The 57,671-nt window shown below is 41.9% G+C and carries 30 protein-coding genes and 2 tRNA genes (1 of these 32 running past the window's edge); 10 read left to right on the top strand and 22 right to left on the bottom strand.

The genetic code is table 11. The annotated features are described in order from the left end of the window. Nucleotides 1-3,093, bottom strand: the 5' portion of a protein-coding gene (locus tag B5F18_RS08565; RefSeq protein ID WP_087157262.1) for a beta-N-acetylglucosaminidase domain-containing protein. Its footprint begins 774 nt before the window's first position; only the first 3,093 of its 3,867 coding nucleotides appear in the window; it begins with the start codon at nucleotides 3,091-3,093; the stop codon falls past the left edge of the window. 182 nt (nucleotides 3,094-3,275) lie between these two features. On the opposite strand from B5F18_RS08565, the gene B5F18_RS08560 reads away from it, so the two are divergent. Beyond that, the gene (locus tag B5F18_RS08560; RefSeq protein WP_087157261.1) at nucleotides 3,276-3,557 is read left to right on the top strand and encodes a hypothetical protein; all 282 of its coding nucleotides are present in this window, start codon (nucleotides 3,276-3,278) and stop codon (nucleotides 3,555-3,557) included. After that, on the top strand, nucleotides 3,554-4,156 hold the full coding sequence (locus tag B5F18_RS08555) for a lysine exporter LysO family protein (protein WP_442911371.1): 603 nt from the start codon (nucleotides 3,554-3,556) through the stop codon (nucleotides 4,154-4,156). Before B5F18_RS08560 ends, B5F18_RS08555 begins: the two co-directional genes overlap by 4 nt. Before the next feature lie 102 nt (nucleotides 4,157-4,258). On the opposite strand, the gene B5F18_RS12510 is transcribed toward B5F18_RS08555, so the two are convergent. From B5F18_RS12510 to crcB, 6 genes are all read right to left on the bottom strand, one after another. Then, nucleotides 4,259-4,402, bottom strand: coding sequence for a hypothetical protein (locus tag B5F18_RS12510; protein WP_162607571.1), 144 nt, complete (start codon nucleotides 4,400-4,402; stop codon nucleotides 4,259-4,261). A gap of 32 nt (nucleotides 4,403-4,434) precedes the next feature. Continuing rightward, a complete protein-coding gene (locus B5F18_RS08550) occupies nucleotides 4,435-8,976 on the bottom strand; it encodes a discoidin domain-containing protein (RefSeq protein WP_087157259.1) in 4,542 nt (1,513 codons plus the stop codon). A gap of 225 nt (nucleotides 8,977-9,201) precedes the next feature. Beyond that, nucleotides 9,202-14,406, bottom strand: a complete 5,205-nt coding sequence (locus B5F18_RS08545) for a glycosyl hydrolase family 95 catalytic domain-containing protein (RefSeq protein ID WP_087157258.1) — start codon at nucleotides 14,404-14,406, stop codon at nucleotides 9,202-9,204. Nucleotides 14,407-14,709: 303 nt separating this feature from the next. After that, nucleotides 14,710-18,513: a LamG-like jellyroll fold domain-containing protein gene (locus B5F18_RS08540; protein WP_087157257.1), complete on the bottom strand. Its 3,804-nt coding sequence runs from the start codon at nucleotides 18,511-18,513 to the stop codon at nucleotides 14,710-14,712. Between the two features lie 102 nt (nucleotides 18,514-18,615). Next, nucleotides 18,616-24,861: a beta-N-acetylglucosaminidase domain-containing protein gene (locus B5F18_RS08535; protein ID WP_162607570.1), complete on the bottom strand. Its 6,246-nt coding sequence runs from the start codon at nucleotides 24,859-24,861 to the stop codon at nucleotides 18,616-18,618. A 312-nt stretch (nucleotides 24,862-25,173) separates the two neighbouring features. Further along, nucleotides 25,174-25,542, bottom strand: a complete 369-nt coding sequence (crcB, locus tag B5F18_RS08530) for a fluoride efflux transporter CrcB (protein WP_087157255.1) — start codon at nucleotides 25,540-25,542, stop codon at nucleotides 25,174-25,176. A 156-nt stretch (nucleotides 25,543-25,698) separates the two neighbouring features. On the opposite strand from crcB, the gene B5F18_RS08525 reads away from it, so the two are divergent. Continuing rightward, nucleotides 25,699-27,618: an ElyC/SanA/YdcF family protein gene (locus B5F18_RS08525; RefSeq protein ID WP_087157254.1), complete on the top strand. Its 1,920-nt coding sequence runs from the start codon at nucleotides 25,699-25,701 to the stop codon at nucleotides 27,616-27,618. Between the two features lie 149 nt (nucleotides 27,619-27,767). On the opposite strand, the gene B5F18_RS08520 is transcribed toward B5F18_RS08525, so the two are convergent. Together B5F18_RS08520 and B5F18_RS08515 are read right to left on the bottom strand one after the other, a co-directional pair. Further along, nucleotides 27,768-28,304: a flavin reductase family protein gene (locus tag B5F18_RS08520; protein WP_087157253.1), complete on the bottom strand. Its 537-nt coding sequence runs from the start codon at nucleotides 28,302-28,304 to the stop codon at nucleotides 27,768-27,770. Nucleotides 28,305-28,321: 17 nt separating this feature from the next. Then, the gene (locus tag B5F18_RS08515; RefSeq protein WP_087157252.1) at nucleotides 28,322-29,401 is read right to left on the bottom strand and encodes an NAD/NADP octopine/nopaline dehydrogenase family protein; all 1,080 of its coding nucleotides are present in this window, start codon (nucleotides 29,399-29,401) and stop codon (nucleotides 28,322-28,324) included. A gap of 195 nt (nucleotides 29,402-29,596) precedes the next feature. Here B5F18_RS08515 and B5F18_RS08510 point away from each other — a divergent pair, with 195 nt between their 5' ends. Continuing rightward, nucleotides 29,597-30,544 carry a LysR family transcriptional regulator gene (locus B5F18_RS08510; RefSeq protein ID WP_162607569.1) on the top strand — a complete coding sequence of 316 codons (948 nt, stop codon included), beginning with the start codon at nucleotides 29,597-29,599 and terminating at the stop codon, nucleotides 30,542-30,544. A gap of 37 nt (nucleotides 30,545-30,581) precedes the next feature. Here B5F18_RS08510 and B5F18_RS08505 read toward each other — a convergent pair whose 3' ends face one another. Further along, nucleotides 30,582-31,292 carry a dihydrofolate reductase family protein gene (locus B5F18_RS08505; protein ID WP_087157250.1) on the bottom strand — a complete coding sequence of 237 codons (711 nt, stop codon included), beginning with the start codon at nucleotides 31,290-31,292 and terminating at the stop codon, nucleotides 30,582-30,584. Between the two features lie 212 nt (nucleotides 31,293-31,504). Here B5F18_RS08505 and B5F18_RS08500 point away from each other — a divergent pair, with 212 nt between their 5' ends. From B5F18_RS08500 to B5F18_RS08490, 3 genes are all read left to right on the top strand, one after another. Continuing rightward, a complete protein-coding gene (locus B5F18_RS08500) occupies nucleotides 31,505-31,888 on the top strand; it encodes a VOC family protein (RefSeq protein WP_087157249.1) in 384 nt (127 codons plus the stop codon). Nucleotides 31,889-32,001: 113 nt separating this feature from the next. Next, entirely contained in the window at nucleotides 32,002-32,409 is a 408-nt protein-coding gene (locus B5F18_RS08495) for a hypothetical protein (protein WP_087157248.1), read from the top strand. 6 nt (nucleotides 32,410-32,415) lie between these two features. Beyond that, nucleotides 32,416-32,622, top strand: a complete 207-nt coding sequence (locus B5F18_RS08490; RefSeq protein WP_087157247.1) for a helix-turn-helix transcriptional regulator — start codon at nucleotides 32,416-32,418, stop codon at nucleotides 32,620-32,622. A gap of 106 nt (nucleotides 32,623-32,728) precedes the next feature. Here B5F18_RS08490 and B5F18_RS08485 read toward each other — a convergent pair whose 3' ends face one another. Continuing rightward, the gene (locus B5F18_RS08485; protein ID WP_087157246.1) at nucleotides 32,729-35,629 is read right to left on the bottom strand and encodes a tetratricopeptide repeat protein; all 2,901 of its coding nucleotides are present in this window, start codon (nucleotides 35,627-35,629) and stop codon (nucleotides 32,729-32,731) included. A gap of 173 nt (nucleotides 35,630-35,802) precedes the next feature. Here B5F18_RS08485 and B5F18_RS08480 point away from each other — a divergent pair, with 173 nt between their 5' ends. After that, complete coding sequence (locus B5F18_RS08480; RefSeq protein ID WP_087157245.1) at nucleotides 35,803-37,218, top strand: hypothetical protein; 1,416 nt, start codon at nucleotides 35,803-35,805, stop codon at nucleotides 37,216-37,218. A 112-nt stretch (nucleotides 37,219-37,330) separates the two neighbouring features. Here B5F18_RS08480 and B5F18_RS08475 read toward each other — a convergent pair whose 3' ends face one another. Together B5F18_RS08475 and B5F18_RS08470 are read right to left on the bottom strand one after the other, a co-directional pair. Beyond that, the gene (locus B5F18_RS08475; RefSeq protein WP_087157244.1) at nucleotides 37,331-42,208 is read right to left on the bottom strand and encodes a family 20 glycosylhydrolase; all 4,878 of its coding nucleotides are present in this window, start codon (nucleotides 42,206-42,208) and stop codon (nucleotides 37,331-37,333) included. 809 nt (nucleotides 42,209-43,017) lie between these two features. Beyond that, nucleotides 43,018-43,293 (bottom strand): hypothetical protein, encoded by a 276-nt coding sequence (locus tag B5F18_RS08470; protein WP_087157243.1) that lies wholly within the window; start codon nucleotides 43,291-43,293, stop codon nucleotides 43,018-43,020. A 102-nt stretch (nucleotides 43,294-43,395) separates the two neighbouring features. Here B5F18_RS08470 and B5F18_RS12995 point away from each other — a divergent pair, with 102 nt between their 5' ends. Next, nucleotides 43,396-43,614, top strand: a complete 219-nt coding sequence (locus B5F18_RS12995; RefSeq protein ID WP_087157242.1) for a helix-turn-helix domain-containing protein — start codon at nucleotides 43,396-43,398, stop codon at nucleotides 43,612-43,614. 244 nt (nucleotides 43,615-43,858) lie between these two features. Here the strand turns inward: B5F18_RS12995 and B5F18_RS08460 are convergent. The 7 genes from B5F18_RS08460 to B5F18_RS08430 all read right to left on the bottom strand — a co-directional run bounded on the left by B5F18_RS08460 (nucleotide 43,859) and on the right by B5F18_RS08430 (nucleotide 47,784). Next, nucleotides 43,859-43,932, bottom strand: a tRNA-Pro gene (locus tag B5F18_RS08460). Between the two features lie 12 nt (nucleotides 43,933-43,944). Next, a tRNA-Gln gene (locus B5F18_RS08455) sits at nucleotides 43,945-44,015 on the bottom strand. Between the two features lie 162 nt (nucleotides 44,016-44,177). Beyond that, nucleotides 44,178-45,029: a diaminopimelate epimerase gene (gene dapF / locus B5F18_RS08450; RefSeq protein WP_087157241.1), complete on the bottom strand. Its 852-nt coding sequence runs from the start codon at nucleotides 45,027-45,029 to the stop codon at nucleotides 44,178-44,180. A gap of 32 nt (nucleotides 45,030-45,061) precedes the next feature. Continuing rightward, nucleotides 45,062-45,499 (bottom strand): GNAT family N-acetyltransferase, encoded by a 438-nt coding sequence (locus tag B5F18_RS08445; RefSeq protein ID WP_087157240.1) that lies wholly within the window; start codon nucleotides 45,497-45,499, stop codon nucleotides 45,062-45,064. A 41-nt stretch (nucleotides 45,500-45,540) separates the two neighbouring features. Then, nucleotides 45,541-46,299, bottom strand: a complete 759-nt coding sequence (locus B5F18_RS08440; protein WP_087157239.1) for a polysaccharide deacetylase family protein — start codon at nucleotides 46,297-46,299, stop codon at nucleotides 45,541-45,543. 65 nt (nucleotides 46,300-46,364) lie between these two features. Further along, entirely contained in the window at nucleotides 46,365-46,709 is a 345-nt protein-coding gene (locus B5F18_RS08435) for a phenylpyruvate tautomerase MIF-related protein (RefSeq protein ID WP_087157238.1), read from the bottom strand. A 58-nt stretch (nucleotides 46,710-46,767) separates the two neighbouring features. After that, nucleotides 46,768-47,784 carry a YeiH family protein gene (locus B5F18_RS08430; protein WP_087157237.1) on the bottom strand — a complete coding sequence of 339 codons (1,017 nt, stop codon included), beginning with the start codon at nucleotides 47,782-47,784 and terminating at the stop codon, nucleotides 46,768-46,770. Between the two features lie 157 nt (nucleotides 47,785-47,941). Between B5F18_RS08430 and B5F18_RS08425 the strand changes: the two genes are divergently transcribed. Then, nucleotides 47,942-48,832, top strand: coding sequence for a LysR family transcriptional regulator (locus B5F18_RS08425; protein ID WP_087157236.1), 891 nt, complete (start codon nucleotides 47,942-47,944; stop codon nucleotides 48,830-48,832). Nucleotides 48,833-48,903: 71 nt separating this feature from the next. On the opposite strand, the gene B5F18_RS08420 is transcribed toward B5F18_RS08425, so the two are convergent. Both B5F18_RS08420 and B5F18_RS08415 read right to left on the bottom strand, forming a co-directional pair. Continuing rightward, nucleotides 48,904-54,270, bottom strand: coding sequence for a LamG-like jellyroll fold domain-containing protein (locus tag B5F18_RS08420; protein WP_087157235.1), 5,367 nt, complete (start codon nucleotides 54,268-54,270; stop codon nucleotides 48,904-48,906). A gap of 45 nt (nucleotides 54,271-54,315) precedes the next feature. Then, on the bottom strand, nucleotides 54,316-57,558 hold the full coding sequence (locus tag B5F18_RS08415; RefSeq protein WP_087157234.1) for a LamG-like jellyroll fold domain-containing protein: 3,243 nt from the start codon (nucleotides 57,556-57,558) through the stop codon (nucleotides 54,316-54,318). Nucleotides 57,559-57,671 lie beyond the last annotated feature (113 nt).

The raw sequence follows: 57,671 nt of genomic DNA, 5'->3' as shown, positions 1-57,671 counted from the left end.
CGCTGTAGCTGCAAGTCCAAGTGTATATTCTAACACATCTGTAGAAAGTTTACTTTCTGAAATCGGTTCAAAGGCTGCGCTCAGCACAACATCTTCACCTGGCATAAGGAAAGAAGTTCCCTCTATCTGTGTACCATTGTATGTCAAAGATCCTGGTTTCAGCTGGTAGTTCTCATCCGGCAAAACCTGGATATTGACTTTTGCGCCCTCTTCAAAATGAGCTGCGTCCACAGCGAGCGTTCCATTTTTGATATTGGAATCTATCGTCAGAGAATGGGTACGCTCTACAGTTGCTTTGTCCACACCAAATACACGCAGTTCAAAAATACGTGTTGACGGATACGGTGCTCCTGGCTGAATGGCATTTGCCACATAAAAACGGAAATATCTTCCTTCGATCGCAGGATCGAAATCTGTTCTCACATCATTTTCTGTGTTATTCGTATATTCTGAAACAGTTTCCCAGTTGTCATTGTTTCCAAGATAAGAGACATCCGCTAACTGCTCTTGCGTTGGATTTTCATCTTTCAGTACCTGCAAAGAGAATGCTGAAGGTGTGTAAAGCTCATGCTCAATTCCACCGCCTACCATCTGCCATTCACTGATGGTTTTCACTGCACCAAGGTCAAATGCAAGCCACTGATTTCTGTACAGGCTTCCTCCTGTACACCATTTTGTGGAATCATTGTCGTCAAAGGCATATTCCGGTCCCTCTCCTTGTGCCGGTGATCCGGTTGCGTGAAGGATGGTTGCCTGTGGTCCTAAGTTGACCGGAATGGTCGGGTCCGTATAAATTTTATCAATAACTGTAACCTTGACTGTCACTGATTTTTCTTTGTCATATACAGATGTTGCTGTCACATTCAACTCTCGTGCTGTTTCATCTGTGTCTACAGTCAGAACTCCGTTTTTGTTGATGGATGTCCCTTCTGCCTCGGCACCTTCTACAGACCAGAGTACTTCATTTACATTCTCTCTGTCTGCATCCACAGCTGCCAAAAACTGCTGCGTCGTTCCTTGACGTACTTCCACATTTTCATTTGGTGTGATGTTCACCTGTTCAATTGCAACACCGCTTGTGTCTGCGTCTTCCACTGCAAAGTCATCCAGCACTTCTCTTGCTGTTGCCATAAACGGCTCAAGTCCGCGCTCTGACGGGCAGGCTTCCACAACGCTGCTGTAGATATCTTCTCCTGCTCCTTCCAAAGAGATGATCTGGTAACGTTCATTCTTTGGAGTATCCAGTCTCTCGATTGCCTCCTGAGCAATGTAATAACCATGAACCTGATCCACCGGATCATCGCTGGATACTGTTGCCATAGCTCCTCCAATCAGCGCTGCCATGTCATACAGCTTGTTGAAAGATGTCTGTGCTTCCTCAACGATCAGCTGATCCGCCACACGTTCACTTTGTGCCAATGTTTCTACCTTTTTGATAGCATCCATGATCGTATACATTTTATCGCGGATAGCTGCCGCAGATGCTTTATTTCCGCTCTGATATCCGTCAAGAACATTTTTTACATCAGCCGGAACAAAGGTCTGATTGAGATTTCCGTATGCTTCTCTTAACGCTGCCGCCATATCCGCATCGTCAGGCATCATAGCTCTAAAACTGTCTTCCCAGTTTGCCATCGCGTCAAAAGCTTTCGGATTCCATGTATAGTCTGCAAGTCCAAAGAATGCGACTTTGGACGCCTCCGCATAGTTCATTGGGTTTGAGAGAACACCTTCCAGATTAGTCGGATTGGAATCCTGTCCGTAATAATGATTGATCGGGTTTGTATAGAAAACAGCATCGCTGGCATCGTTTACCGGATAGTTCCACCACATGACAGGTGTACGTCCGAGCCAGTTTTTAAATGTTGTCGCTGAACTGTTGCTGATGTTGGAAAATACTGCGTTTCCTGTGAAACAGAATTCCACATCTTCATGGACTGCCTTAAATTTTGGCAGACAGCTGGCTCCATAACTTGATCCGGTCGTGTACCATGCCGGAGTGAAAAATAATCCTTTTACTTGATCTTCCGGACTTTGGCCTTCTCCATTGTATTTCTCATACAAACGGTTCTGGATCTCGTTTAACATGTATACCTGCATGTCCGCTGTCTGTGCTGCCACTGATTCTGAAATATCGTCCACAAAAATACCAAACTGACGAACACCAAGATCATACATATGACTGAATTTGTCCATCAAACGCACAAGTCCTTCTTCGATCGTCTCCTCATTCGTGAAATCGATTGGCTTTTGCATTGCAGGGTGTGCCACCCAGACAAAGCTTACTTTGCTTGCAGCCGCTGCTTCTGCGTACTGTCTCATCTCGTCTTTGGTGCGCACTCCGTTTTTGGAATCCTCTTCGGAGACTTCATCCGGATACTCCTCGTCCCATTTTCCAAGATGATACGGGTCAGATTTTGGTCCGTACAAAAACATGTTCATTTTGTAGCGTTTTGCGAATTCCATCCAGTCCAGCGTGCCCTCCACGCTCCACGGATAGCCATAATATCCCTCTACTGCTCCACGGTATTTCTGGAATGCGTAATCCTCAAATGTAGACACCTTCAAAGTGCCGCTCTCACTTTGTGCGAACATCTGCTCCAGCGTAGCAAGCGCATAGAACGCAGCGTCCGTATCCTTTCCAAGGATTACAATATCTCCGTCCTCAAAAACTTTGAGCACGTGCATGTCGTATTTATTCTCCCCTTCTGCAAATACGTCTTTTGGCACATTCTCATGGGTGTCTGCACTCTCGCCTGAACCGTTGATCCCCACATACAGGTTCGTGCTGTCCGCTTTTTCGCTGTCACTGTAGGATACCTGATATCCTGCTTCTTCCAACACCTCATTGATACGGTTTTCCGTTATCTTGTCGATTCCGCTCTCTTTGATGACATTGATCTCTTCGCTCAATGTGATCTGTGTATTTTCATCTGTTACCTTTTGCGGAGTCGGATAAATTTTATAATTTGCCGTCTCCGAAACTTTTCCTTCTGTCTCTTTTGCCGCAGCACTTCCGGATGGAAGTATCATGCCTGTAAGCATACAAAATACTGTCAGAAGACAGAAGATTTTCCTTGACATCTTCCTCATAACTTACCTCCTTTGGGCTTGAAATCATTGTTGCCATATTCTTTCTGTCCCCCTATGTGCATCATTATACCATCCGAACGCTTACTTTCACAACAAATAGGTGTATTTTCCTTGTCAATTCTGATATATCCATGCTATCCTAGACAAGGATTTTACAAAAGTACAAAGGAATGAGTATTACTATGGACATTTTATTGATCATGTGTGCCGGAGGACTTATCGGCAACCGGATTTTTCCGGCAAAATACAAAAAATTCAATGAATATGCTCAGGTCATCTGTACCTGCCTTCTTATTTTTTCCATGGGTGTCATGCTTGGGCGCAGAGAAAACTTTATCAAAGAGCTGACATCACTGGGATTGCAGTCTTTTATCCTGTGCTTTATCCCTTCTTTCTTTTCCATGATCCTTGTGTTTATCCTCAGCAGAAAATTCATGGAGAAAAAAGATAAGGAGGTGTGCTGATGGTTTTGCTTGCAATCGCCTCCCTCTTCCTAGGAGTTTTGTACGGACTTTCGGGAACGGATCTTGGTCTTATCACCATCCTTGTCTCACACACTGACTTCATTCTCTACATTTTGATGTTTCTTGTGGGAATCAGTGTTGGGATGCACCGCGGGATCATTGATAAGATTAAAGAATACCACATAAAAATATTTATTATTCCTGTCGGGATCATTGTCGGCTCCATCGCCGGAGGGCTTGTCTGTGCAGCGTTTCTCCCTCTCTCTTTGGGAGAATCCACGGCCATTGCAAGCGGACTTGGATGGTACAGCCTTGCCGGGGTATCGATCACCAATCTTTACGGAGCTGCGATCGGCAGTACTGCCTTTCTCAGCAATCTGATGAGGGAGATTTTTTCTTTCTTTTCGATCCCCTGGATTTCAAAGCATTTAAACTACTACAGCTGCATTGCTCCCGCCGCCGCAACAAGTGAAGACACTACGCTGCCCATGCTGATCAAATATACTAACCCGGAAACCGTGGTGCTGGCTGTTTTCAACGGAGCTTTCCTGTCCGCCCTTGTGCCATTTTTGATCTCGTTTTGTTACCACATATTTTAAGGATATGAGGTAATTATTCATTAAAATCATAAAAACCGCAGCTATTTTTCACATAAGTGAACTTAATAGCCGCGGTTTTTCTTTACCGACATCTTAACTTTTTTAGTTTCGCAGTTTCATTGCCCGTTCCAGGTCTTTCGCATCTACGTATAGAAAATATTGTACACTTCGTTCTCCCATCATGCCATACGTTCCCGGACTTGATGTAAATAACTGTGTCAGGAATGAAACAATCCCCAAAATCATATCGCACTGTTCCTGAGGTCAACTTATCACTTTTACTGTTTTGTCTCAAGAAACGCTCGGATTTTCTTTCTTCCGGCCAGCAATACAACTGCCGCTGCCATTGCTGCTGCCATTACTGCCGGATTTGCTGCATCTCCTGTCTTCGCGGATTTTGCTGCATTGTTTGCATTTGCTTTTGCTGATGCCGCAGCTGTTCCTGCCCCATTCGCCTGTTTGCCTGCTGCCTCTTTTACAATATTGTTCTTTTCCGCTTTTGCTCCTTCAGATACTGGTACCAGTTTTGCAACTGCACCTTTTAAGTTTTCTTCTGCTGCTGTCACAGCCTTCTGGTCTGCATTTTCATCAGCAAACACTTCCCTAGCCCCCGCAAGGGCTGTTCTCATCACTTCAAAACTTTCTGCCTCGTATACATCTTTGGAAAGTGCAGATGCCTCATTGATCAAGGTTTCTAACGCGCTCTTATCTGGTTTCACCCTTAAGTTTGCCATTGCCTCGAGAAGACCTCTCCATGCCTGGTTCACTTCATCCTGCATAGCATTTCCATCTTCCAGGGTTTCTCTTGCTGCTGCAAGTGCATCTGTAAATGCCTGTTTTCCATCATCCAGATAGGAATCCAGTCTTCCTTCGATATCTGCTGCCAGAGCAACGACTTTTTCAAGGTCTGTCTTGTCTCCCTGTTTGAAGGACAGATACTGCACTGCCTTGATCAGGTTCTGCCAGCATGTGTCCACATCGCTCTGGGTGATTCCACTCACTCCTGCCTCTACGTCTGCGAGCATTCTCCTTGCGTCAGCCAAAGCGTTCTCAAAAGCTGTTTTCACGGAATCAATGACTCCCGTTGTATCTGCCTTTTCTGCAAGGCTGATCGCATATTTCAGAACTTCTGTAGATAATTCTACTGGTTCTTCTGGCTGCTCTTCCACTGCATAGACATTGACTTCCGCCATGGCCGCCGGAACATATGTCCCCTGTCCTTCCAGGCAGTCCAGTTTCAGATAACGAGCCTGAATATTTCCAAGCTGCACGGTGTTGGACTGGTTCTGCAGATTCCAGGTTCCGTTTTCTACAAGCATCGTATACTCTTCCCCATCCACGCTGTAGGATAAGTTGTATTTCGTCACCTGTCCATGCGGAGTATTTAAGTTTCTCTGAAGGAATTCTGCACGATCCAGTGTGTAGACTTTTCCAAGATCGATCAAAAGCCAGTGTGGTCCAGGATGCTTGCCGTCTGGGTTTTTGTCACTCCACTGTGTACACCAGAATGTATCCGGATTTCCATCCAGCACATTTGTCACAAATCCATGTCCTGTTCCAGCCTCATCGATCGTCTCCTCACTGGATGCTGTTGCTGTCATCTGATCCTGTGGAATCTGATAGGTTTTTGGAGGTGTGTTCACTGTCACCTCTGCCGCTGCTGCCTCACCGTCAACACCGGCGCCATTTGTAGCCACGATTTCATAACTGTATGTTTTTCCCTCTTCCACATTTGTATCTGTATATTCCAAGCCATCTGTGATATCGAGAAATTGTCCGTCCCGGAAAATGGAATAACTTTGGATACCGGACTCTTCGTCAATTGCTGCATCCCATTTCAGGTCAACTGCCGGAGTTTCCCCTTCCCACCGAATGGAGGTTGTCACATTTGCCGGTGCATTCGGTCCTGTTGTATCCGGCGTGCTTCGGAACACATTGATCTCTGCCAGGGATGCAAAATCATTGTGGCTTTCATCAATGTAGATTTTCAGGTAACGTGCAGTCACAGGCTCAAAATCAACTGTCTTCAGTCCAACACCTGATGAGAGTTCTTTTTGTTCAAATACAGGTGTGAAATCTCCATCTTCTGTTCCTGTGTTGCTGTACAAAAGAGTAAATTTCCGGATCAGCCCATTTGGCAGATCTCCGCTGCCCTGTCTTGGGAGCATGGTCAGTTTGTTGACCTCATAGGATTTTCCAAGATCAAGAATGAACCAGTGCGGTGGCTGTGCGTTTCCGCTGCTCCATGCGCTGTGCCAGAATGTACTGTCATCTCCATCCAGAATTGCGGAAATATAACCGCTCTTTGGTCCTTCTCCTCCAGTTTCTTCGCTTGAGAATTTCGGACTGGAAATATTGTTTTGCGGAATCTTATATGGATTTCCCTGACCGGATGCTTTCACCGGATCGCTCCACTGGCTGTATCCGCCTTCATTTTTTGCACGGACTGTCACTTTGTACAGTGCGCCCTCCGGCAGCCCTGTCTTTACAAACGGACTTGTCACATTGCTGATGAGCTCATCGCCGATTTTTAAGTCGTATGTTTTTGCACCGTCCACATTGTCCCAGGAAAATTCAATCTTGGTATCTCCGATGCCTTTTGCCTGAAGATTTGCAGGTACTTCCGGTTTCACCGGCTCTTCACCGTTTCCTGCCATAAACCAGTTCATTCTGGCAGACTGTGCCTCTCCTCTGTAAACAAGGCAAAGTTTCTGCACTCCTTTTGGAGAATTCTCAATCGGAACGATCACATTGGTAAATGTCTCTTTGTCTCCTGTATTTGGAATGTCCACAGTTGTCAAAATTTCTCCGTTTTCGTCGTTTAAACGAACTTCGATCTGACATGCGTCTGCCACTGCAGATACCCTGAAATTCATCCAGTCAGCTCCATCTTCAAAATCCACGCGGTTGTATGTCACCCAGTCGCCGTCTCTTAAGTTGTCCAGAGCCAGGTCATAAGCTCCGCCTGATTTTGACAGGTTGTCTGTGTACGCATAATCTGCTGTCCATGTTGTCAGCGGATTGTAATCTCTTGTCGGTTCTCCGCGGGAAATGTCATAACTTTGAAGATCATATCTCTCAGCCTCGATCTTTTCATTCAGTGCATTATAGTTTCCATGATCATCCGGCATGTCCATATGGAAGTAATCAAGATCTACATAACCGCCAAGCTCTTTTGTTGCAAAGTTAAATGCGCCAAATCCCATTCCCACATAGTTTCCATAGTGCATCTCATAGCGTCCGCCAAGTCTTGTGAAGTTCTCCCCATCCAGACTGTAGGAGAACTCTGTTCTGTATTCAAATCTTGGCGTAGATGCCTTAAACCAGATTTCTGTTGTATCAGAAGGAATCTTGGCAGAAATTTGTTCTGTACCATTGTCATTGATCAGAACTCTCTTGTTCTCTCCATCTTTTGTAACTCCGATGTAATTGTAATTTCTCTGGATCACAGAAAGTCCTGCCACATCACCGTCCTGCATGCCGGAAATGTCCACCTTGATCGTTGCAGCGCTTTCCGGTCCCACAACTCTTTGGCGCAATGTATTCTGCGCTGTTGTAAGACTGTCTGTCACAGTTGCTGTGTGCAGTCTCATATATCCTGGTCTCTCTGTAAGACTCCATTTTTCCGGATCAGAGACATGGTTCCACTGCCAGTGATTTCCAAGCGTGGTACTGTCAAATTCATCGGAATCCGCTGGTTTTGCAGGAGTAGTCTTGGCTCCTGTATTTGGTTTTTCCATTGTGACTGCGGCCTGGTCCCCATTTTTACCCTGGACTCCAAGCATTGGCCACTTCAGACCATTTTCATCCTCTTCCCAGTAAACAGGCTGTAATGTCGGTACACGGCCCAGTTTTCCGCGATCCTGGAAAATCACGGACCACCACTGCGAAGTGCCGTCCTCCTGCGGTACATCCACAATTCCTCCCTGATGGATACCATTATCCCCAAAGTTCATGTAGCTTCGCATGATATCCTTTACTTCATACGGTCCATTCAGCAGATCTTTTGTCTGGATCGCAATAGATTTTTTCGTGGATGTTCCATTCCAGGTCGGGGTGCTGATAATATAGTATGTATCCCCAAACTTGTAGGCATGGGATCCCTCATTGTATCCGCCGTCTGTATAATCATACAGCGGTATATTTCTCTCTTCCTCATCCATTGCAAGTTCCCCTGTTTCCTCATCTACTACATTGAGTCTGGACGCATAGAGGCTGCCCTGCCCATGAATAACCCAGATATCTCCATTTTCCTCACCAGTCACCGGGTCTTTGTCAAAGAGCAGGCCAGGATCATACAGGCCTTTGATCGCGCCCTGCGGATTGTCCAGCCGATATGCCTTCCACGGTCCGGATGCCTGATCTGCTACACAAAGGATCGCGTACTCTGTATCCACACCGTCCTGCATATTGACGAGGAGATAAAATTTCTGAAGTTTTTCGCTGTAGCGAAGACTTGTGGCCCATGGTCCCATGTCATAGACAGACCTTCCGTTTTTCAATGTCAGACCATCGTCATTGTTCGCCAGTCTCAGCGCATCCTCTTCTGACAATGCGTAACTTTCGTATTTCCAGTTTACCAGGTCTTTGGAACTCATGACCGGGCATGCCGGAAATAAATGCATGCTTGTGGAAGACATATAATACGTGTCCCCAACCCGGATAATGTCATTGTCCGGATAATCTCCCCACATGACAGGATTGGTAAATGTCCCGTCACCATTGTCCGCCACCCAGGCTTTTGCAGGCATTGCAGGTATAACTAATATAATTGCCAGCAATAATGCGGCCCAGGTTTTCATTCGTTTTCTCATTTTCATTTTCTCTTTCCCTCCTTGAAAATTTTAGTAACCGAATTTTATTATATACCTTTTCCAAATTCCAGACTACTCAGTCCAATAATATTCCGACTATAAAATGGATATTTTTTCATATTTTTTACTGCTTTTACACAAAATAATACTTCTCTTTTAAAAAAATGGAGCGAGGGCACCGCTCCGCCATCTGATTTGATGATTTTGCGACACCCTGCTTATCCTGGTTCACTATTTTCTCTTTTTACTCATTTTTACTGCCGTACCCAATCCTACTGCTGCCATTGCCATCAATGCGATATACAATGTCATATCCATTGGATCGCCTGTTTTGGCAGATTTAACTGTTTCCTTATTCTCAGAAACATTTGCTGTGCTTGTTGTTTTAACAACTGCATCTGTCTCTGTTTTCTGTCCCTCTTCTTTTGCAACCAGTCCTTCCATTGCAGCTGCCAAAGATTCCGCTGCACTGTTTACGCTTTCTTCGTCCGCCTGCTCATCTGCATACACAGCGGATGCTTCTGCCATTGCTGTGCAAAGAACCTGATAGCTTTCTTCTGTGTACATTCCTGCATCTTTTGCATTCGCTTCTTTCAAAAGATTGTCAAGCACTGTTTTATCCGGTTTTAATCGAAGCTCACTCATAGCTTTTAAGAGTGCTTTCCATGCAGTATCCACTTCGTCCTGCATTGCATCACCGTCACCCACTATGGTTTCTGCATCTGTCAGGGCCTTTGTAAACGTTTCTTGTCCTATTTCCAGATATTTGTCAAGATCAATCTCTTTTGCCATATCGATCACTTTTTGAAGTTCTGCTTTATTTCCCTGTATAAAACTGAAGTATTGAACAACCTCCAAAAGATTCCAGGTTGTTTCATCAATCTGCTTCTGCGTAATGAAAATGCCGCCGTTCTCCACATCTTTCAGGATCTGTTCTGCTGCTGCAAGACGTTCTTGATACATTTCAACTACAGAATCGATCACACCTTCTGTGTCCAGATCTTTTACAATGCTTACAAGGTAGGCAAGTACGTCTGTGCGAAGTCCATCTTTTTTAAGTGCAACATTCAAATTATCAAGTGCATCATCAATTTCCTTTTGAACTGCTCTCGGATCATTCACAACTTCCAGAGCCTCTTTACGTGCATTCTGATAGGTTTCCCAGCCATTGTTGATACCAACAAAGTCTTTTTCTGTCAAATGAGCCGTCTCTTTCAATCTTTGAATTAATGCTTCCTTATCCATCAATGGCATGGAGTCACTGCTTGCATAAATTTCCAGTTCCCAAATAGTAGGATCCGCTTTCTCATTATCTGTCACCTGAACCCGAACATTTGTAGCTGTAACCGGGGCAAATTCTACTGTTATACAACGCTTGCCATCCCCTTCTCCATTATCCGGGGTATCTTTTGCGGCAATTGTCTCCCAGCTGCCATCCTTTTGAATTTGAACTTCGATTTTGTCAATGCGTCCATTTGCTCCCCATCCACGATCCAGATACTCATACAGCTCAACTCGTTCAATTTTCTGTTCATTTTCTAATTCAAAATCAAACTGTATATCATTTGTTTTCTGTCCGCCATTTGCAACCGCCATACGGGTATCCAGATTTCCATCATTGATATTCGTAAGTTTCATAGTATCATTATTATAAATATCCGCACCTGTCATTTTAACAGGTCTGTTAAGGGCTACGTTCTGCGATTTCGTTTCCCGGTCCGTAGCAATAGAAATCATACACTCTCCACTGACATCAGAGCCATCTTTCGCTGTTGCAGTAACCTTAACATTTTGCAGCGCAAGTTTATCCGTTGCAGTAAGCACACCATTCTCATCAATAGTTACGCACTCCGTTGCTCCGCCGTTCTCATCTGTTACTTTCCATGTTACCGCTTTATTATCTGCATCTTCCGGAAGTACGTCCGCGGTCAGCGCAATTGACTGCCCTGCTTTTTCTAATAAAGTAATACCGCTCTCTGACTCAACTTTAATTTCTTCAACACTCTTTCTTGCAGGGATATTTTCAAATACATATTCTCCGCCTTTTACAGTGTCTATTTTCACAGTATCTACATCGATTACAGTAAATGTACCTCCGCTAAGAGTTGCTTTTGATATATTAGGATAACGGACAATACATTCTCCTCCATTCGTAGAACGAACAACAAATTTTTCAAGATGACTGTCGTGCCATACAGCATCTGTCTTATAATTACCACGTGCAACAAGGCCTGTGTACGAACCATCTGCCCATGCTTTTGGAAGTGCCGGGAGTGGTTCAATAAAGCCCTGATGGCTTTGGAGGAGCATCTCTGCTACACCAGCTGTATATCCCATATTTGCTTCAACCTGGAAAATATCTCCCCAGCTTGGATGAACATAAACATCAAGCAAATTATCCCCTAAACCTTCTGTTAACAGAAGATTCATATGATGCAAAGCTTTTTCTCCATCTCCTACACGGGCAAAAATATTTCCCTTCTGAGCCATACTCCAGCCTACTGCACTGCTTCCATCATCTCTGAGCTCTAATGCACGTACAGCTGCATCATAATATTCCGAAAACTCGCCGCCTTCCTTAGTGATCAAATTTCCAGGATGCAATCCAAGAAGATGAGACAAATGCCGGTGAAGTTTCTCTGTTCCTGGCATACTGCTGTACCCTGTCTCTTCACGCCATTCTTTCAATTGACCGTCCGTGCCGATCCAAAATGGTTTCATACGGGACAGCGCTCCCTGTATCTGTGTTTGCAGACCTTCATCAACACCAAGTATTTTTGCCGCCTTGGCTGTATTTTGCATTTCCATATATGCAAGAGACATATCGTAAGTTGTGCCAACACCAACCGGCCCATGCTCAGAAGAACCGCCCGGAGCAGTTACAAGTTCACCGGTTCCTTCTACACCCTCTGTACGTGTACGAGGATCCTCCACCATGTAACCCAGCCAAAATTCGGCTCCTTCCTTTAAGATTGGATATATTTTCTCCAGCACTTCCGGATCTCCTGTAAATTCATAATAATCCCATAAATTCTGACAAGTCCACGCACCGCTTCCAGGTGTAAATCCCCATGAGAAAGCACTTCCAGGTGCAGTCTTACCAAACGGGTTCGCCTCCGTATTCACAACCCAGCCATCCTCAACTCCAAAATGTTCACGAGCAGTTACATTTCCAGGATTACGTAAGGAATCCATATAATTGACCAATGGCATCGCTGTCTCACTCATATCTGTGACAAATGCAGGCCAATAATTCATCTGAAGATTTACATTAAAATGATAGTCTGAATTCCAGCCTGGGCTGTTAGAATCATTCCAGATCCCCTGCAGATTAGCAGGAAGAGAATCTCTGGAAGATGACAGCAGCAGGTAACGTCCCATCTGAAACAGTACTGTCTCTGCATAATTACTGCGCTCTTTTTTATATTCATCTAAAAGATCATCTGTTGTCATTGCCGCCTTCTCTTCATCACCAAGTTCCAGATCAACGCGTCCCATGATCCCCTGGTAATCCTCCATATGAGCTTTTACTAATTCTGCATATCCTTTTTCTGCTGCATCATTTACGCGGGCAGTAACCTCTGACATAACGATATTGCCGTTTGGATCATCATTATCCAGATAATCACCATCTGCTGTATAAAAGTCGCTGATGTTGTTGATATTTTTACTTTCCGTAATATCGTAATTTGTACCAGCAGACATAAGGATCAATACATCCTCACCATTTGAAACAGAAATGGTAGCGTCACTGTTGCAAGTGACATCTGCATCAGGAGCAACTACCTTCAATTTCGTTGCAAACGCCATACCGCCGGCATTCACCTTTCCCTGATAAACAATAGCATTTTCCTCCGCTTTATCAATAATAGCAGTTCTTCCGTCTCCCTGATTATAATCAAGTTTAAAAGATAATGCATCTTCCTTGGAAGATGTCAGACGAAACGCCATCACATTTCCCGGATAACTTGCCATATATTCGCGAGTAAATTGAACCCCTTTATTTTCATAAGATACACGTACAAATCCATCATCCAAATCCAGTTCTCTCACATAATTTTTAGGATTCTCCGTGCGAGCCTCTCCATCAAAATCAAAATAGATGTCTCCAAGAGATTGGTAAGCACCGCATCCACTTTCATTTCCAAGAATACCATTTACATTGATACCACTGAAATTATTGTCAAGGCGGCTAAACATCTCATCCTGAATCGGTTTCAGATTCTTCCATGCGCCTTCAACATTTCCGCCCTGATAATTGTTTCCTTTGCTCCATAATGTGATTTCATTTACCTGAATACGTTCCCTTTCTGTATTGCCATAAATCATACCACCCAGGTTTCCGTTGCCAATAGGAAGGCAGTCGCGCTCCCAGCTTTTGGCAGGTTCGTCATACCATGTGCGCATATAACCATCAACAACAACCGTACAATATTCTGTTTCATTCCCGGCAGCTGCAGTAATTACGGTTGTCCCTTCAGACATGGCAGTGACTTTCCCATTCGCATCAACAACAGCGACCTCTTCATTTCCGGATGTCCATGTTATTGGTGTTTGCGAATCCTGAAAACTTGTGGCAATGTCAGCTGTTTCCCCTTTGTTCAACCGTATCAGACCGTTTGCAGGAGTCTCACCTCGTACACCTGATGCCGTTATCGTAACATCACCATCTACCTTCGATACGACAACTTCTCCTGTTTCTTTATCATATGTATATCCTCCCTTTAACTCCTCACCGTTCGTGGTCACCTTTATATTTTCAGGAAGTGTATACCCATAGTCTGCTGTCAAAGTAAATCTTAAATCTTTTCCGATTTCAATTTTTTCCGGCCCATTTCCGCTCAAATGTTCCAGATTATAAGATATGTTATGGGATGCAGGTCCTTCCGTATCTGTACCATAGACTTCCATTTCCCATATGGTCGGATTTTGTTTTTCCCTGTCCTTTGTAATGATCCGCACCGTTCCATTTGCAACAATCGGATCAAATGTAACAGTAATGTGTTCCAATTCATTCCCTTCATTTTGAGAAGTTTTCACAGCATTGCTTACACTTTTCCATTCAGTTCCATCCAAAACCTGGACAGTAACCTCATCGATACGTGGAGCATCTCCATATTGACGGTCACAACGTTCAAATATTTCTGCTCTGTCAATTAATTTAGCACCATCTAAAGCAAACTCAAAAACAATATCCTCATCATATTGTCCTACTGTTGATACGCGAGTATCCATTTTCCCATCATTCACTTTATCTAATGTCATATCTGGTCTGGTGTTGATCTCTGTTCCTGTCACAGTTACCGGGCAATTCAAAATCACATTTTTACTGTCCTGCATTTCTGCCTCGGTATTCACCGGCAATCCTCCAACACACATCAGCATTGCCAAGACCATAGAACCCATTCTTTTCAAAGTTTTCCTTTTTCTTCTCATTACCTCATTCCTCCTCTTTCTTTTGTCATACTTTGCATCCCTCAAAAAAGTTGTTCAACCAACTGGTTTCTTGTCATACTTGAACAACCATTTTTCTCTATTATAGGTGATATCGTTTGTTTTTGTCAAAAAATTCTTCCTTTTTGTTTTATTTTTCATCGAAAAGCAAAAATAACTTTTTCTATTCTTTTCTTATTTTATTTATTGTGCACAAACTTCCCGCCAAAGGAATAAAATATTGTAAAAAATGGGGAACCCAAACGAATATAAGTCTGGGCTCCCCATTTTCACATCATAAATTATCTATCTGTTTTGTCTCTTTTTTGCTGTAATTCCAACTGCCAGTATCGCTCCTGCCATTACCAATATCACCATCATGGTGTCTATATTTGTCATATCTGCAGTCTTGGCGCTTTTTGCATTGGAACCGGAATCTGTGGTCTGCTCATTGGTGTCAGAATTCCGATCTACACTTGCCACAACTTTGCTTTCCTGTACATCCTGATTCTGGTTTTGTACATTCTCTTCTTTCTCAGATGCCGCAACAACTGACATCGCTGCTCTCAAATCTTCTTCTGCTTTTGCAACCTCTTCTTTTGTTGTCTCTTCATCTTCCAGAACTTCCACTGCATAGGCAAGTGCTGTCTGCATGTTTTGCACTTCCTCCTCGCTGTTTCCGCTCATATCGATTCCTTTTGCTGTGTTTACAAGCTCTTCCAGAGCAGATTTATCCGGTTTGAGTCTTAAATCTGCCATAGCTTTCAGAAGATTTCTCCATGCACTGTCCACCTCATCCTGCATGGCATCTTCATTTTCAAGGACTTTGTTTGCAACTTCCAGGGCAGCAAGGAATACATCCTGTCCATCGCTCAAATAATTGTTCAGATCCAGCCCATTGGCCATAGCTGCGACTTTTTCAAGATCTGTCTTATCTCCTTGTTTGAAAGACAGATACTGCATCACGCTGATCAGTTCTTTCCAGCTCTCATCGATCATCTCCTGCGTAACAGATGTGTCGCCGTCTGCTACTTTATCAAGAAGTTCCTGTGCGTTTTCCATGGCTTTATTGAATTTTTCTACAACAGACGCCACCACACCTTTGGTATCTGCTGTCTTTGCAAGCCCCAGTGCATATTCAAGAATTGCTGTGCTCACTTTACCTTCCGGTTCTTCTGTCTCATTTAAAGCATCCACAATTTTGACAACTGTAAATGAGTGTGGTTTCAAAGTAAGGACTGCATTTTCTCCCTCGATCGCCTCAGTATGTCTTTCTACTTTTACATTATCAGGCTCTTCAAGGGTATTCTCTGTATAAAAGGTAGCTCCGGAAATTTGCTGGATTTCCATCGTTTTTCCGCTCAAGTCATATCCGTCCACCCTTACCTGCATCTGGTTTTCACTCTCCAGATTCAGATTTACGATCGCAGCATATACATTTCCTTCTTCATCCTTGCTTGTCAGGACTGAATACTGAGCTACACCATTGTCTAACATCTGTTTGGCATTCAGGCTTGCCTTTGTCACCTGATTTCCAAAGGAGCTGTTGAGCATTTCAAACACTCTTGCACTTGGAGTGGAGAAAAACTTAAATTCCCCTTCCCCTGTAGCTGTATCTCCTCCGACACTGACTGCCTGAATCACCGCCTGCTGGGTTGGTCCAAGGGAATCCGCACCGTCTGAATACCAGTCCACAAGACAATGTTTCTGGATATACGGGCTGCCAAGTTTCACATATTCCATGATCGCTCTTGCAATGTAAAGCGCGTGTGTCTGAGAGCGCACCATTTTGTCTGTGGAACGGAAAATTCCATACTCAGAGATTACCGGAACCTTTGTGCTGTCATACTTTTGCATCAAAGTCACATAGTTTTGTACTTTTGCTGCCTGGGCATCTCCTTTTTTCATTGCATCGTAGTAAAATGTCTCTCTCGCACTCTCACTTGTACTTCCGCCTGATGGTGTTCCGGAATACGGATGAATCGTCAAACCGTCATACAGTGTGTCACATCCTTCGTTGTGCATTTTTGTGACAAAGTTTTCTGTTTCAAAACTGGAATATGCATAAAATTCTTTCTCTTCAATTCCATTTTCCCTGTTGTACTCATTGATCTGGTCCATGGTATCCCGCATAGACTGAGAGATTGCCACAAATCCGTCTCTGTCCACACTATAGTCCACACGGATCTGGCCTCCCTTTGCAGGAATGGCGCCGTGCACACCATCTCCAAAATGAATGGCGCCTGTCTTATAATCTACCCATGCAGCCTTTTCATCTGCCGAAACTGCGGAAAGGTCATCCACAAGGTTCCATTCTTCTCCTGCCACATACACATGTACGCTTCCTTTATTGACTGCTGTAAAGTCCGCATAGCCCTCTGCATTTTTGTCCTTCTCCACGCGTGCATAACGCATGTAGAATACCTGGTCTGCACTTCCGTCTGAGTAGGATTGTGATTCATTCCAGTCGCCCTCCACAACCGCATACTGTTTTTTGAATGTTGCAGTGCCACCGTTTACATAGCCTTCCAATGCGCCGCCCGGAACATCGTCGATCCAATATGTCTGGGCTGTTGTTCCGTCTGTTCCGCCTTGATACATTTCATTTCCAATTTCAAAGTAACGGACATCAAACGGCTCCTCATGTCCATTTTTTGCTCTGACGTCCGCCCAGGCAGTTCCTCCATTTGGATTTGACCCAACCTCTGCATTGAGATACTCCACCAGATCTGCCGCATCATCGGCATCTCCTCTTGCCAGCGCGTAAACATAGACAAGCTCTGAATCATTTGCCTGCACAAAATCCGCCACTTCTCCAAGCCCAAAATTCGGCATAAGGCCATGCTGTCCTGCATTGTTGTAAAATCCATGGATCTGCGGCACTCGATTTTCCTTATCTCCAATCGTCTCCTTCCAATTGAACAGATTGGAGATCGTTCCTCCCGGATAACGCAGCGAGCCAAATCCGGCCTCATCGTAAAGTTTTGTGAAATCCTCTTTCATCTGCATGGTCTCTGAGTCAAAGCTGCCATATCCGTTGAACCCATATCTATGGTTGATCCCAAAGATAGCATCCCCGATCGTCCTGCTCACTTCCCCCGGATCGATCGTCAGCATCATAGCTGCATCGTTGTAAGCTTTCAAAGCCGCGTTCAACTCGTCGAAACCTGCCTGCAGCTCTTCTTTTGTCTTTGCCGTCTCAAGTATATTTTCAGCTTTTTCTATCGCCTCTTTCAAGGCAATTCGCTGTGCATTTCCATCTTCAAGCTGATTTTCATCATAGGTTTCCTTTGCTTCGTCTATCAAACTTTTCAGACTTTTTCGTATACCGGAAAGCTCCTGCTCAAGCACCACATTCTCATGCTCTGCAAACAGTGCCTGAACTTCTTCCTCTGTAACAGCTCTGTTGTAGATGCGAAGTTCATCGATATCCCCTTCAAACTGGCCTGTATCTCCGGTATTTTTGTGTGCACCGATAATGAGATCCGTCACTGCGTTGACTGCTCCCTGGCTTAACTCTTTTTGCGATGTCTGCTCTCCGTTTACATAGAGTTTGACGGTGTACGGAGACTGTCCTGATTTTACAAGCACAAGATGTTCCCATTTATCCATGCCTTTGCTGTTTCCAAGCGGGACATCCGCTGCTGAGATATATGTCACATACTGCTCATTTTGATTGTAGAGAAGTGTACGTCCGTTTCCGCTTTGTTGAAGAATGATTGTCTTTGCGGACGAATTCAGTGTCGAAGAGCGATTGAGCCAGAGAGAAATTGTCATATCCTCCCCACCTGAATTGATCGCACTTGGGATGAGCATCCTTGCACTTTCTCCGTTTCTTTTGTCAAAATGAAGAACACTTCCAAATTCTGTATCTGTATTTTTGACACTTACAGCATTTCCTTTCAGCTGGCCTTTCAGTCCGTTGTCGGTCCCGCCATTTATCATCGGGTCACTGCCTTCAAAGTCCCAGTATCCCTTCATTCCTTCCTCAGACACTGCAAGCGTTGCTGCATTGTCCATGGCAAAGACAAATGTCTGACCAGAAAACAACATGGATGCACTTACAGCCAAAGCCAATACTCTCTTTGACCATTTTTTTCTCTTCTTCATGCCTTTTCCTCCTTTTTTTGAAAAGGACCATTGCTCCACAGCACCTTTAGCTGTTTCGCAATGATCCTTTCTATGCCTGATCTCTCAAGCTGAATGTTTGATTTACTCTTCTTCTTTTTTGCGTTTCAGTGCTACAGCTCCTGCTGCCGCTGCCAGCGCAAATGCCGCCATTGCTGCTGCCGGGCTTGTCATATCTCCGGTCTTTGCACTCTTTGCATTTTTATTATTTGTTGCTGCAGACTGGCTGCTGTTTCCTGCATTCTTATCTGTTTTGCCAGATGCATTTGTTGCTGCACTGCCTGTTCCGGATTGTCCTGCCTGTCCAGTCTCACCTGTGGATGCCTGGATCTTTCTTACAGCTGCCTCAAGGTCGTTTGCTGCTGTCGTCACTTCTTCTTTTGTGGCCTCCTCGTTTTCAAAAACGCTCATCGCTGTTGCAAGGGCTCTTGTAAGGGACGCTACATCGCTTTCGCTGCTTCCTGTTGTGTCAAGTCCCTGCGCTTCTTTGATAAGAGTTTCCAGAGCGGATTTATCTGGTTTCAGCCTCAGCTCGCTCATCGCCTTTAAAAGTGCTCTCCAAGCGTCATTTACTTCATCCTGCATTGCATCGCCATCTTCAGCAACTGCTTTTGCCTCTGTGAGGGCTGCTGTAAATGCCTCTTTTCCTTCAGCAAGATACTTGTCCAGATTGATCTGGTCTGCCATAAGAATGACTTTGTTCAGATCTTCTTTGTCTCCCTGCTTAAAGGACAGATACTGCATTACATTGATCAGTTCTTTCCAGCTCTCATCAATCATTTCCTGTGTTATGGATGCATCTCCTTTTTGCACTTTCTCTAACAGAGCCTGTGCATTTTCCACAGCTTTATTAAATCTTGCCACAACAGATTCTACAACTCCAGTTGTGTCAGCGTCTTTTGCAAGTTTCAGAGCATATTCAAGCACTGCTGTGCTTACTTCTTCGGCCTCGCCTGCTACGACAAGTTCTGCCTCTGCCTTTTCAAACGCTGCTTTTGCATCTTCAAACTCTGCTACAGATGTGTCCTCGCTGTCGAGGGCCATAAGCGCATCGTACGCCGCTTTGTATGCTGCATAGGAATCTTCTGTGTATCCTGCTGCCCCTTTCAGTTCAATGGCATCGCGATATTCATCCATGCCTTCTGCCCTTGCCTCAAGCGCTGTGATCGCATTTTCTATCGCTGCAACTGCTGCTGCAACAGTCTCTTTTGTACCGTCCTTGTAAAGTTCCTTTGCCGCCTCAACTGCTTGGGTCAAGTTTCCATAAGAGGATGTTGTGTAATCCTCTGCAGCAAGTCCCTCTGCTCTGGCAACCTGCTCTTTTAACGCAACAACCGATACAAGTTCTTTTGTTGCATTTTGCAGTTTTTCAATCCATTCCTGTGGATTGTCGCTGTCAATGTTTGCCTCTGCCTCTTTGATCGCATCCGCAAGCACTGCGTAGGAATCTTCCGTGTAATCCGCTGCTTTCAGTTCTTTCGCCGCGTCGATGTAAGACTGGAGATCATCCTCTTCCACTGGAACAAGAGCTGCCTTTGCTGTTTCGATCGCGTCAACCGCTGCTTTGATCTGATCTTTCGTTCCATTCAAAAGAAGTGCTCTGCTCTCATCCACTGCACTCTTGTATACCGCAAAGCTTTCTTCTGTGTAAAGGAATTCATCTGTTTTCTCAAATTCATCGATGGCCGCAACCAATGTTGTTACGTTCACAAGGCCAGCCTCTGCCGTCTTGTAGCTTTCTGTCACTGCGGCAAACTCTGTTGGATTTACCCTGTCAGTTTCTTTTTCCGCTGCTTTATCCTTCTCAATCAAAGCCTTTGCCATCTCATAGGCTTCGGTCCATGCTGCAAAGCTCTTCGTTGTGTAGGATGCCGCCAGATCTTCATTGTAGGAACGGATCGTTGTCTCTGCGATCTCACGGTTGCGGATGGAGAAGATAAGTCCCGCCTTTGCCTCTGTGATCTCTGACTCAAGCTGTGCCGCCTCAGTCTCTGAAATATCATCGGCATTTTCAAGGGCCTCTTTTGCTGTTTCGATCGCTGTCTCATACACAGAAAAACTGGTCGCTGTGTATACATTGTTATCATTTACAAGATTTTCATCGATCAATGCCTGAAGTGCAGATACGTCTGCCTTTACTTCTGCATTGCTGATTGCCTTTTTAAGCGCTGCGACTGCGCTGTTTACTGTTTCCTGAGAAACATATTCGCTTTCATTTACTTCCTCTGCAACCGCTTTTACTGCATCGTATTCTGCTTTTGAGGAAGTTGTCCAGGAATCATATCCGTCCGGTGCAGCTGCGATAAGCTCTTCCAGTTCGCTCTTATCCGTTGCTGCTACTTCCATCCCAAGTGTGATGATCTCAGAAATTTCAGGAATCTTTTCTCCCCATTCCACTTTGACGCTAAGAAGTGTTTTTCCTTCCGGAATCATAAATTCATTGATCGCCTGTGCCAGTGTTCCAACAACGGTATTTGTTGTCTTTCCATCCTCATAGAACTCTGCTGTCACAATCGCGTTGCTTGCCTCTCCGTTCTGAATGATACGGAATGTTTTCAGTCCTTCCGGATTTGAGATGTCATATTTCATGCTGCCGTTTTCAGATGCTGGTTTGTAAGTTGTAGCCAAATCTTTATCCAGCATGTTGCTCGGCTTGTGTCCTCTCTCTTCCAAAGTGCCCTCAAACGCTGCATTTGTCTCTGTGGAAATATATTCGCCGCCATTGATCATGATTTCGTTCATCACAAGAGCACGATTTGGATAATCTGCTGTAATAAGAATTCTTAAATAGGATGCTTTCTGATTTATGGCATCATTTCCAAAATAACGTACATTCGGATAATTGGTGTCAACATTTCCAAGTCCGAGTCCTCCAAGTGATGTCGTTCTGTCTGTATCTGTCACTCCATCCCCGATTTCAAATGCATCTTTCCAATCTTTTCCGTCTGTGGAAAGCTGGATTTTAGCATCACGAATGTAATCTGTCTGACTGTCAGCCACATAAATTCTTAATGAACGGACATCAATTTCCTGACCAAAACTGTATACAGCACTGTTTCCTTTTACCGGAAGTCCTCCAAATTTAGTTGCTGTAGATACATCACCATCAAAGGCTTTTCCGTCATTTCTAGTATCTCCCCAGCTGCTAATTACGTTAATATCTGAGGAAATAAGCTCTCCCAACACACCGATTCCGCCAATCGTTACCTCGAATTTGTCTACTGCAATTTCCTGCTCTTTTTTGGTTTTGTTGATGATACGAATATAACGGGCTTTTGTATCTTTCAGATCACCTGTTGTGAGTTCTTCCCAAACCACTCCGTTTTTGGATGCTTCGACTTTCACATCTCCATCCTCGATCGCTGCATCGAGTGCTGTCAATTTTTGAATGGCCTTTAAATCGATTCCTATGTACTCCTCTGGCTGTAAAGTAATTGTACCTTCAGAAAGATCCGCACGTTTTTCTTCTACAGTTGTTGTGAAATCTTTTGCATCGTCAGAGTTTGTGTACAGATTTTCTTTTCCTGTCGTTCTTACCGGAGCAAATACGGAAATCTCACTGACACGCCACCATACTGCTACCTGTTTTGTATTGCGCACACGGATATAACGGGCTGTCACATCACCTTGAACTGTCTGTTCGTTTGCTTTTACAAGCTCTCCAAACGTTTTCCATGTCTGCTTATCTGAACTATACTCTACTACACCTTCATCCAGAATATCCCCGCCGTTGTTTCTGGCTGTATCCTGAGCTATATATACGGAACCTACTTCTTTTTCTTCTCCAAGGTCAAGGATCACAGCTCCGTTTACCGGAAGGTTATCTGCTCCGCTGCTGTTCTGCAGCCACAATTCTGTTGTTTTATTTCCATCCACAACATTGTTGACATTTCCACCTGCATTTTTTACTTCAGACGAGAAGGATACAGAAGAAACATCATATGCCTTATCTGTTGCATCTTCCACTTTATTGATATCAATAGAGTTGATCAAAAGCCAGCTGTCAACATTATTGTCTCTTGTAGCGATCAAACGTACGGCTGTAACATTCTCAAGATTCAATCCATTTTCTTCAATTGGCTCTGTCGAATTTAATGGACGGCTGTACTCTGTTCCGTTTACATCCTTCCATGTTTCTCCATCTGTTGTATACTGCAGTTTAGAATAGTAGAAATGGTTTTTTCCACCTCCTAATAAGAAACGGATACTGTTTACTGTTGTTGGACGGTTAAATTCTACCCCTATATACTGATCTTTATATACATAGTTCGGATTATAGAACTGAACTGACGTGCCATCATCCCCATCCAGCGCATTTTCAATCTTGCCAACACTTGGTGTATTATAAGCATTACTGATGTAAGTCTGTGTCACAACCGTAGGATCAGCAACTTCCTGTACCTTTTTGGACAGATATGTTTCCATAGCTGTGATAAACGGCACGATGTGCTGCACACCTACTTCTGCATACTCTGTGTGGTCAACATAGTGGAATCCATGTGTCTTGGATTCACTGAACTGCTGTTGTCCTTTGGAATAGTTGCTTACAAGGCTTGAACTGTCGCCAGATTTATAATCTTTGAGCGCCTCTAAATAGTAAAGCGCTGCTGAAGTTGTATTGTCCCAGCAGTCAAGCCAGTACACGATCTGGTCTTTCAGATTTTCATCTCCGGCCTGGGCACGGAATACTTTTGCTGCATTCTGAAGAATCTCAAACTCATTTTCAATGTCTTCAATTTCTTCCGTTGTATAGTCACCGCTTGTCAGACTTTCTTTAAATGGAGTCAGTTTCTTTTTCAGCTCCACAGACTCTTCCAGAGCAACAACTCTGCTGTCCATTGCCTGATTGATCATATGTTTGGAAAGTTCTTTCAAAGCATTGGATGCATCGTTTTCGATTGCGGAGTTGTGATCCACATATTTAAAGGAATTCTCCCACGCCTGATTTGCCTCTTCTTCTGTCTCCCAAATATTCCAGGAATAGGACGCATTACCGAAGATGGCAACTTTACTTGGCTCAGACTGCTGCATTGGATTCAGCACGATTCCCTGGATTTTGTCAGGATCCACACCCGGGTGAAGGAAGTTTGAATATCCTCCCATGATCAGATGTTTCTTGGAATTGTCTGTACAAGGCCAGTTGATCCACATATATGGTCCACGGCCGGCATTGTTGGTAAAGTCCTCTGTAAATTGATTTGTTACTTCTCCCCAGATTCTTCCGCCTGTCATAACAATCTGTACATTTTCCGGGAATCTGGAATAATATGACTCTCCTCTTCCCATGTATTCCTGTGTACAGAATGGGAGAGTTGTTTTTAGATCCGGATATGTCTTTTTCATCTCCTGAAGCCATTCTGTCATGTCTTCCAAAAACATCACATAGTTATCTGCACCTACATTTGCAGCATCATCGGCAAGAATTGCAATCTGGCGCACTCCTGCTTTGATGACCTGCTCAAATTTTGCCTGTACTGCTGCCAGATCTTTTTGATACTGTACATACCCTGCATTTTTGTCAAATTTGATCGCATTGTACATAAACGGATGCAGTGCATAGACGAAACGGCATTTGGACTCATTTCCTGTCTGTGCCAGAGGTTTGATCTTTGTCTCAATCTCCTCATCTGTATAGAGGGCACGCCAGTTGGAATTGTGTTTCGGGTCATCCTTTGGCGCATAGAAATAAGAATTCAGTTTGTAATAACCGCCCCATTTCATCAGATTGATACGATCCTGTGTTGACCAAGGATTTCCGTAGTAACCCTCGATAAATCCACGGCTTACAACGTCCGCATAGTCTTCCACATGGAAGTTGCGGATCGTAAAACTATCCAGCTGTTTCACGACATGATACAATGTGGTAACTCCATAAAAACTTGCATCATTGTCTTTTCCTAGCACAGCGATCACGCCGTCATCACTGTCCAGAATATAGCTGTCCGTTTTTTCAAACAGATCAGTGTCCTTTTGCTCAATGTTTTTCTTCACATAAGTGTCTACGTAGGTGTCTTCATTATCCTTTGTTCCGATGAGAATATTGGTTTTGCCTTTGACAACTTCATCAGATTCTGTCACATTCAGCTCTTTTAAAGCTGCTACCTCCCTGAATCTTGCCTTTGTCGCATCGTCAACTCCTTCTTCGTACACAACATTGATAGAATCATCAAGAATATAGTTTCCATCCGTATACTCGATGGAGTGCGGAGTAGGATAAAGCTCATATTCTTGTTCTGCTGCCTCTGCCTGGATCGGCGGCATGGTTGGAACAAGTCCACATACCATAGTCGCTGCAAGCACTGCAGCCAGTACTCTTTTTCTCTCTTTCATACAAAACTCCTTTCTCATAATACTATGTCCTCCAACGGACTATGAGACTGCATCTTCTCCCTTTATCTTTTCTAAAAAGATAAAAAACCGAATCCACAAAAAGAAACGTATCCTGGAATACGTTTTACTTCATGAATCCGGTTTTGCTCGGTATTCCGATAACAATCCTTGACTTGATTTTACATTTTGCACAAATAAAATACAAGCATTTTATGCCATTTTCCCAAAACATGGTATTTTGCACAAATATCTATTTGTTTTTCACCTTATTTCTCCTTATTTTTGTGATATTTTTACAATTTTTTTATGATATCAGTGCAGAAAAAAGAACATCGTCCTCCCCATGTACACACCAAACAGACAAGTAAGCACACTGCCTATTATATAGACCACTCCAAGCACTGTATTTCCCTTTTCCAACAATGTAAATGCCTCCAGAGAAAATGTGGAAAATGTAGTAAAACCTCCACACACACCTGTCTTCCAAAACAAGGAAATTTTCTGTGAGTATTCAGGCTTTGTGGATAGCAGGCCTGCGAGAAATCCTATCAGGACCGCTCCTGCAAAATTCGTGGCAAAAGTCCAGACTGGAAATTGTCCCTTTGTAGGTAAAAGGCTTAGTAAATACCTTCCCACAGCCCCACTCGCTCCTCCAATGGCAACATGAAAAATTCCCGGCATCGTTTCCCTCCCTTCACCAAAAATTAATATATTTCATTATATCATCACCAAAACCATACAAAAAGATAAATAATTACCGGATTATATCTATTGATTTTTGTCAAAAGTTCTTTTAAAATTATTAATAACAAAAAACGGAAAGGAGGGGATACGTTTATGAAAAAATTTTTACGTATCCTACTGGCAGCAGCCCTTGTCATTACTTCAGTATTTGTGGCTGCGCCAGCAACACAGGCTGCCTATTCACCGGAAGAATCTGCGATCATTGAGGAAATGATTTCCTACTATGGTCATCATAAGGAAAAAGCCTCAACTGATATCCAACGCCTTCTGGCCGATCTGACAGCACAAAACGCAAAAACCGGAGAGGTTTGGGGAAAGATCATGGATTACTGGAGCTACGTCAACACAGAAATGCCGGTAAACCTTAATGTTGCCCCGGACGGACTTGCAAACGATGACAGTCTCTGCTTTGTTGTTCTTGGTTTCCAGCTCAAACCTGACGGAACCATGAAGGACGAGCTCATCGGAAGACTGCAGGTTGCATTGGACAGCGCAAAGAAATATCCAAATGCCTATGTTGCCTGCACAGGCGGAGGTACCGCATCCCAAAATCCGTCTGCAACAGAAGCAGACCAAATGGCAGCATGGCTGATCGACAATGGTGTTGATCCTAATCGTGTCATTGTGGAAAACAAATCTACAAGCACAGTGGAAAACGCTCAGTTTACTTACAAAATCCTTCGTGAATCTTATCCGCAGATCGATTCCATCTGCATGATCACAAGTGATTACCATATTCCTCGCGGATGTCTTCTGTATAATTCCAGACTTCTTCTTTCTGCTTACGAATCTGGCGACAAACTTCTTGACATCGTAAGCAACGCTGGATATGTAACAGGCTCCCAGGGATATGAGTCGATTCTGCTGCAGGCACAGGGTGTTTGCCAGATTGCCGGGGTATCCTATTCCTGGATATCTCCTGAATTATCTGTGTTGGAAAGCTTGACCGCAGAAAATGAAGATACCTGCATTCTTGGACAGGAGCCGAATTTCAAAGTGTTGGCTCACTACAATTCCGGATATACAAAAGATGTGACCAAAGACGCTACGATCGAAGGATTCGACTCCTCCAAAGAAGGTGTACAGAATGTGACGGCATCCTATACAGAAAATGATGTCACAAAGACTGTCTCATTTACCGTGACAGTTGAAAAGCCAATCCAGTCTGTTGATACAGATGTTCTTCAGTATGCACTCGAACTTGCTGCCAAAGCAGACACAAACGGTGTAGTTGTATCAGTAGTGGAAAAATTTGAGGCTTTAAAAGCTCAGGCACAGGATATCCTGAACAGAGCTGCAGCAGGAGATGAAACTTTGACACAGGAAACAGTAGACCAGACATGGCAAGACCTGATCAGTGTAATGCAGTATCTCTCCTTCAAACAAGGGAACAAAGAAAACCTTACAAAAGTCATTGAGATGGCAAACAGCCTTGATTTGAGCAAATATCTGGACGAAGGACAGGATGCATTTAACGAAGCCCTGACAGCAGCAGAGGCAGTGAATACAGACGGAGATGCAATGCAGGAGGATGTGGACAGTGCATGGAAGGCTCTCTTAAAAGCGATGAGCGATTTAAGACTGAAACCAAGCAAAGATGCACTTGAGGCATTGATCGCATCCGCACAGACCGTAAGCCTTGCAGATGTAAGTGAAACAGATGCCGCAATGTTCCGCACAGCGCTTGCAGATGCACAGGCTGTATATGCAGATGCACAGGCGACAGAAGAAGAAGTAAAAACAGCAGTGGATACTCTGGCAGCAGCAATGGACAAAGTAGCGTCCGCGGCTGAAAAAGAGGAAAATAAGGCAACAAACGGAACCATTTCTGATCTGACAGCGAATGCAGCATCCGTAACGGATACCAAAGACACTGCAAAGGATGACAGCACAAAAGCAACATCCGAAAAATCAGTAAAGACAGGGGATACAGCAAATGCAGCTACCGCTTTAGTAGTAATGCTTGGGGCTTTGGCAGCGACATCTGTTATCTTGAAAAAGAAGAAAATGTAATATAATTTAAATTAAGAAAAGAAATGCTAAAAAACCGGATTCACATCTGCATATATGGATGTGAACCCGGTTTTTCATATGATGTCTGCGCCGCAGACTTGACTTTTATAACCTTCTTATCCCCTCTTTCTATAACTATTTTGCCATTTCTATTCTTCCTTTACGAGGATATCCGTAATCTCTGCAATATAGAGGTGATGATAGCCTCCTCCTTCTCCATTTGCGCTGTTCTCACCACCATACCACTTACCTGTAAACTCCTTGTTTCCAAGAAAATCTTCCTCTTTTAATTGGAAAACACACAGTTTTTTGCAGATAAACGCAAGCCTTGCCTCCTCAAAGTATGGTGTTTCTCCTTCATGCAGCACATGCAGGCCGCACTCTTTTACTTTATCGTAATCTCTGCCGGATTTGGTTCCACAAAATCCCAGCATCTTCCGGTAGCTTTTATCGAACACTGTCAGCGAAAAGGTATCAGACTGTGACGCAATCTCATGGGTATATCTCTCCGGCCGAACAGCCGCGATCACAACCGGTTTCTGCCATAGGATACCCATGGTGGCCCATGCCACTGTCATCGGATTTACAATCTCATTCTTTTGCGCTGTCATAAGAAACCAGTCCTTACTGATCATATCAAAAATGTTCTCGTCTAATTCTGATGGTGTGATTTTTTTATAGCTCATAGCTTTTTCCTCCTCTTTTAACCTTCTATCAGATAATGCTTTAATGTCTCAAGATTCATGCCATCTATTCCAAGCTCCTCAAGACTTCTTCCACTGTTCCAACAGTCCTCCCCAAGAAGTATTGTTCCTAAATTTACCATGGAATCCATTACCGGTGTCTGTACGCCGTAGCAATGTGCCAGCTTTGCCCAGGATGCGATTCCAAACGGAATGTCCTCAGAGTAGTATCTGTTTTTTACATCCGCAGGTCCTGTGATCTTTGCAAAATTCGGATCGGATGCAATGGCCTCTTTGATATCATCCGTCTTTACTGCTCCGCCAACCCCGTGCGCTGCAATATCAGATTCATATCCAAACGCATCCAGAATAGCGATCCTCTCCTTATCCACTGCCTCCGTAGTTCTTGCTACACAGTCTGTAAATCCTTCTGTATAAAAATGGAAGTCTCCTTTTGCATACTCAATCCTTCCTGCATTTAAAATACAGCCAGGTACATGGATAATTGGATTTAAACTGGAAAGGCCGCAGGCAATGACACTCTCAACTGCCTCCAGTCCTTCAAACAGCACAGAAAGTTCTTTCACAACTTCCCCGGTCCGTTTTGCGGGAATCACACCGACTTTCAGAGGATTGAACCTGCTCATCACAAGAGACTGACCCGGTCCTGTAAGGCGCGTTGCATAAGGAAGTGTGTGCGTCTCCGCTACTGCCACATCCTCAATTCCTTTTTTCTTAAATTCCTTCCAAAATATTAAAGAGCCAAATGTCCCCGGAAGTACGAACACGATCTGCCCTGGCTTTACAACATCTGCAAGTTTCTTTGCGTACCCTGCGTGCGCAAATGCCGGCACTGCAACAAGAATGTATTTTACATCTTCCACTGCCAAACGAAGATCACTTGTGACCATTGCAATATGCGTTTCACCACTGCCACATGCTCCTTTCAGTTCAATCATTTTCGTGTCAAACACCTTCTGCATATTGGGCACAAACCGTTCTTCCTCATACATATGTACTTCGAATCCACGCATTGTCAAATCTGCCGCTGCTGCATGGGCTCCATTTCCTCCGCCCAGCACTGCCACTTTTGTTGCCATATAAATGCCTCCTTTGTTTCAAACCCTACCGTTGACACCTCTCTTCATGCCTTTATATAATAACGGTATGTGATAATCATATATTCTGTATTTAATTATAATTTCTTCTGTTTCCAACGTGGAAATATGCTTTTGTTATCAGGGTATATGAATTTTGAATCTTATGTAGTTATGATTTTCAGAAAGGAAAAACAAATGACACTTCAGCAGCTGCAGTATGTACTTACCATTGCACAGGAAGGCTCTATCACAAAGGCTGCCCATGTCCTGTACAAATCACAACCAAATATCAGCAATGCCATCCACGAGCTGGAGGAAGAGCTTCAGATTCAGATTTTCAAGAGAACTCCAAATGGTGTGCTTTTAACTCCAGAAGGGGAAGAATTTCTCATCCAGGCTGATGCTATCATAGAACAAGTAAATTCTCTGAAGAAAAAGTACAGTCCAGACAACAGCGAAACATTTCGTTTTCGCATTTCCATTTCTCGCTCCTCCTATATTGTCCGCGGAATTTCCGAATGGCTTAACCATACTGTGGATAGCGGTGCCCCTTTGGATCTGCATATCCTGGAGACCAACACCAACCGGGTCATCGAGAATGTCAGCAGCGGACATGCTGACCTTGGAATCATCCGTATTCCAAGCGAGCAGTCGGATTCCTATAAAACCCTGCTGAAATCAAAAAATATTTCCATGCAGATTCTGATGGAATTCCCACTTCGGATTGTATTTAAAAAGGACCACCCCTTAAGCCGATATCAGGACATCCCTTACGAAAAACTGGAACCTTACACAGAGATTATCCACGGTGATGACCGCGTGCTTGCGATCCAGAAATCCCAGATCAATCCCGGTCCTGATATGAAACATAAAAAGAGAAAAATTTATGTATACGACAGGGGCAGCCAGATCAATTTACTGGAAAATATAAAGGATTCCTATATGTGGGTTTCACCGATTCCCCTGGACATGCTCAATGATTATGACATGGTATTAAAAGACTGTTCGTTTGCAACAATCAAAAACCAGGATATCCTCATATACCGCAGCAGCCAGAATCATGCGCTTGTGAAAGAATGCCGTGAATATCTCACCAAATATGTAAAAGAACTTTTGAAAAGTATAGAAACCCGTGAGAAATAATCTCCTGGGTTTCTATTTAAAATAAATCTGCACATTTTTAATTCTTCACCTGATACTTTAACCAGACTCCATTTTCTCCGATCCGTTCTATACTCTTTAACGAAAACTCTTTTGGAACTCCCACTGATAAAAACGGCACTTTGTCAAATACCGTTGGTTTTCCCGGAGCTCCGTCTGCTGCTGCCGCAATCAGAAGACTGAGTTCATCTAATAGTCCAGCCTGAAGAAATGACCAGTTGATCATTCCACCTCCGCAGATCAACATTGTGCGGATTCCAAATTCTTCATAAAGTTTTTCTGCTGCCAGTTTCCAGTCAATTTCCGTTTTTCCTGCAATGATATAGGCAACTTGTTTTTCCTGCAGATAAGCACGAACTTCCAAAGACGCCTGTTCTGTGAGTATTTCAATAACCTGTGCAGGTTTTGCCCCCTGTCTATGGAATATACCGGACTTCCATCCGATCTCTCCTTGCGCGTCCACTGCAATATAATAAAAGGCTTCCTCTGACTTTACGATAAAATCCCCCAATGCCACCTGATTGCCGGATCTTTCAAGCTCAGGTTTGATGTTTCCGGTCATTTCTTTGACAGTTACTGTCCCAAACAGCCAGGCATCAGCTGCCAACTGATTGCGGATATCTCCATACGCTTTTCCCATCTCTGCACCTTCTGTGGTTCCCATAAAAGGTCCGGAAATTCTTCCATCCAGAGCACTTAAAATATGGCAAATCATGTACGGTCGTTTCACAATTATCCCTCCATATGTATTTTGCTGTTCTCCATATACTTACAACATAAATTATAATTATCCTCTTTCTTTTATTCAACTGGAGTGGACAAAAGAGTGATGATTCTGCCCCTGGCACTTCTTTTGTTCTGCTTATTTTGGCGAGAAAAGATATCGGAACTGCCATATTTTTGCTATATTATATTTATCAATAAAAATTGAGGTGACTTTTTATGAAGATCGAACACATTGCCATGTATGTAACAGATTTAGAAAAAGCAAAAAATTTCTTTGTAACATATCTCGGTGCTGTCTCTAATGACGGTTACCATAACAAAAATACAGATTTTCGCTCATACTTTTTGTCATTTGATGATGGAGCACGGCTGGAAATTATGAATAAGCCAGATATGAAAGACATGGAAAAACCGCTTGCAAGAACCGGTTTTGTCCATATCGCTTTTAGCGTTGGCAGCAAGGAAAATGTTGATGCACTGACCAACACATTAAAAGCAGATGGATTTGAAGTGATCAGCGGTCCCCGCACAACTGGTGATGGATATTATGAAAGCTGCATCATTGGAATAGAAGGAAATCAGATTGAGATAACTATTTAGAGCAGCCCCAAAAAGTTAAAAATATTTCACATTTCTTATTGACTCTCCACATCAGAAGTGATATATTTTTAACACAAAGAAGTTAGAAATATTTCACATTGGAGGTCTTGATTATGAAAACACAAAAAACAACAATCAATTTAAGAACATGGATGTTCCTCAAAATCACACCAGCCGTACTATTTTGGGTATATTACTGGATGTGCACAAGGGATAGCTGGAGTCCGGCTTATATGTATATCCAAACCGCTATTTTTGCTGCTGCAGGACTCCTTGTTGGCTACCAGATTTCCTATGCAAAAAGAAAAGATATTTTCGATGAATTTGCAAAAGAAAACCTAAAAACAACAGATTCCATTTGCCTGAAAATTGCTTATACACTAATGATCATTGCTGCTGTTGCATGTATCTTCTCCGATTTTTCAGGAGAAATCGCAGGATACTGCATCCTGACCAGCATTCTCTTACTTACAATTTTAAGAGCTGTAATCTTTAGTATCATTGATAAGAAAGGGATGTAATCACCTATGCTGAAAACAAAGATAAAAGAATATAGAGAAAAAGCTGGATTAAAACAAAGTGAACTGGCGGCACTTGTCTCTGCCAGACGAGAAACCATCGTTCATCTTGAAAATGGAAGATATAATCCGTCTTTGAAACTAGCTATGGATATTGCAAAAGTTTTCCATGTAACTGTTGAAGAACTATTTGAGTTTGTAGATGATGAAAAATAAAAATATGGGACAGAGCCTGATTTTTAAAGGTTCTGTCCCAGTAACTAATGACATATCTTATATCAACTTTTACGGTTTACACAAAATTTGAAACGTTCTCAAGCTATTACCTATAATGTCGTTCTGAGCGGACAACTCTCTTTACCTTTCCCGTCGCATATAACCATGAAACAATTTCATTGATTTCTGTTTCTGAATAGGCTGGTCCCAATCTTACTTCATTGAATCGAACTTCCTTTTCTACTTCAATATAGAGTCTCGGTATCTTATATACATCCATTTCAATCTGTGGATTATAAGATTGACGAATCATCCGCAGTTCCTTTTCGTGTTTATATTCCGGATCCTTAAAAAGAAATCTGACCTCATTTAACATATCTGTTACAACCGTTCGTATAATATCTTGGCATTTTGGCTTTATCTCTTCATCCTGAAAAGTTTTCTCCAGTTCTGATAAATATTTACATGCTTTTTGTATACATTCCTTTATTGGGGAAATATCACTTCCAGATTCACTGTCTGTATATTCTTTCATTTTAAGATATTGTACTTTATAAAGTGGATAATCTGAATCAGAATACACAGAGCGATTGTTCTCGTTCCCTTGCTTTTTTCTGACATCCCAAAAATCATCTTCAAAAACAAGGCAAACTCCCTTTGCATGCTTTGTATAATTCGTCCACATTTGAATTCCATCATGTTCTTCTGAAAAACTCAAAATATATACGTTGCCATTCACTGGTGCCAACCCCGGTTTATTCTCTTGCGACTGATCAGACGCTGTATTGTTTTGTAAGTGCAAAAAATACTTTTGAAGTATTGTCTGCGCATCTTTTTCAGACTCAAATCCTTTTTTCAACATTTTAATGAAAAGTTCTCCTTCAAATGGATCATTCATATAAGCAGTATTCCAAAGGCGCAATTTTTCTTCTTTTTCATCGTCTTTTGGTAATAATATTTTCAATGTATTTAAACTTGTATAGTGCGCCGGTTTTTTCCCATTAATTTCCTCGGCTTTTATCTCCTCCTCATCTTCATATATATTCGTAATTCTACATAACCCCTTTATTTCCTTAATTTCCTTAAATAAGCCAAATAGTTCTTTTAAAATCTTCCCCCTTTTCTCTGCTTCTAACTTTATAAATTTTTTCTTTTTCTGTAAGCTCGAAAAATATGTATACCCCTCCTCTTTTTCTATCAAATTGATTCCGGATATTGCTGAACATAAATCTTTCCAAAGCTCTATTGTTTCTTCCATTTCTTCCAAGTCATCTAATAACTCACTTAATTCTGCACAGGTTTCCAAGGAGCAAGGCGTTTTTTGCACAAGTTTTAATTGTCTATTTATAGCCTCAATCTGGTTCATATTTTGTTTTTTATCTTTTTTCCAAAGAGCATATCTACAACTGATTAAATCTGATTCCAGATATAGCTCCGTACAACCTTGTGGTTTAGCACTTTCAAAATATTGTATAGCCTCTTTTAATTTTTCATCACTTTTACTGCAACAAAGAGCTTTTATATACAAAGCTTTCCTGTTTTTTGATCTTATTCTCAAAACCTCGTCCACTGTATTTCCTGCTTCTTTTATATTTTCTGCTTCTCCCATCCTTAAGTAGCACATACTTAAATCATTTAATAAATTTATTTTATCTTTTTTGCTAAGCTTTCTAAACTCCTCTTTTCCTTTCACAGCCTTATACTTTTCACTGGCTTTTTGAAATTCTCTCATACACATCTCACATCGCGCTATTTCTATTTGTGCCAGTATATCTTCGCTACATTCATCTAGAATATCTGTCAAAATTTTCTTTGCACGATGAAATTTTTTCTGTTCCATCAAACATTGTGCCATATTAAAATAAGCTTTTAAGCTAATAGTCCCCCTTCTAATAAATGGCATATTTTCATATATATTTTGCCCTACTTCAATTGCTTTTTCGTATTCCCTTTTTTCCTTGAACTGCAACATTTGAATCAATTGTAATTCCCTGTCTTTTGGATTTTCTTTTAACATATCCTCAATTATCTCTTCTACACTGCCATAATGTTTATCCAGCATATTTTTTGTAATTTCACATATCTCCTCTTCGTCTGGTTTGTTTTTAATCGCCCACTTCAAATAGTTCACAGTTGCAAACCGATTTTTCCCAAAATACTCCTCTATAATTTTTTTATCATTATTATCAATTCTTTTTTCCAGTTTGCGATGACATACAACCAAATTATTTTTAGCATCCACATTATTAGGGTCTGATTTTAGTACTTCTTGAAACGCTTCTTCTGCCTGTTCATATTCTCTTTGTTTTCGATAAACAAGCCCCTTTCTAATTTTAGCTTGTATATAATAACCTTTAAACCCCATTTTATTCCACTCGTCTTTTTCCTTCTCATACTCGCCGATAATTAGGTTATATTTTCCATTAGCACTTTCAAATTCATAAAGACCTTCATACGCACGTCCCATATTTACACTTGCGTCAATACAGAGATGCTTTCTCCATCTTTTACCCTTATCCTTACATTGTTCTTTAACCTCGCTAAAATAATCCAACGCAGATTTAAAATGCTCTTTTGATCCATTCTGTCCAATGTTACGAAAGTATTTTCCTAAATTCAATTTTATAAGTAAATTCAACTCCCCTTCATCATCTTCAGACACATTTTCCTTTTTTAACGCTATTTCCAAACACTCCGCCGCATTTTGATAATAAATATCTGACTCTTTTAAAACATCACTCTGACTTTGCCCCATCCTGAGATAAATATTTCCTCTGACCAGATTTGCCAGTTTTTCTTCCCCACTGTCATTTCCTAGTTCCTCCATTATTCGATTAACTTCTTTCAAAAATTCTTGATATTTTTTCATATTTTGGTCATGCATATTATTCACACGGTTTTCATATGTTTCATCTGCCTGATCATAGATTTCCTTTAATTGCCCTTCCAGCTCACTTATAGTCCTACATCTATTCTCCCTAAAATTCCCCCTAAAATAATTTCTCATTTTGTCCCACTTCCTTTTATTTTCTGATATTTTCTCAAATTTTACATTTTTATTTATCTCCTTTCAATATATGCTCTTTATTATGCTCTGCCTTTTTCACGTTATTGCTTGTAATATCCTATTTTGCCATATTACAATAATGCCAGAACAAAATCATTTTGAGGAGGTACCGTATGTCTAATTTCAGTGAAACATGCCAAAAATACCTGCACGATACTGGCATGACAAAGTATCAATTTTCTAATACTTTTAATTTAAATCAAACCTCTCTGCAGAGGATGTTGTCAGGTACTCGATTACCTAAACCGGACTTCTTTGCAAAATTCTGTTCTCATCTGCGCATTTCTCCAACAGAAAAAGCGCAACTCATGGAACTTTACGAGCAGGAACGCATCGGAAAAACAGCTTATTACAACCGGAAATATATTCAACTGATTTTAGAACAATTTGCGTCATCAAATGCCAACAATAATTTTTCTATTCCTTTAGCAAATGAAAATCTCCATTTGCTATCTGAAAACGCGGCATCTGCAATTCATAACTTTCTTGAGGAATTGATAAATAACTCTAATGAAATACCTTTTCTTTACACCAATCTTCCTCCAGACTGTCTTGGATTTTGTCGAATTTTATTAAAACTTGCCGAAAAATATCATAAGCAATTTAATGTTTATCATCTTTTTCCTATTTGCCAAAATCCAGCTGTCTGCGATAATGTCAACTCTAATCTCGAAACATTACTATGTGTGATTTCTTTTGCATTAACACAATATGAACATTATCATCCAGCTTTCTTTTACTGCAAAGATTCACAACTACAACTATGTGGTCTTCTTTATCCATACTATATAATTTCTAAAGATTGTGTTTTTTTGCTTTCTGCTGATTTCTATGATTTTCAAATATTATACGAACCTTGCACCATAGCTAAATACCATGAAGAATTTAAAAAATATTTTCATATGGCAGATCCTTTTTTATTTGTAGCCAAGACTCCTACAGAAGTTATAAATTTCTATAGTCAATTGGCCAAAGAAAAGCAACCTTGTTCATTTATTCTAGAATCTCAGCCATGCCCGCATTCTCTGATTTATGATTTGGATATTTTTAAAGCTGCTGCTCCAGATACCTATACTTCCTCTTTGGAAACATTAATGCATGATTTTCGGGAACACTATCATCTTCCAGTCTCTTTCCACAATTATTTCACTTTGGATGGCTTGCTACACTTTGTAAATACAGGAAAGTTATCAGGGCCATACTCATATTTATCCGCTTTCTTTCCTGTAGAAACACGCAAAAGGATGTTACAACATTTTCTTGATGTTAGTTTCAAAAAAAATCGTTACACTATGTTAAAAAATCAACCGTTAATTGCCAAAAATGTCTACTATGAAGTTTTTTCTGATTATTCCTTTTTTCTTTGTTTCCTCAACAAAGATCAAACTTTTCTCGGATTTTATATTTCGGAAAGTAGTATTGGAGAATCATTTTATGATTACATGGAAAGCCTTGAAAATAGCTCACTTGCTTACAGCCATGAAGAAACTCGTCAAAGAATAATGGATTTACTTAAAACACTAGACTAATCTTAAAAAATACATAAAAAGCAAAAGGCATCGTCCAACCAGCAAAACAGCTGGTTGGACGATGCCCTTTTGTTTCCTTATGTATCTGCTATTTTTGAATACACAGTTTCTCTTATTTTCTTTTTCTCCAGATGAATACTGCCGCTGCTGCCGCAAGAATTCCTGCTGCTGCCGGTAATGCTGCATTTGCTGCGTCTCCGGTCTTAGCAGATTTTGCTGTACTTCCTGTATTTGCCGCATTTCCACTGGATGTATTGCCGGAATCTGTTGTTCCGTTATTATCTGTTGATCCTGCGTTCACAACAATGTCTTTGCTCTCTTCTGCTGCTTTGCTTGCAGGTGTCAGTTTTGCAATTGCTCCTTCCAGTGCTGTCTCTGCTGCCTGTACTTCTTCTGCTGTTGCCTGGCTGTCTGCGAAAACTGCCTGTGCATCTGCAAGTGCTGTGCGCATTGCTGCATAAGATTCAGCCTCATAATCTGTTTCATTGAACATGGATGCTTTCAGGATCAGTTCTTCCAGTCTGCCTTTATCCGGTTTCAGCTGCATATTTGCCATTGCATCCATCAATGCTTTCCAGGAACTGTCTACTTCATCCTGCATTGCATCTCCGTCTGCATAGACTTCTCTTGCCTCGTCCAGCGCTTTCTGGAATGCTGCTTTTCCTGCATCCAGGTAGGAATCCAGATCTTTTTCCATTGTTTCTGCAAGTACGATCACTTTTTCAAGATCTGTCTTGTCTCCCTGTTTGAATTCCAGGAACTGCATAGCCTTGATCAGGTTCTGCCATGCTGCGTCCACATCTGCCTGTGTCACAGAAGTATCTCCAGCCTGTACAAGATCAAGCACTTCTTCTGCAGTTGCAAGCGCCTGTTCAAAGTTCTCTGCAACAGTGGTGATCACTCCGTCTGTGTTTGCAGTTTCTGCGAGGCTGATCGCATATTCCAGAACTGCTGTGGAAATTTTCTCAGGTTCGCCTGACTCCAGTGCAGCTATTGCATTTTCAATATTTTCTACAGCGATATTGATTTCCTTTTGTGTGGTTGTGTCACTAACAATGATTTGATTTTCTTCTAAAACTTTCAGTAAATTATCCCATGAATTACTGCTATAGTCTTCTTCATCTAAAGACTCTATATATTTCAGCAGATTCTGATAATCAATATCTGACACAGCCTTATTATATACTTTAAAATTATTAATTTTACCTATAAATGCATGTTCCTCGCTTCCGATTTTTGCCAAAGGCAATACCAAAGTAGGATAGTCCTCCAAGCGATATTTGCTTGTATCATGAATATTGGTATCTGTTTTATGATTCGGCAGCATCTGTTTAATCGGCTTTGTATCCGTCAATTCGCCGTCTACAAAAAGCCTTACAGATTGCTGGTCACAAACAATTTCCAGATCTACCCATTGTCCTTTCGGCAGTTCATAATCAAACGAATAATCATATCCTTCTCTAGAATAACCAACTTTTCCTTTAACAGTTGTTCCATCCTTTTGTAAGGTTTCCTTTTGTACTGCTTTAATCGTACCTTGATCGGATTCTAATAATATCTGCTCACTGTCATCGCTGTCTTCATCCCTGTAAACAGATACACTTAAATGATTTACAGGTCCTAAATCTGTCAGATTTGTTGAAACAAAACTTTTACCGCCTTTTAACTCTAGAACATCATCTGCTAAAGTTACATTCTCCTCAGATACAATATCGTACCCATTTCCGGATTCGTCTTTCAAGGATCCATGGTCAAAATCATAGTCCACTACTTTATCGGTTACACTGTCGATTTCACTAAGAAGATTCGCTCCCGGGATATCCTCCCCGATCACCTGACTTAACTGTTCAAACTCATCATAAGTCAAATCTTTACTGTCTCCGCCGTCACCCCACATTTTTGCCGATACTGCAGGCAGCGCTTTCAGTATACGCTGATTAATTTCAAATTCATTGACACCATTTGAGGACAGATCAATCCCGTCGTTCCACAGCGCAAAACTTGCGCCCAGCATTTGCTCATTTCCTGCAGGAATAGTAGCAACATTTTTAAATCGATTTGGCTCAAAAGTATTGTAAATATATTCATTATCCAAATAATCGTGATAATAATTACCTCCGGCTACAATATAGAGTTCGACATCATTCATGTTAATCAGATTATATCCTTCTTCCAGCATCTTTGTCGGATTTGCCCAGGAAGTATTCCATATATTCATCTGAACGCCATCACTGTAGACTTCTGTGCTGCCCCTTTTATTCGTTAAGCTGCCCCAGACTCTCGGAGTACGTCCTTTGTCTATTTTAATATATCGCAGCATTTCATCCACAAATTTCCGGTAATCTTCATTTGATCCATAGAATTCATCTGATCCTATATTTACAACATTTCCTTTAAATGTTCCGTCGTCTATAAATTCAGCAAAAACTCCTTTGATATATTCAACAACCCTTTCGTCCGTCACATCCAGCATGGCAATCCGGTCTGCGCTTGGCTTTCCGTGTATGGTCCCCTTATAGTAAAAATCTCTGTGATTTTTGATAAATGCCAAGGAGTGACTAGGTACATCTATTTCAGGGACAATATTAATCCCCATAGCATTTGCCTCATCATACAAATTCTTAAACTCCTCTTTCGTATAGAAAAGATCTGTGCTAGTCAACCCTTCTTCGTTTGACTCCAGCCGGAACGCGGAATAGACTTCATCCATTAACGCCTCCAACTCTTCCTGAGTAAATTCAATTTGATTTGGGTTTTCCAGATGTTTTTCCATTTTTGCATAATTATCATTTAGATGGATCTGGAAATCATTCAGTTTATACCAAGCCATAGCTTTAGAAATCTGCTCCACAGTCTCCAGCTGAATCGGTTTCCTTGCCACATCCATCATAAACCCGCGGATCTGATATTTCGGATAATCCCGAACAAGCCCTTTTGCTATTACATTATCGTCCGTTTGAACAAGAATCTGCAATATAGAGCGTGTAGCATAATATGCACCTGTTTCTGCCACAGCGTTCACCTTCACAGAGTCCGCAATATTCATCTCATATCCTTCTTTGCCCAGACCGGAATCTTCTCCTGCCAACCCAAATACGAAATCACCTGCTTTAGGACTTTCGCCTTTGACTACTTCCAGCTCAATTCCTTTCAGTTCACACAAATCCTGCTGCATTGCCAGTGCCACTCTTTCCAGCTCATCCTCGTTATAAATAATCCGAGACTGTTCCGTCATCTGGAATTCCCCTGTAGCGCCGTACCATTGTGCCAGTTCAGGAATGACATTAGGTTTTGCATTTATACCCGCATCCTGATGCTGTCCTGCTATGTTGAGCACATATTCAGCTGATTCGCTTTTTTCAAATCCATCGCTTACTTTATATATGTATTTGACTGTCGTATCTGTCAATGGGCGGTACACTTCTCCATCTTTTCCCAATACTTGTTCGTAATCTGCGCAGACTTCTACATCATATCCGTACTTTTCCAGATCAATATAGTTCAGTCTGTCCTGATCAAGACCTATGACTCCGCCTTTTGTACTGTTGTCCTCAACAAACGCTCTCGCTGTTTCAACGTCCGATATTTCAGGATAACTTTCATTTTTATTATCAAACAGCTGCACCTCTAAAAGCGATACAGCCGTATATCCTCCCTTAGATCCGTCAGGTTTTGTATCATCATATTCACCGCTGGATATCCTGACATATCTTAATTGCTGCATTTCACTTTCCAAATTAATAACTGTCTTTAATGTATCAGCCGTCAGTTTCTCCGTGCCCTCATAGACCGTAGAATAAACCTGACCGTCACTGCTGACCTCAACACGATAGTTTATAATATTCGGGCGCTGCCAGTGAAGAACAATCTGCTCTACTTTCTGAATTTCTCCCAAATCTATCTGAAGCCATTCTTCAGGTAGCGGATCTGTTCCCGCATTATTCTGAGATGCCCACCGGTGGTCATTGTCGATCACACCGTCAATCGCCAATGAAGACGATAATGTCTTATTCGCACCTACAACCTCCTCGGAACTGGCTACAGCGGTTACTCCTTTTTTTCTGGCAAGATTCTGACGGAATTCCAGACTGTCTTCCCCGCTTGTTCCTTTAACATAAATAGAAAATTCCCTCGTATTGACACTGCTGCTATTTTTCGTCAAGGTCAATGACAAAGTCAGGTATCGGTTATTTTCCGGTGTAAAGATATTCCCCTGTTCGTCGATCACAGTATTGTCGGAACAATGATATGTAATATCATATCCTTCCAATATTTCATCATAAGCAGAAGGTAATGTTACTTTATTTTCCGTTGTCTCAACAGTCATATTCTGCAGGTCGATCTCATATGCCACTTGCTGCGGTGTTAATTCAGGTATTTCGCCTTCCCCGTATATTTGATATTCCGTCATTGAAATATAATTCATATTTGTTATTGTTTCGCCAAACACGTTTGTCGCTGATGAATGAAAGGCAGACTGCGGCACCATAATACTGAGCTTTCTCACATCTACCGGCTCATTAAATATAATCGTATCATGATACGCCCCACGCTTTATGGTAAACTGTTCCTGATTCGATGACTGACTCAAATCTGTATAGACTCTGCATGCATCATCGTTGGATTCCCATTTTCCAGTGTGCTGCTTTACGAGATAATAATCAAAGTTTTTTGCATACCAGTCAATCACAACAGTTTTTACTTTTTGAGTCGTAGCGTCGTTTCCATTATTAAAGTGCGACACAAAGTAATATTCACCCGCCGAATCAACTCCTGAACTCATTCGGGAACCTTCGGTGATAAGACCGTCGCACAATTTACTTTTCTCATTAAACCCATTGACCGTTTTTGCGACAGTAAATCTCTTCAGTAAATCTGACGTAAGCAATCCGGTTGCCGACTCTACAGCTTTTATCGGCAATACAACAACGTTCAGCAACATACATATTATCAACGGCAAGATAACTATTTTTTTTAACTTTTTTCCCATCGTTTACCCCAGTATCGGATTTACAAAATCCAATCTTTTTCTCCTTTCCCAGTTTTTAACACAAATATTTTCTCATCTATGTGGACTTATCAGAAAGCTCATTTCAGTCACTTTTCATACCTCTGATCAGTCTAATAATCGCAGCTGATATTAAAATAATCTTGAAGATACCACTCCTTCCTCCTTTCTTTCCAAATCTCACTTATGTAAAAATATCAATGCGATTTAGCCATTCATTTTAATATAAATTGATCTCATATTCGATTTTCTGTAAGAACAAAGTGGGCAAGCCGGTATCAACTCCCCCTCATTCATGAGGGGGCCTCCACTTTGCACGCCTCCGCAGTAAACATCATATTCAAATTTGTGCATAACTCAAAACTTGCCACATTATTTTTTGATTTTTTAGCTTTTATCACTAAGTTATAATTCTATTTAATATTCATAATTTAAAAAATTGCACAAATTATTTTCTTTGAATCAAGAATAACATATTCAGATAATATCGTCAATAAATATACATATTAATATTTATCAGTTTTTTAATGTTTTTAAGGTCTTTTTTGCGATATTTTTTGTCAAGCTGATACACTGATTCAGTAAAAAATAGGCTGATAGCATACTCACATGTATACTGTCAGCCTTTTGTGATTCTTGTTTTTCTAAAGCTCAGACTATAGTTTTCTGTGTTCCTGACCGTCAAAAGCTAAGACAGCCTGTCACAGTACCCCAGGTAATCTACATTAATTATGTAAACTATTTTATTTCTCATTGTTGAATGGATTTTAACCATACGTTAAGACGAATTTTCAACTTATAGAATTGCTACAGTTATAACTCTTTTCCATCTTTTTCCCTCTCTCATACATTTGAATTTTATGCAAGATTCCCCTATATACCGGATCTCTCAACAGAAATATCTTGTCCCGACTCACCGAAAAATCCATCATAAAATCAGGATTGTCCGCAAAGAACGTTTTTTGTTCTTCATCAGATAGATTAATAATAAAATCTTCGTAAAAGTCTAAGTCATCTCCGAATATAAATTCCCAGAATTTTTCATCTGGATTTTTGGTATCTTGCATCGACTCTTTTCTCCTTGTAACATAATATAATTATAGTCTTTTTAACGACTATAGTCAATAAAACAACTACATACTATTCTGTAAACATACAGGAGGTGCGGCATGATTGACTATAGCCCATTCTGGCAAACATTAAAGACATCGAAAGAATCAACATATACTTTGATCAACACCTATCATATCTCTAGTTCTACTATAGATAAACTCCGTAAAAATAAGCCTTTAAACACAACCACAATTAATGATCTTTGCCGTATCCTACATTGTGATGTGCAGAATATCTGCAGATATATTCCAAGCGATAGGGATGAACTTTTGTAATATCTATAAAAAGTATCTCGAACATCGATTCACTCCCCTCCAAATACAGCTCAAAATACAACAAGCCGACAGCCGAAAAAAATAGGCATACCAGATAGATTGCTCTATCCAGTATGCCTATGGTTTGTCACATACCTCTACAGCTTTGCATTTGTCAGTCTCATCCCTTACTTTTCCGGTGCACAAGTAAAACGAAAAAACCGCAAAGCCCATAATCAATGCTTTGCGGTCTCTCAACAAAAAATCGGAGTGACGTGATTCGAACACGCGACCTCTACGTCCCGAACGTAGCGCTCTACCAAGCTGAGCCACACTCCGATGCGCTTAAAACTACGGATAGAGGACTCGAACCTCTACTAACAGAGTCAGAGTCTGCTGTGCTGCCATTACACCAATCCGCATTATCTCTTTGACTTTTTCGTAAGTTCCTCAGCGCAAGTATTATTATAACAAAGAATAAAAAAATTGCAACCCTTTTTTCCAAATTTTTTTAATTTTTTTTGCTGCCGCAAAAACTCCTTCAATATCCGGAGATTCCGGCAGCATCAACACAGTTTTCTTCCTTAACAGTTCCCACTCTCATCACACTTGAGTTCTCCATCAAACACTACTTGTGCAGGTCCTGTCATATAGACTTTGTTTGTCTTTTCATCCCACTCAATAAAAAGATCTCCTCCAAGCAGTTTTACGGTAACTTCCCTGTCCGTGTATCCATTTAAAATACTTGCCACTGCAACCGCACACGCTCCGGTTCCGCATGCAAGTGTTTCCCCTGAACCACGCTCCCATACACGCATCTCGACCGTATGTCTGTCGATAACTTTTGCAAACTCTGTATTGACTCTGTCCGGGAATACCTCATGATTTTCAAAATCCGGACCCATCTTTTCCAGGTCCAGTCCTTTTACATCATCCACATAGATGACGGAATGAGGATTTCCCATAGACACAGCTGTCATAAGATACGTTTTACCGTTTACTTCCAGCGGCTTAGACACGACTGTGTCCCCTTCTGCCCTGACCGGGATTTCCTCTGGTTTTAAAACCGGCTCTCCCATATCCACGCGGACAGACACTACCTTTCCGTCCTCCACGCTTAAATCCAGATATTTGATCCCTCCAAGCGTCTCCACAGAAATCGTTGTCTTATCTGTCAACCCGTAATCATATACATATTTGGCAACACAGCGGATTCCATTTCCGCACATCTTTCCTCTGGAGCCGTCCGCATTGTACATCTCCATCTCAAAATCAGCCACTTTGCTTGGATTGATAAAAATCAAGCCGTCAGAACCAATGCCAAAATGGCGATCACTGACAAACTTTGCCATTTGGGCATGGTCTTTTACATGCTCTGTAAAACCATTCACATAAACATAGTCATTTCCAAGCCCCTGCATCTTTGTAAATCTCATGTCTGTCTTCTCCTTTGTCTTTTCCGTGTATATTAAAAATCTTTTACCATCTGCGTATAATTCAGCGTTTTATAACCAAGGCGTTTATAAAGAGCAATTGCCTTTTCATTGTCCTCTTCAACCTCCAGCCGGAACCTTGATGCCCCTTTCTTCTCTTCTTCCATCATTACAAAAAACTGCCTTCCAAGCCCTTTGCTTCGGAATGCCTCCCTGATATACAGTTCCTCAAGCCAGTATACATATCCTCCTGCTTCCTGGGAGTATGTTTTGGAGACGAGCGCATATCCGACATATTGCTCTTCCTCCAAAAAAACATACCCTTCCGCATAAACGCTGTCATTTACACATTCATCAAATGTTTTTTCCATATAAGAATCCGGTATCGGATGAAGAACTGCCGGTGAATGATAAAATTCATGGGCCATCTTCAAATATTCTTCTCTGTCCTTTTTTTCTAATTTTCTTATCATACTTTTCTCCTTAATATATGGGATTTCGGCATCCGCTTTCCCTACTGGTCCGCAATCTGCCGCCCCGTTACATCCATATGGTAATTTTCCCGATAGATCAATTTTGATATCGGTACAATCTCATATCCCTTTTCCAGGATTTTCTGGATCATTGTCTCCAGCGCGTCTTTTGTATATTTGGCGCCATTGTGGCATAAAATGATCGCCCCGTTTTTGAGCTCCTTATGGTTCACCACTGTGTCGATAATGCTGTCCGCGCCATAGTCTTTCCAGTCCAAGCTGTCAACAGACCATTGGATTGGATAATATCCGCATTCCTGTGCATTTAAAACCACACTGTCATTGTAATCCCCGTACGGCGGCCGAAAGAGAAACATATCGCATCCCGTCAGCTTTTTGACCTTATTATGTACGGTCATCAATTCTTCTTTCTGCTCTTCATCCGACAACTGGGACATATTTTTGTGGTTTTCACTGTGATTTCCAAGATCATGTCCTGCCTCATAAATCTTCTTTACGTCCTCCGGGTAGGACTCCACCCACCCTCCGGTCATAAAAAAGGTTACGTGCAGATTGTATTTTTTCAAAATATCCAAAATGATCTCTGTGTCTTCATTTCCCCACGCTGCATCAAACGAAAGCGCCACCTGCTTTTTATCTGTCTCAACAGAATAAATAGGAAGTTCTTTTCCATTGACATTGCTTGTCACGCGGACTGCCCCTGGAATATAGTAGGCTGCAGCCACAACAACGATCAATGCTGCAGCCACAATAACACCATGTTTCTTCAGAAATTTCATACAAAACCTCTGCACTTTTTACCATACTATATTCCCGCACTGCTTGTCAAAATGAATAGAAGTTTCTAGAAATTTGTCCCATTCCATCCCCAGTGTTGGATTTCTTCATATTTTATATAAGTCCTGTCTTTTGCAATGCCGAGCTCGTCTTCCAAAATTTCACAGATAACTGCAGTTAATTTTTCGTACACATCATCCGTTGAACTTCCAAAAATTTTTACTTCCACAAACGCGCTCTCACCATCCTGATCTCCCCGAAAATACAGCTTATAATTGTCTTCAATTCCAACCATCAGCCAGTTCTCGGATTTTCCGGGAATAGTGGAAATAGCCTCGCCCAGTCTTTTTTTCAGTTTCTCTTCCTTTTGTTTGTCAACAGATACTGTAACCTTTGCACCTATAAATGGCATATACTATCTTCCTCCTTTTTTGTCTTCTGTAGCTGATTATAACAGATAACTTTTATCTTTACCATATTCCAAGTATCTGCTGCATCAGAAGACTTGCCGCAGCAATGCCGATCCAGCAGCAAAGCCCCATAAATATCGGCTTTCCTCCTGTGCGGATAAGCTTTACGATATTTGTGTTAAATCCAATCGCGCCCATTGCCATCACGATAAAAAACTTACTCAGATCTTTCAGCGGAGCTGTCACTGAGGACGGCAGGGAAAATACCGTGGTGATCACTGAGGCAAGTACAAAAAACAAAATAAAAAACGGAAAGATCTTCTTTAGGCTGAATGTTCCTCCTGCCTGTGTCCCGCCTTTTTTGGCCTTTCTCATCTGCCACATCGCCAAAACAAGTGTGATCGGAATGATCGCAAGTGTTCTTGTCAGTTTTACGATCGTTGCTGCGTCCAGAGTGGCGCTGCCATGAATTTGGTCCCATGCCGCGGCTGCTGCAGTCACAGACGATGTATCGTTGATAGCGGTTCCTGCAAAAAGTCCGAATCCTTCATTTGACAGCCCAAGGATTGTCCCAAGCGCAGGGAAAATGATGGCTGCAATGACATTGAACAGAAAGATAACGGATATGGACTGCGCGATCTCCTCGTCATCCGCGTCAATGACCGGCGCTGTGGCTGCAATTGCAGAGCCCCCGCAAATGCAGGACCCAACTCCCACAAGCGTGGAAATTTTCGCCGGCATATGCATAGTTTTATAGATAACAAAGGAAATGATAAGGGATGTGGATATCGTCACAATGATGATTGGCAGTGACTGTTTCCCCTTTGCCAAAATATCGGACAGGTTCATGCCAAATCCAAGCAAAATAACCGCATACTGCAAAATCTTTTTTGATGTATATTTCACTCCCGGCTGCAGACAATCCGTCTTTTTGATCAGCATTGCAAGGCACATTCCTATGAGAATGGCGAACACCGGACCTCCTGCAATCGGAAACCATTTGCCTAAAAACCATGCAGGAATGGCGATTGCCAGGCAGAATAAAATGCCCATACTGTTTTCTTTCATATTTTTCATACTAGATTCCTCCACTTCTTTTTATTCTTTCCACAATATACTAATTTTTTATCATTAAATAAAATTATATATTTTTATATTATTATCAGATATATTTATGGTACAATGTAATGCATAATAGAATGCGAGGAATATACAAACATAGAGGAGAGGAATTATGCTGGATTTTCGTGTAAATACTTTTTTGGAAGTGTGCAGACATATGAACTATACAAAAGCTGCGGAGACGCTGCATATCACACAGCCTGCGGTTTCACAGCACATCCACTTTCTTGAGGAACATTACCGTGTAAAACTGTTTTCCTTCCAGGGAAAGAAAATGTTTTTGACAGAAGCCGGAAAGGTCCTTCTAAAAGCAGTGACAACGATGAAACACGACCAGATTTATCTGATGGAAAAACTTCAGGCAATCGAAACCCATCATCCGACTCTGACCTTTGGTGCCACTTTGACTGTCGGCGCTTTTGTCATGCCGGATTATCTGGTCCATTACAGAAAGAAACATCCGGAAACAAACATCAAAATGATCGTCTCCAACACCCATGATCTGCTGGACAAGATTACATCAGGGGACATTGATTTTGCCATCATTGAAGGGTATTTTGACAAGGATGAATACGATTATCTGACGTATTCCATCGAAAAATACATTGCGGTCTGCAAAGCGGGATATCAGTTTGCAATCGGCAGGGAACCACTCTGTATTGCAGATCTTCTGGAGGAGCCGCTCATCTTAAGGGAACCTGGTTCCGGCACAAGAGAAGTTCTGGAAAAAGCACTGGATGAGAGAAATCTCTCTTTGGATGAATTCCACCATACAACAGAAGTGGGGAGTATTTCTGCACTCAAGTCTCTTATCTTAAACGGTCTTGGCATCACATTTTTATACCATGCAGCTGTAGCCAATGAATTAAAAGAAGGATCTTTGCGGGAGATTCCTCTTAGCGACTGCCAGATCTGCCACAATTTTAGTTTTATCTGGCGCAGAGACAGTATTTTCTCCAGACAGTATCAGGAAATCTTTCATGATCTGTGCGAATGCAGATAAAGAAAAAGAGGGCGTATCTTACAAAAAATTTCATTTTCTTCGTAAGATACGCCCAACTGTTAACTTAGAGCTTAACGTCCTTCTTTTTTCTTAGTATAAACCATAACTACTGTCATTGCTGCTGCAAACATCACTGCTGCTACTGCTGCTGTATTCGCCACATCGCCTGTCTTGACAGATTTTTCCGCTGTCCTGTTTGTTGTGTCTGCATCTTTCTTATCTGCGGACACTGCCTTATCGTCGGAGCCTGCCTGGTTTCCTGCATTTACTACAGTATTTTCTTTTGTCTGTTTTGCAGGTGCCAGTTTTGCGATTGCTCCTTCAAGCTCTTTTGCTGCTGCGTTTACTTCTGCCGTTGTAGCCTGCTCGTCTTCATAGACTGCTTTTGCATCAGCAAGCGCCCTGGCAAATGCCCCAAAGCTTGCTGTCTCATAGTCAGCCTCATTAAGCCCTTTTGCCTTATTCAACAGTTCTTCCAATGCTGTCTTGTCCGGGATTTTCTGAAGACCTGCCATTGCTGTCAGAAGATCCTTCCATGCCTCATTGACTTCTTCCTGCATTGCATTGCCGTCTGCCTGCACTTCTTTTGCATCTGCAAGCGCTTTCACAAACGCATCTTTGCCTTCTTCCAGATAAGAAGAAATATGAGCGTTCATCTCATCTGCCAGAGCGATCACTTTTGCAAGGTCTGTCTTGTCTCCCTGTTTGAAGGACAAATACTGCATCATATTGATGATCTCCTGCCATGCATTGTCCGCCATTTCCTGAGTTATAGCTGTATCCCCTGCCTGAACTCTGTCAAGGAGTGCCTGACCTGATTCCACTGCTGCGTTGAATTTGTCAACTACGGATGCCAATACCCCTTCTGTGTCTGCCTTTTTGGCCAGCTCCAATGCATATTCCAGAACAGCTGTGGAAATCTTAGACTGCCCGTCCTTTTTGACCAGAAGATCAAATGCCTTTTCTATATCTGATACCATTTTATCTACAAGATCCTGTGTTGCATATTCCGGTACTGTTTCAGGCACAGAAAATTCAGGGTATTTTCCTATAATAAGCAATGTTTCCTGCGTCTGAACGCTTTCACATGCCGCGATAAACTTATCAAAGCTTGTTTCCGTATATTCCTCCTGTTTTACTGCATTGACTCTGTCCAGAACTGCTGCCAGTTGGGCCAGACTCACCTGCTCTTTAATCTCCACTTGCTGTTCGGCAAAAAGATTTTTTGTATTGCTTATATTCTGATATCCGGACATATCCAAAATACCGTGGATAGTATAGGTGCCTGGCTTGTTGAGATCAATCTTGTCAATCTCCTCCTGATTCCAGATTACCGGAAGATCCTCTGTATACAGATCTTCAAATACAACGCTTATCTTCTCAGCAAAATCCAGGTCTGTCTGCTGCAGCTCTCCTGCTTTTCCTGATATAACCGGTAATTTTGTTACAGAAGTTGCATCATAAATCTTATTGCTTATATGGTCAACCTTTCCGTCTGCTTCATATAATGCAGCCATTTCCTCTTCAGTCAATGCCCGTTTCAGCAATGTTATTTCGTCCATTGCCCCCTGGTACTGTCCTTTTTTCATGTTTTTGTGTCTTCCAAGCAGCAGCTCCGGATTTGCCAGGCTGTCTGTTTCATATGTGACTGTCGCACTTGTATCTGCTTTCCCATTTACATATAAACAAACTTCTGCCTGTTTCTTTTCCTTATCTGTTACTTTAAATGTCACTGCTACATGCTGCCAGGTATCTTTCTGCACCTTAATTTTTCCAAATGTATTTACATTTCCGATATAAGTTCCCAATGTTCCTTCATATAAAAACATCCATGGACGGCCGCCGCTCGTTCCTGTCTGCTGGGCAAGGATAATCTGATCTTTACTGTTTCCGGTCTTTTTGCTGACATATGTTGGATTAATCCACATACTTAACGTAAAGTCTTCATCACCTTTCAGCTGCTGGCCTTCACTGTTTTTTAAAGGTGCTTTCACCACCTGCGTATTTCCGTCAATCTTTAATGCCTTTCCGTTTCCTTCCACGCTGTCCGTATATGACGCGGTGCCTTCTTCCATGGATATTTTCATTCCATTTTCAGAAGTTAAAGAATCCTCCATTTCCCATGTAGTAAACTCGGAATTCTTTATCGCCTCCGTATCCAATACAGCATCCGGAAGAGGCAGATATTCCGGCTCCATTGCCTCGATATTTTCTCCAATTTCCACTTCGCAAAGACCAAACTGACCATTTTTCATATTAGCCTCTTTGATGACAATACGGGTATGCAAGTTATCCTTCTGTGTCTTTGGCAAAACGATTTTCTGCGATTCTGCAACCTGGGAATCTGTTTTCCATTCCAGTCTGACATCCTGCAGTATTGGATTCCACTTTGTACCATCCTCTGACACCTCGACATCTATCAGGGTCGGCGCCGTTGACAAGGCATTCTGGGCATGAAGTATGATCGTATTAAACACTGCCGGTGTTTTCCACTCAATATTCAAGTATTGCGGTAAAACAGATGTTTTGATAGGATTGCCCACTGCATCGTTTTTGCCGCTTAGAACCGTGTTCTTTGTGTCCATATCGTTCAGCCACTGCATTGGTGTTTCATCTGCTTCTACTCCTGTTAATCCGAACAAAGATATATACGCTGCCTTTGATACATTATTTCCCTCTTCCATATCCGGAAGATCTGCTTTGTCTTGTTCAGGATCTGTCCCGGACTTTTTGAATACACGATAATAATCAATATCCATTGTTCTTTCTTCCGGAAGATTCTGATTATCAACGCTTCCGATCCACCCGTTTTCATGATGATTAATAGAGAAGATCGGGATCATTCTGTAATCAATCTTTTGATCATGTTTATAAATAAATTCTCCATCCACATACAGGCTGAATCCTGTTTCATCCCATAAAACACCATACGTATGATATTCTTTTGAAAGATCTTCGTCAAATGTTATCCTTTTTGTAACCTTCTTAATATCCGGATCTCCTTTTGGATGAATCGTAAAATCCAATGTATGGTTATCGATAATCTCAAATACATCTACTTCTCCTAATTCATCCGCCTCATCCTGCATCCCGATAAACCAGAATGCAGGCGCAATCCCCTGGCCTCTCTTTATGGACATGAATTTGACTCTTGTTTCAAAATATCCGTATGTAGTTGCTCCGGAATCTTTATAGGTTGAATGATTTTCAATCGGCGCATTCTGTCCCCGGTATGTATTGAGGTAATCCTTGGATCCTGCCATGAATCCCGCAAACTTACTGTTCAAACTGTTTTTCTGACTGGTATCCGCCAGATACCGCTCTCTTGGTTCGAGGCTGGATGGACCTGATAATTTTTCCAGATAGTATGGCTGGAAGTTCTCACTGTCCATCACATTGTTGCCGTTTACATATATCTGTAAACTTTTATTATCCGCACTGTCTGCATCAATAAAACGGTATCTTGTTTTCGTTCCGCTCTGCTCCCTTTTTGCTGTGTCACTCCACCATGGCATATAGTCCATCAGCCACATATCGCTGACACTTCCGTTAAATTCATCGCTTAGTACATCGTAATATTCGTACTCTTCCCTCAGCTCTTCCGGAGACGGCTGAGCTGTTTGTTCGCCCGGAATCCTTTCCAGTCCTTCCATTGCTGATTCAAGAGCATCGACTGCGGCATTGATTTCAGCCTGTGATGCCTGACTAGACAGTTGTTTTGCATCTTCCATTGCTTTTTGAAGTTTTGCATAACTTGCCGGTGTATATTTTTCTTCATCGTAATCAGATGCTTCATCAACCCGGATATCAAGGAGCTGGAATGACGGCTGTTCTTCATCCAGAAATTCACACTCTGCATAGAACAGATTGTGATCCGACAGTTCACTTTCATACATATCTACTTTGTTGACCTTGATGTTGCGGGTCGTAATGATATTGTCAATACACAGTGATTTCGCACTGCCGGAATCTTCGTTTTTCACAGTATCATACCAAACATTATCTTTTCCGTTCGCAATATTGTAGTTTCGCAAAAACGGATAGAATTCTGATCTGGAAACATTAGTATTAAAATCACCTGTAAGAATTTTATACGGAGTAGGATCTTTATCCATGACTGCTAAAATAGTCTTAATCTGCTCACTCCTCGATTCGTAATTCTCATACGAGAGGTGTGTATTATAGAAAGCAATCTGACGGCCGTTTTTTTCAAGGATCACCCTCGAATAAGAGCGCCCTTCTATTCCTTCAGTAGCCGGCAATAAAGCTCCTCCTGTATCAGAAAACGGATAGATTGATAAAGTTCCATTTCCATATTCACCACCGCTGTAATCAATGGATTTCTGGAAGTATGCATTACTGTAGTAGCCACCGTCTACAAATTTCTGAAGCATATCGTAATTGTTTCTTCCCGTAAACATATCTACTTCCTGAATCCCTGCAATTTCTATTTGTTTCTCTTCCATGACCGTTCTCATGGTTTCAATATCTGGTTTTCGGTTTGCCGCAATATTGAACGTTCCGATATGAATTTCATTTTCACCTACAGTTTCGATGAGTTTTTCAATGGAGGATTTTAATTGTTTATAAGCACGGTTTATATCCGCCTGGGCTGCATTGTCATCTGCGATGACTTCATTTGCTTTGGCAACAGTTTCTGCAAATGTATTCCAGCTTTTCTCTGTATAATCTTCTTTCACATAATTTTGTGTCTGTTCTAACAGCCCAAAAAGATCCTCTTTCGTATAATCGGTAACATTTCCCTCAAAGATATCTTTGATCTGTTCTGCAGTCAATGCTTCCTTATATATTTTGACCTCATCCAGGACAGCCCTCATATTTCCTTTACTTGTCTCGTCAGAACTTTCTGCCGCTCCAAGCCGATAGGCCGGACCATCAATCGCAACTGGTATGCTGCCCGCATGTTCTCCATTTACATAAAGACTGGTTCCCGAGGAGTCAGACACAAATGCCAAATGATACCATTCACCTTCTGGCAGAACATAATCAAAAGTATAATCCTTTTTTCCAACAACTGTGATTCCCAGTTTTTTTGTTTTATTGTACTGTTCCAGTTTTAATTCAGCTGATTTCCCACCTATCAGAACGGAATTGGTATGTGTATTCGTCCCCTTTTTCACCCATAGGGCCATAGTCCATTCCCCTTTCAGGTCCGGGATGCCAAGGTCTACATATCCTCCTTCAAAAGAAAGCGCCTTGCCTTTAATGCCATCAGCCCAATCCACTTTCCCTTTTAATGTGCCATCATAATTGCCGTATTCATCGTAAATCGCTGTTCCCTGACCCTCATCCATGTTCCATTCCGCAAAACATTCGGCTGATTTTAATTGCCCACTGCTGCCCTGTTTTACGGCCAACACATCAAATGGTATGGAAGTAAAAGATGTCAGGACTATCAAAATAACTGCAAGCAGCACTCTTGCATATTTTTTACATCGTCCGCTTTTTTTTTGTCATGTTGTTTACATATTCCTTTCTTTTCTAGTCCTGGCAACTGCGAATACACTCAAAAGCATTACAAGAGCCAATGCTCCTGCCTGGGTCTTGTCACCAGTCTTTGCGGATCTGACACCGCTGTTCTTTGTTTCGCTGTTTTTAGTTACATTGCTGCTGTTTCCTGTACTGATGCCGGATTTCTCCTCTTGTTGATCTCCGTCTGCTTTTGCAACCAGACTATCTTCTGCTGCTTTCAATGTCCGTACAGCATTATCTACGTCTTGTTGATCAGCCTCCGCATTTTGATATACCTTGATTGCCTGTGCAAGTGCCTTATGAAATACCTGCCCACTCTCTTTTGTATAGTTTGCCGTATCAATGTTCTCTGCCTGACTGATCAGATTCTCCAGCGCGCTCTTATCCGGTTTCACTCTCAGCTCACTCATTGCAGATAACAGCTCTTTCCATGTCTGATCCACTTCTTCCTGCATGGCATCTTTATTTGCAGAAACCCCTTTTGCATTTTCAAGTGCTGCTGTAAACCTATCCTGCCCTTCTGACAAATATTTACTAAGATCCAGCGTTTGCGCTAATTCAATGACTTTGTTAAGATCTGTCTTATCACCCTGTTTAAAGGAAAGATACTGCATAATCTCTACCAGTTCCTTCCAGCTTTCATCCACTTTCTCCTGTGTTATAGATGAATCTCCTTCCAAAGCCCTCTCAAGAATTGTATTGGCATTGGCAAGAATTGTATTGAATTTGTCTATAACTGATTGCACAACACCATCCGTATCCGCAGTTTTGGCAAGTTCGATCGCATATTCCAAGATTGCTGTTGAAACAGGCTGCTGAACTTTCGCCTCAGTAGTCACTACAAACGGGAAAACATCTCTGTAATTGTTTGGACGTGATTTTTCGTGCGTCACCAGAGCGATTGTATAGGTCTCTCCCGGTGTAAGCCCGGAAATCGTTTTCTCGGTTTCGCCTGATGCAATATCAGCGACTTTTTCTTCATTGATCACAAGGTATGCAGGTTCCGTACTGTCATCCTCCGAGATATCCCATGAGATCGTTACATCTGTTTCCCCGGCACTGACTTTGTATGGATTCCATGTACTTCCGATTTCGTCTGGTCCCAGTACATCCTTATAAATTTTTAGATTATCTATATAGATATCCTGAGCACAGTTTTTCAGAAGACCATCTGCTCCGAGGATCAGATTAAGTTCTGACTCTTCCGTTCCGTTTTCCTGCCCATTTATGGTCTGGCGGCCTGCCTCTTCTCCGTCTATATAAAGAATCATATCACCCAAGCGATCAACTGTAACAGCTGCCGCATGCCATTCTCCGCTGTCTTCCCCATCACTGTTCTCTATTTCTGACAGGGTTCCTTCCTGTGCACTGAATTCCAGATTCAGCCCAGATTTCTCATCTCCTTTGCTTATTGCGAATCCTGGTTTTTCTGCTCCAAGTTCCTTATTTCCAATAATACATCCCTGTTCGGATATCCCTTCTTTATACTGGAACATGACTGTAAAATCATCGGTTCCAAAATTAATCTGTTCGATATCTCCAAAATCAACATACTGCTTGGCTTTTTCGGAATTAACGATGTGAATCGCCTTGCCGCCATTCATACCTTCCACAAATTCCGGACTGCCCTTCAAAATACCATGATTTTCATACCCGGATTTATCTGATGCATCTTCTCCGTCAAACGTCACATCCAACACCTTGCCTGTAGGATAAGTCGACGGATCCAGAGGGATTGTATATGTATTTTCAAGGACCCATTCATCATCCCGGTAATCCCGCAGATTCAGCTGAATCTTATCCTCATATACAGTCACATGGTAACCAATCTGTCCCTGGCTGTCACCCTGATTATTAGAACGCAGGGAAGGGACGTCCACAAGAGTACCGCAATCCGTCTGCATGATTTCCAGTTCTCCCATTCCATTATGTACATGGCCCGTAAACATCACTGTCTGAGGATATTTGCGCAGAACTTCTTTCAATGCAAAATCCTGCTCTCCTACAGGGTAAACATCGCTCATATTAAACGTATCATTTAAAGGCTGATGAAGAACAACGAAAATAGGTTTTCCTTCCAAAGCTCCTTCAGCCATAGTAGCATCCAGCCACTCAAGCTGCTCAGGTGAAATGTAGGCGCGGTCTTTGATATCCCATTCCGTGTTCAGGACGATAAAATGATACCCATTGATCCACTGATCGTAATATACGTTGCCTTCATTGTCCCCCATATATTTTCCATTTAACCGAAGATATCGCTCCTTGATCTCACTCCATCCAGATCTCCATCTTACATCATGGTTTCCAAGTGCCGTCATATACGGAAACTGGTCGTATTCATTCAGGATATCAAAATAAATATCCGCCTGTTGTTCCGATCCGTTTTCCGTAAAATCTCCACAATTGAGTACGACTGCTGTATCAGGATAATCCTGCTGCACATCTGAGAGCATATCCCGGAACTGCGCCGCATTGGTATGATTCGGGTTTGAGCTTGCAACATGCACATCACTGATAACTTCAAAGCTCATAATGCCTTTCTCTGGACGCATAAAATCATCAAAAGCTTCTTTTAGTCTGGCAGTGAGTTCCTCTATTTTCTGAAGATCCTCCACTCCTTGTGCTTCCTGTTTTACAGAAGAAACAGCATCGCGGAAAGCATCGATCTTTTCCTGTGCAGCTGTAGAATTTTCTATAATCCCTTCATATTCAGCTATCAGATTTTGAAGAACAAAAGGTGCATTGTAATCCTGAATCTCCTTTTGTGAAAGAACGCTGCGGTATATATAGAGTTCATCTATCCATGAATCTGTCACACCCTGCCTTTTCATTCCATCAGCGCCCAGGATGAGATCATAAACATCAATGTCTGCTCCCTTTTGTTTACTTATGTTGACAGATGCCGTATTCTTTCCGTCTACATACAGGATCATGTTTCCGTCACGGTCATAAGTGGCAGCTATATGATGCCATGTATTGTCCGTCGCTGCACTGATTCGCCCGGTATCCTGCCGTTTCTGACCTTTTCCAGTAAAATTTAATGTCATGCCGTTTCGCATGTCTCCAATTGTAAATCCAGGATTGGATCCGGTATTCCAGTTTTTATTACTTATAACTGAAACTTCAGCCGGATCATTTCCGTCTGACTTGTACCAGAACATAATCGAAAAATCTCCGGTTCCAAACCTTAAATCTTTTGGTCTGCCAAAATTGACATATTGTTCGGCCTCCACTGTTTGTAGTGATATAGTAAATTTGTAACAACTTGTTCGAATAATATATTATAATATTATTCAAACCAAGGAGGACATCGCTATGTCAGTACGTTACAACGAAAACTTCAAAA

This window comes from Lachnoclostridium sp. An181 (genome assembly GCF_002160325.1).
GTDB lineage: Bacteria > Bacillota > Clostridia > Lachnospirales > Lachnospiraceae > An181.
The sequence above is the reverse complement of the archived record's forward strand: the minus strand, read 5'-3'. Positions and strand labels throughout refer to the sequence as shown.

Bases quoted from the DNA above. Each gene is read 5' to 3' on its own strand.
- B5F18_RS08560 (WP_087157261.1), top strand. From the start codon at position 3,276: ATGGACATTTTATTGATCATGTGTGCCGGAGGACTTATCGGCAACCGG.
- B5F18_RS12510 (WP_162607571.1), bottom strand. From the start codon at position 4,402: ATGATTTTGGGGATTGTTTCATTCCTGACACAGTTATTTACATCAAGT.
- B5F18_RS08550 (WP_087157259.1), bottom strand. From the start codon at position 8,976: ATGAAAATGAGAAAACGAATGAAAACCTGGGCCGCATTATTGCTGGCA.
- B5F18_RS08545 (WP_087157258.1), bottom strand. From the start codon at position 14,406: ATGAGAAGAAAAAGGAAAACTTTGAAAAGAATGGGTTCTATGGTCTTG.
- B5F18_RS08540 (WP_087157257.1), bottom strand. From the start codon at position 18,513: ATGAAGAAGAGAAAAAAATGGTCAAAGAGAGTATTGGCTTTGGCTGTA.
- B5F18_RS08535 (WP_162607570.1), bottom strand. From the start codon at position 24,861: ATGAAAGAGAGAAAAAGAGTACTGGCTGCAGTGCTTGCAGCGACTATG.
- crcB (WP_087157255.1), bottom strand. From the start codon at position 25,542: ATGCCGGGAATTTTTCATGTTGCCATTGGAGGAGCGAGTGGGGCTGTG.
- B5F18_RS08525 (WP_087157254.1), top strand. From the start codon at position 25,699: ATGAAAAAATTTTTACGTATCCTACTGGCAGCAGCCCTTGTCATTACT.
- B5F18_RS08520 (WP_087157253.1), bottom strand. From the start codon at position 28,304: ATGAGCTATAAAAAAATCACACCATCAGAATTAGACGAGAACATTTTT.
- B5F18_RS08515 (WP_087157252.1), bottom strand. From the start codon at position 29,401: ATGGCAACAAAAGTGGCAGTGCTGGGCGGAGGAAATGGAGCCCATGCA.
- B5F18_RS08510 (WP_162607569.1), top strand. From the start codon at position 29,597: ATGACACTTCAGCAGCTGCAGTATGTACTTACCATTGCACAGGAAGGC.
- B5F18_RS08500 (WP_087157249.1), top strand. From the start codon at position 31,505: ATGAAGATCGAACACATTGCCATGTATGTAACAGATTTAGAAAAAGCA.
- B5F18_RS08495 (WP_087157248.1), top strand. From the start codon at position 32,002: ATGAAAACACAAAAAACAACAATCAATTTAAGAACATGGATGTTCCTC.
- B5F18_RS08490 (WP_087157247.1), top strand. From the start codon at position 32,416: ATGCTGAAAACAAAGATAAAAGAATATAGAGAAAAAGCTGGATTAAAA.
- B5F18_RS08485 (WP_087157246.1), bottom strand. From the start codon at position 35,629: ATGAGAAATTATTTTAGGGGGAATTTTAGGGAGAATAGATGTAGGACT.
- B5F18_RS08480 (WP_087157245.1), top strand. From the start codon at position 35,803: ATGTCTAATTTCAGTGAAACATGCCAAAAATACCTGCACGATACTGGC.
- B5F18_RS08475 (WP_087157244.1), bottom strand. From the start codon at position 42,208: ATGGGAAAAAAGTTAAAAAAAATAGTTATCTTGCCGTTGATAATATGT.
- B5F18_RS08470 (WP_087157243.1), bottom strand. From the start codon at position 43,293: ATGCAAGATACCAAAAATCCAGATGAAAAATTCTGGGAATTTATATTC.
- B5F18_RS12995 (WP_087157242.1), top strand. From the start codon at position 43,396: ATGATTGACTATAGCCCATTCTGGCAAACATTAAAGACATCGAAAGAA.
- dapF (WP_087157241.1), bottom strand. From the start codon at position 45,029: ATGAGATTTACAAAGATGCAGGGGCTTGGAAATGACTATGTTTATGTG.
- B5F18_RS08445 (WP_087157240.1), bottom strand. From the start codon at position 45,499: ATGATAAGAAAATTAGAAAAAAAGGACAGAGAAGAATATTTGAAGATG.
- B5F18_RS08440 (WP_087157239.1), bottom strand. From the start codon at position 46,299: ATGAAATTTCTGAAGAAACATGGTGTTATTGTGGCTGCAGCATTGATC.
- B5F18_RS08435 (WP_087157238.1), bottom strand. From the start codon at position 46,709: ATGCCATTTATAGGTGCAAAGGTTACAGTATCTGTTGACAAACAAAAG.
- B5F18_RS08430 (WP_087157237.1), bottom strand. From the start codon at position 47,784: ATGAAAAATATGAAAGAAAACAGTATGGGCATTTTATTCTGCCTGGCA.
- B5F18_RS08425 (WP_087157236.1), top strand. From the start codon at position 47,942: ATGCTGGATTTTCGTGTAAATACTTTTTTGGAAGTGTGCAGACATATG.